Annotated in this window: 57 protein-coding genes (1 of these 57 running past the window's edge); 33 read left to right on the forward strand and 24 right to left on the reverse strand. The window is 40.9% G+C overall.

Going from position 1 to position 57,671, the window contains the following annotated elements; translation table 11 throughout:
- Positions 1–252 precede the first annotated feature (252 nt).
- From SANK73390_RS04120 to SANK73390_RS04130, 3 genes are read left to right on the forward strand one after another with little or no spacing between them, the layout of a single operon-like run.
- Positions 253–585, forward strand: a complete 333-nt coding sequence (locus tag SANK73390_RS04120; protein ID WP_462763878.1) for a hypothetical protein — start codon at positions 253–255, stop codon at positions 583–585.
- Between the two features lies 1 nt (position 586).
- Complete coding sequence (locus SANK73390_RS04125) at positions 587–994, forward strand: phage holin family protein (protein ID WP_462763881.1); 408 nt, start codon at positions 587–589, stop codon at positions 992–994.
- 7 nt (positions 995–1,001) lie between these two features.
- Complete coding sequence (locus SANK73390_RS04130; protein ID WP_462763884.1) at positions 1,002–1,256, forward strand: hypothetical protein; 255 nt, start codon at positions 1,002–1,004, stop codon at positions 1,254–1,256.
- Here the strand turns inward: SANK73390_RS04130 and SANK73390_RS04135 are convergent.
- The 6 genes from SANK73390_RS04135 to SANK73390_RS04160 all read right to left on the reverse strand — a co-directional run bounded on the left by SANK73390_RS04135 (position 1,253) and on the right by SANK73390_RS04160 (position 8,504).
- Positions 1,253–3,202 (reverse strand): ATP-binding response regulator, encoded by a 1,950-nt coding sequence (locus SANK73390_RS04135; RefSeq protein ID WP_462763887.1) that lies wholly within the window; start codon positions 3,200–3,202, stop codon positions 1,253–1,255. The two genes, SANK73390_RS04130 and SANK73390_RS04135, sit on opposite strands and share 4 nt — an antisense overlap.
- Before the next feature lie 14 nt (positions 3,203–3,216).
- A complete protein-coding gene (locus SANK73390_RS04140) occupies positions 3,217–3,663 on the reverse strand; it encodes a response regulator (protein ID WP_261594229.1) in 447 nt (148 codons plus the stop codon).
- Positions 3,635–5,143, reverse strand: a complete 1,509-nt coding sequence (locus SANK73390_RS04145; protein WP_462763892.1) for a sensor histidine kinase — start codon at positions 5,141–5,143, stop codon at positions 3,635–3,637. Before SANK73390_RS04145 ends, SANK73390_RS04140 begins: the two co-directional genes overlap by 29 nt.
- A 43-nt stretch (positions 5,144–5,186) precedes the next feature.
- Positions 5,187–5,381 (reverse strand): histidine kinase, encoded by a 195-nt coding sequence (locus tag SANK73390_RS04150; protein ID WP_261594231.1) that lies wholly within the window; start codon positions 5,379–5,381, stop codon positions 5,187–5,189.
- 26 nt (positions 5,382–5,407) lie between these two features.
- Entirely contained in the window at positions 5,408–6,817 is a 1,410-nt protein-coding gene (locus SANK73390_RS04155; protein WP_462763895.1) for a sigma-54-dependent transcriptional regulator, read from the reverse strand.
- Between the two features lie 64 nt (positions 6,818–6,881).
- On the reverse strand, positions 6,882–8,504 hold the full coding sequence (locus tag SANK73390_RS04160) for a diacylglycerol kinase family protein (protein WP_462763898.1): 1,623 nt from the start codon (positions 8,502–8,504) through the stop codon (positions 6,882–6,884).
- A 563-nt stretch (positions 8,505–9,067) separates the two neighbouring features.
- Between SANK73390_RS04160 and SANK73390_RS04165 the strand changes: the two genes are divergently transcribed.
- Positions 9,068–11,029 (forward strand): methyl-accepting chemotaxis protein, encoded by a 1,962-nt coding sequence (locus tag SANK73390_RS04165; protein WP_462763901.1) that lies wholly within the window; start codon positions 9,068–9,070, stop codon positions 11,027–11,029.
- Here SANK73390_RS04165 and SANK73390_RS04170 read toward each other — a convergent pair.
- The 7 genes from SANK73390_RS04170 to olsF form a co-directional block, all read right to left on the reverse strand.
- On the reverse strand, positions 11,019–12,221 hold the full coding sequence (locus SANK73390_RS04170; protein ID WP_462763904.1) for an iron-containing alcohol dehydrogenase: 1,203 nt from the start codon (positions 12,219–12,221) through the stop codon (positions 11,019–11,021). The two genes, SANK73390_RS04165 and SANK73390_RS04170, sit on opposite strands and share 11 nt — an antisense overlap.
- Before the next feature lie 128 nt (positions 12,222–12,349).
- Entirely contained in the window at positions 12,350–14,197 is a 1,848-nt protein-coding gene (locus SANK73390_RS04175; protein WP_462763907.1) for a DEAD/DEAH box helicase, read from the reverse strand.
- Between the two features lie 213 nt (positions 14,198–14,410).
- On the reverse strand, positions 14,411–14,674 hold the full coding sequence (locus SANK73390_RS04180) for a GrxA family glutaredoxin (RefSeq protein WP_462763910.1): 264 nt from the start codon (positions 14,672–14,674) through the stop codon (positions 14,411–14,413).
- A 100-nt stretch (positions 14,675–14,774) separates the two neighbouring features.
- The gene (locus SANK73390_RS04185; protein WP_462763913.1) at positions 14,775–15,053 is read right to left on the reverse strand and encodes a peptidylprolyl isomerase; all 279 of its coding nucleotides are present in this window, start codon (positions 15,051–15,053) and stop codon (positions 14,775–14,777) included.
- 179 nt (positions 15,054–15,232) lie between these two features.
- Entirely contained in the window at positions 15,233–17,308 is a 2,076-nt protein-coding gene (locus SANK73390_RS04190; protein ID WP_462763915.1) for a TonB-dependent receptor plug domain-containing protein, read from the reverse strand.
- 107 nt (positions 17,309–17,415) lie between these two features.
- Positions 17,416–17,898 (reverse strand): TlpA family protein disulfide reductase, encoded by a 483-nt coding sequence (locus tag SANK73390_RS04195; RefSeq protein WP_462763917.1) that lies wholly within the window; start codon positions 17,896–17,898, stop codon positions 17,416–17,418.
- 113 nt (positions 17,899–18,011) lie between these two features.
- Complete coding sequence (olsF, locus tag SANK73390_RS04200) at positions 18,012–19,718, reverse strand: bifunctional ornithine lipid synthase OlsF (protein WP_462763919.1); 1,707 nt, start codon at positions 19,716–19,718, stop codon at positions 18,012–18,014.
- A 173-nt stretch (positions 19,719–19,891) separates the two neighbouring features.
- Here olsF and SANK73390_RS04205 point away from each other — a divergent pair, with 173 nt between their 5' ends.
- Positions 19,892–20,812, forward strand: a complete 921-nt coding sequence (locus SANK73390_RS04205) for a 2-hydroxyacid dehydrogenase (RefSeq protein ID WP_462763921.1) — start codon at positions 19,892–19,894, stop codon at positions 20,810–20,812.
- A 384-nt stretch (positions 20,813–21,196) separates the two neighbouring features.
- Positions 21,197–21,337, forward strand: a complete 141-nt coding sequence (locus tag SANK73390_RS04210) for a hypothetical protein (RefSeq protein ID WP_462763924.1) — start codon at positions 21,197–21,199, stop codon at positions 21,335–21,337.
- Here the strand turns inward: SANK73390_RS04210 and smrA are convergent.
- The 3 genes from smrA to SANK73390_RS04225 form a co-directional block, all read right to left on the reverse strand.
- Positions 21,327–21,908 (reverse strand): DNA endonuclease SmrA, encoded by a 582-nt coding sequence (gene smrA / locus SANK73390_RS04215; RefSeq protein WP_462763927.1) that lies wholly within the window; start codon positions 21,906–21,908, stop codon positions 21,327–21,329. The two genes, SANK73390_RS04210 and smrA, sit on opposite strands and share 11 nt — an antisense overlap.
- Before the next feature lie 65 nt (positions 21,909–21,973).
- A complete protein-coding gene (locus SANK73390_RS04220; RefSeq protein WP_261594244.1) occupies positions 21,974–22,213 on the reverse strand; it encodes a hypothetical protein in 240 nt (79 codons plus the stop codon).
- Between the two features lie 100 nt (positions 22,214–22,313).
- Positions 22,314–22,763 (reverse strand): hypothetical protein, encoded by a 450-nt coding sequence (locus SANK73390_RS04225; protein WP_462763930.1) that lies wholly within the window; start codon positions 22,761–22,763, stop codon positions 22,314–22,316.
- A gap of 93 nt (positions 22,764–22,856) precedes the next feature.
- Between SANK73390_RS04225 and SANK73390_RS04230 the strand changes: the two genes are divergently transcribed.
- A complete protein-coding gene (locus SANK73390_RS04230; RefSeq protein WP_261594246.1) occupies positions 22,857–23,240 on the forward strand; it encodes a response regulator in 384 nt (127 codons plus the stop codon).
- Positions 23,241–23,296: 56 nt separating this feature from the next.
- Here the strand turns inward: SANK73390_RS04230 and rpsT are convergent, their stop codons facing one another.
- Positions 23,297–23,557: a 30S ribosomal protein S20 gene (rpsT, locus tag SANK73390_RS04235; RefSeq protein ID WP_261594247.1), complete on the reverse strand. Its 261-nt coding sequence runs from the start codon at positions 23,555–23,557 to the stop codon at positions 23,297–23,299.
- Positions 23,558–23,937: 380 nt separating this feature from the next.
- Here rpsT and murJ point away from each other — a divergent pair, with 380 nt between their 5' ends.
- From murJ to SANK73390_RS04275, 8 genes are all read left to right on the forward strand, one after another.
- Entirely contained in the window at positions 23,938–25,515 is a 1,578-nt protein-coding gene (gene murJ / locus SANK73390_RS04240; protein WP_462763934.1) for a murein biosynthesis integral membrane protein MurJ, read from the forward strand.
- 72 nt (positions 25,516–25,587) lie between these two features.
- Complete coding sequence (gene ribF / locus SANK73390_RS04245; RefSeq protein ID WP_462763937.1) at positions 25,588–26,514, forward strand: bifunctional riboflavin kinase/FAD synthetase; 927 nt, start codon at positions 25,588–25,590, stop codon at positions 26,512–26,514.
- A gap of 21 nt (positions 26,515–26,535) precedes the next feature.
- The gene (gene ileS / locus SANK73390_RS04250; RefSeq protein ID WP_462763941.1) at positions 26,536–29,361 is read left to right on the forward strand and encodes an isoleucine--tRNA ligase; all 2,826 of its coding nucleotides are present in this window, start codon (positions 26,536–26,538) and stop codon (positions 29,359–29,361) included.
- A 9-nt stretch (positions 29,362–29,370) separates the two neighbouring features.
- Entirely contained in the window at positions 29,371–29,871 is a 501-nt protein-coding gene (gene lspA, locus SANK73390_RS04255) for a signal peptidase II (RefSeq protein ID WP_462763944.1), read from the forward strand.
- A complete protein-coding gene (gene fkpB, locus SANK73390_RS04260; RefSeq protein ID WP_462763947.1) occupies positions 29,868–30,308 on the forward strand; it encodes an FKBP-type peptidyl-prolyl cis-trans isomerase in 441 nt (146 codons plus the stop codon). The genes lspA and fkpB overlap by 4 nt, the downstream gene beginning before the upstream one ends.
- A complete protein-coding gene (gene ispH, locus SANK73390_RS04265; RefSeq protein WP_462763950.1) occupies positions 30,308–31,237 on the forward strand; it encodes a 4-hydroxy-3-methylbut-2-enyl diphosphate reductase in 930 nt (309 codons plus the stop codon). The genes fkpB and ispH overlap by 1 nt, the downstream gene beginning before the upstream one ends.
- A 21-nt stretch (positions 31,238–31,258) precedes the next feature.
- Positions 31,259–32,284, forward strand: coding sequence for a sensor histidine kinase (locus SANK73390_RS04270; RefSeq protein WP_462763953.1), 1,026 nt, complete (start codon positions 31,259–31,261; stop codon positions 32,282–32,284).
- Positions 32,281–32,946 carry a LytR/AlgR family response regulator transcription factor gene (locus SANK73390_RS04275; RefSeq protein ID WP_462763956.1) on the forward strand — a complete coding sequence of 222 codons (666 nt, stop codon included), beginning with the start codon at positions 32,281–32,283 and terminating at the stop codon, positions 32,944–32,946. The genes SANK73390_RS04270 and SANK73390_RS04275 overlap by 4 nt, the downstream gene beginning before the upstream one ends.
- A gap of 213 nt (positions 32,947–33,159) precedes the next feature.
- On the opposite strand, the gene SANK73390_RS04280 is transcribed toward SANK73390_RS04275, so the two are convergent.
- Positions 33,160–33,363, reverse strand: a complete 204-nt coding sequence (locus SANK73390_RS04280; protein WP_462763959.1) for a hypothetical protein — start codon at positions 33,361–33,363, stop codon at positions 33,160–33,162.
- Positions 33,364–33,483: 120 nt separating this feature from the next.
- Between SANK73390_RS04280 and pilV the strand changes: the two genes are divergently transcribed.
- The 6 genes from pilV to SANK73390_RS04310 are packed head-to-tail and all read left to right on the forward strand — an operon-like array spanning position 33,484 to position 38,930.
- Positions 33,484–34,041, forward strand: coding sequence for a type IV pilus modification protein PilV (gene pilV, locus SANK73390_RS04285; protein ID WP_462763962.1), 558 nt, complete (start codon positions 33,484–33,486; stop codon positions 34,039–34,041).
- A gap of 3 nt (positions 34,042–34,044) precedes the next feature.
- Positions 34,045–35,040: a PilW family protein gene (locus SANK73390_RS04290; RefSeq protein ID WP_462763965.1), complete on the forward strand. Its 996-nt coding sequence runs from the start codon at positions 34,045–34,047 to the stop codon at positions 35,038–35,040.
- On the forward strand, positions 35,028–35,501 hold the full coding sequence (locus SANK73390_RS04295; RefSeq protein ID WP_261594258.1) for a pilus assembly protein PilX: 474 nt from the start codon (positions 35,028–35,030) through the stop codon (positions 35,499–35,501). The genes SANK73390_RS04290 and SANK73390_RS04295 overlap by 13 nt, the downstream gene beginning before the upstream one ends.
- A 1-nt stretch (position 35,502) precedes the next feature.
- Positions 35,503–37,014 (forward strand): pilus assembly protein, encoded by a 1,512-nt coding sequence (locus SANK73390_RS04300; protein WP_462763968.1) that lies wholly within the window; start codon positions 35,503–35,505, stop codon positions 37,012–37,014.
- Entirely contained in the window at positions 37,007–38,524 is a 1,518-nt protein-coding gene (locus SANK73390_RS04305) for a pilus assembly protein (RefSeq protein WP_462763971.1), read from the forward strand. Before SANK73390_RS04300 ends, SANK73390_RS04305 begins: the two co-directional genes overlap by 8 nt.
- The gene (locus tag SANK73390_RS04310) at positions 38,511–38,930 is read left to right on the forward strand and encodes a type IV pilin protein (RefSeq protein WP_462763974.1); all 420 of its coding nucleotides are present in this window, start codon (positions 38,511–38,513) and stop codon (positions 38,928–38,930) included. Before SANK73390_RS04305 ends, SANK73390_RS04310 begins: the two co-directional genes overlap by 14 nt.
- A gap of 15 nt (positions 38,931–38,945) precedes the next feature.
- Here the strand turns inward: SANK73390_RS04310 and SANK73390_RS04315 are convergent, their stop codons facing one another.
- Positions 38,946–39,464: a GspH/FimT family pseudopilin gene (locus SANK73390_RS04315; protein ID WP_462763977.1), complete on the reverse strand. Its 519-nt coding sequence runs from the start codon at positions 39,462–39,464 to the stop codon at positions 38,946–38,948.
- A gap of 291 nt (positions 39,465–39,755) precedes the next feature.
- On the reverse strand, positions 39,756–40,295 hold the full coding sequence (locus SANK73390_RS04320; protein ID WP_462763980.1) for a GspH/FimT family pseudopilin: 540 nt from the start codon (positions 40,293–40,295) through the stop codon (positions 39,756–39,758).
- A 140-nt stretch (positions 40,296–40,435) separates the two neighbouring features.
- On the opposite strand from SANK73390_RS04320, the gene glnB reads away from it, so the two are divergent.
- On the forward strand, positions 40,436–40,774 hold the full coding sequence (gene glnB / locus SANK73390_RS04325; RefSeq protein WP_261594263.1) for a nitrogen regulatory protein P-II: 339 nt from the start codon (positions 40,436–40,438) through the stop codon (positions 40,772–40,774).
- A gap of 206 nt (positions 40,775–40,980) precedes the next feature.
- On the opposite strand, the gene SANK73390_RS04330 is transcribed toward glnB, so the two are convergent.
- The gene (locus SANK73390_RS04330) at positions 40,981–41,739 is read right to left on the reverse strand and encodes an outer membrane protein assembly factor BamD (RefSeq protein WP_261594264.1); all 759 of its coding nucleotides are present in this window, start codon (positions 41,737–41,739) and stop codon (positions 40,981–40,983) included.
- Positions 41,740–41,862: 123 nt separating this feature from the next.
- Here SANK73390_RS04330 and rluD point away from each other — a divergent pair, with 123 nt between their 5' ends.
- The 5 genes from rluD to SANK73390_RS04355 all read left to right on the forward strand — a co-directional run bounded on the left by rluD (position 41,863) and on the right by SANK73390_RS04355 (position 48,701).
- Positions 41,863–42,840: a 23S rRNA pseudouridine(1911/1915/1917) synthase RluD gene (gene rluD / locus SANK73390_RS04335; RefSeq protein ID WP_462763984.1), complete on the forward strand. Its 978-nt coding sequence runs from the start codon at positions 41,863–41,865 to the stop codon at positions 42,838–42,840.
- Between the two features lie 11 nt (positions 42,841–42,851).
- Positions 42,852–43,577, forward strand: coding sequence for a peptidoglycan editing factor PgeF (pgeF, locus tag SANK73390_RS04340; protein ID WP_462763987.1), 726 nt, complete (start codon positions 42,852–42,854; stop codon positions 43,575–43,577).
- 88 nt (positions 43,578–43,665) lie between these two features.
- On the forward strand, positions 43,666–46,239 hold the full coding sequence (clpB, locus tag SANK73390_RS04345) for an ATP-dependent chaperone ClpB (RefSeq protein ID WP_261594267.1): 2,574 nt from the start codon (positions 43,666–43,668) through the stop codon (positions 46,237–46,239).
- 527 nt (positions 46,240–46,766) lie between these two features.
- Positions 46,767–47,537: a response regulator gene (locus SANK73390_RS04350; RefSeq protein WP_462763990.1), complete on the forward strand. Its 771-nt coding sequence runs from the start codon at positions 46,767–46,769 to the stop codon at positions 47,535–47,537.
- Positions 47,538–47,963: 426 nt separating this feature from the next.
- Positions 47,964–48,701 carry a pteridine reductase gene (locus tag SANK73390_RS04355; RefSeq protein ID WP_462763993.1) on the forward strand — a complete coding sequence of 246 codons (738 nt, stop codon included), beginning with the start codon at positions 47,964–47,966 and terminating at the stop codon, positions 48,699–48,701.
- 94 nt (positions 48,702–48,795) lie between these two features.
- On the opposite strand, the gene dapD is transcribed toward SANK73390_RS04355, so the two are convergent.
- The 3 genes from dapD to map are packed head-to-tail and all read right to left on the reverse strand — an operon-like array spanning position 48,796 to position 53,090.
- On the reverse strand, positions 48,796–49,623 hold the full coding sequence (dapD, locus tag SANK73390_RS04360; RefSeq protein WP_462763996.1) for a 2,3,4,5-tetrahydropyridine-2,6-dicarboxylate N-succinyltransferase: 828 nt from the start codon (positions 49,621–49,623) through the stop codon (positions 48,796–48,798).
- Between the two features lie 11 nt (positions 49,624–49,634).
- Positions 49,635–52,253 carry a [protein-PII] uridylyltransferase gene (gene glnD / locus SANK73390_RS04365; protein ID WP_462763997.1) on the reverse strand — a complete coding sequence of 873 codons (2,619 nt, stop codon included), beginning with the start codon at positions 52,251–52,253 and terminating at the stop codon, positions 49,635–49,637.
- Between the two features lie 9 nt (positions 52,254–52,262).
- Positions 52,263–53,090, reverse strand: a complete 828-nt coding sequence (gene map, locus SANK73390_RS04370; protein ID WP_462764000.1) for a type I methionyl aminopeptidase — start codon at positions 53,088–53,090, stop codon at positions 52,263–52,265.
- A 227-nt stretch (positions 53,091–53,317) separates the two neighbouring features.
- On the opposite strand from map, the gene rpsB reads away from it, so the two are divergent.
- The 6 genes from rpsB to SANK73390_RS04400 form a co-directional block, all read left to right on the forward strand.
- Positions 53,318–54,046, forward strand: coding sequence for a 30S ribosomal protein S2 (gene rpsB / locus SANK73390_RS04375; RefSeq protein ID WP_261591860.1), 729 nt, complete (start codon positions 53,318–53,320; stop codon positions 54,044–54,046).
- Positions 54,047–54,150: 104 nt separating this feature from the next.
- Entirely contained in the window at positions 54,151–55,002 is an 852-nt protein-coding gene (gene tsf, locus SANK73390_RS04380) for a translation elongation factor Ts (RefSeq protein WP_462764003.1), read from the forward strand.
- A 148-nt stretch (positions 55,003–55,150) separates the two neighbouring features.
- Positions 55,151–55,888, forward strand: coding sequence for a UMP kinase (pyrH, locus tag SANK73390_RS04385; protein ID WP_261591861.1), 738 nt, complete (start codon positions 55,151–55,153; stop codon positions 55,886–55,888).
- Positions 55,889–55,911: 23 nt separating this feature from the next.
- Positions 55,912–56,469 carry a ribosome recycling factor gene (frr, locus tag SANK73390_RS04390; RefSeq protein ID WP_462764005.1) on the forward strand — a complete coding sequence of 186 codons (558 nt, stop codon included), beginning with the start codon at positions 55,912–55,914 and terminating at the stop codon, positions 56,467–56,469.
- A gap of 133 nt (positions 56,470–56,602) precedes the next feature.
- The gene (locus SANK73390_RS04395; RefSeq protein WP_462764008.1) at positions 56,603–57,376 is read left to right on the forward strand and encodes an isoprenyl transferase; all 774 of its coding nucleotides are present in this window, start codon (positions 56,603–56,605) and stop codon (positions 57,374–57,376) included.
- A gap of 12 nt (positions 57,377–57,388) precedes the next feature.
- Positions 57,389–57,671, forward strand: the 5' end (the start) of a protein-coding gene (locus SANK73390_RS04400; protein ID WP_462764011.1) for a phosphatidate cytidylyltransferase. It continues 584 nt past the right edge of the window; only the first 283 of its 867 coding nucleotides appear in the window; the start codon lies at positions 57,389–57,391; its stop codon lies beyond the right edge, outside the window.

Here is a 57,671-nt window from a genome sequence, read left to right on the forward strand (position 1 = left end):
GTTTGTTTGGGGCGTTCTCAGTCAAGCTTGAAAAGGGGAGTGCTTGGGGAGCCTAGATTTGACAGCGGATGAATGTACGTAGCGAATAAACTAAAAGAGTAGGTTAATTTTACAGAGTAAAACTTTCTCAAGCGCGTAAATCTGATTAACCCTTAAAATAGGCTTTTTTTCAAGTTGTTGTTTTTATTGTATTTAATTTTGGTTTGGTTGTTGCATATATCATTGTGAACTTAACTATTAAGGAGAAAATTCATGAGTACGCAGAATAACGCAAGTAGCAGCAAAGCTAATTCAAAAAACCAAGCTAATGGTAAATTAGAGAACATGCACCCTGTGGCTGACCAAGTGGCGGAGTCACTACATCACACAGTCGATTCTTTACACGATAGTGCAGCACGTACCGAAGAGAACTTAAGAGAAAAGAGCGATGCGTCGGCACAGTCACTTAAAGCGCAATCTCGTTTAGTGCAACAAAAATGGAATGAGTCTGGGGTAAAAAAATATGCCACTGAAAACCCAGTTAAAACTGCTGGTATGGCCTTTACCGCGGGTATTGTATTAAGCATGTTACTAAGGAAAAAATAGCATGAAAGAGTCTATTAGCCCTCATCACAATGAGCGAGACTCAAACGACTTAGGAGCGCAGTTTACTGCGCTTTCTGAGCAGAGTGCTCAACTTGTTACCAGTTATGGTGATGTAATTACTGATTTTATACGCTTACTTAGAGCAAAAATTAAGGCAAATGCTGCGATGCTCTTAAGCATTTTCACGCTTGTTATTGCAGCGACAGTGTTGACGAGTTTGGTTTGGGTGAGCCTTCATGTCTTATTTGCCTATGCCTTAGTATCTTTAGGGTTGAGTTGGTTTTTCGCAGCAGGGTTAGTGATGACAATTAATATCGTGCTTGTGTATTACCTGCTAGTTACTGCCATTCGACTTTTTGATAAAGCGAGTAGCGATTTGCTAGACGATTTTTTAAGCATAAAAAAATAGGTGTATGATGACCAGATTAGCGAATTACATTCATAAAAAAATATACCAAGATGTGGTGCTCAAAGAGTGTAAATATCGCCAGCGTCTAGATGAAAACAAATATATTAAAATGCAAACACTCAATACAGTAAAAAGTTTGGTGAAATCTCCCATTGTACTTACCGGGCTTGCACTTTCAGGTTTATTGGTAGGACAAGGTAGCCGTTTCGCTACCTTAAGAAGGCTGGTACTGCTAAGGCGTATACTTAACCAAGTAGGTTAAGTCATAATAAGTTGTTGTAAATCTGGCAAAGATACAGGTTTGAGCAGCACCTTATCTACATCATATTTAGCTAATAGCTCGGGTTCGGGATCTGAACCGCTGACAATGGCTATATTTTGTGTTGGGACTAAGGCTCTAATTTTGCTTGCCGCATCAAAACCTGAACCATCAGGCAAAGTCAGGTCTAATATCACTAAGTCAATATTTGTTGTAGATTCAAAGCAGGCCATGCAACTTGCAATATCATGCGCACTTTGTACCTTAGCGCCAAGTGTTTGTAGTAACAAGGTCATCAGCTCTCTGGCATCTTCATCATCTTCAACCAACAAAATGTTATCTATTTGATTACGCTTTTTGGCTGTTTTTTCATTTTGAACGGTATGGGTATGACCTAAATAAAAAGATAGGCAACGGTATAAATCATCGATATCAATTGGCTTAGTCAAGCAATCGTTAAATCCAAGCGCCGTGAGTGTTTCTTTATTACCTTTTAGTGCAGCCGCGGTAAGCGCAACAACCGGAACAGTTATAGCACTTTTCCTGAGCGCGACAATCGCCTCTCGTCCATCCATTTTTGGCATATGCAAGTCCATGAGTACCATATCGAATGTATGCGAGTGACTCAATAAATCCACGGCTTCAACGCCATTATTTGCCGTGCTTACAGTCACACCACTACTACTTACAATGTTGGTGATCAGCGCTCTGATCTCTGGAATATCCTCCACTACCAAAACGTGACCCGTTAACTGAGGTTTATTTGCGGGTTTTGACGAGGATACTTGCAGGGTTTGTAAGTCAAGAGGTGCTAACTCTAATCGACGCCCGACATCATCATTGGTATTTATAAAAAACGAAAACTGACTACCTTGTGCTAATTTTGATTCAACGTGAAGACCACCGCCTAGCAACGTAACAAGCGCACCACTAATTGCAAGTCCGAGCCCTGCACCTTCTTCTTGTCGGGTTGTGGTATCTTGTACTTGCTCAAATGGCTTAAAAATACGCTTTAATTTATCGGTAGGAATGCCAACGCCGGTATCACTAATCGTGAAGTGTAACGTACCACTGTTTTGATATTCTAGCGTAACCAAGATATGCCCTGAGTGGGTAAATTTAATCGCGTTGTAAATAATATTAATAAGGACTTGGCGCAACCGTGTATTGTCACTATAAATTTGCTTGGGAATATCGCTAAGGGCACTAATCTTAAAGTCTAGGTTCTTTTTATTTGCGGCGACTTTAAATAGGCTTTGTAGGTCAGCTAAAAATGGCGTTAAGGGCATCCATTCTTTAGTAAGCGATAGTGCATTAGCTTTTATTTTAGATAAATCTAGCACATCGTTCAACAGGGTTAATAAGTGCTGACTATTGTTATTAATAATAGATAATTCAGGCTTAATATTATCAAGCTCAGCGCGGTTTAACAGCAGGTCGGTGTACCCCATAATGGAAGTCAGCGGGGTGCGTAGTTCATGGCTTAGGTGTGCCAAAAACCGATCTTTAGCGCGGCTATCGGCTTCCACTTTTAGGCGTTCAATACGTTCATTCGCTAATTCTGTTCGCGCCAATGCATAGCGAATAGCGCGAATAAAACGCACGCTATTGATTTCAGATTTTACTAAAAAATCTTCCGCGCCCAGCGCTAGCGCTTGGTTATCTAATACTTCGTCTGCTTGGCCCGTTAGCATAATAAATGGTGTAGTGCAGAGCATTTTCTTTGCGACTTCGAGTACTGACAAACCGGTGTGAGCACCCAGCTGATAATCTAATAAACATAAGTCAAATTTTGCATGCTCTAATGCTTGAATAATATCGTCAAAATTACTTAACCAAGTAATATTAAAATCATAATCAGGCATTTCTTGTAGGTAATCTAGGGCGAGCATATAGTCATCTTCATCGTCCTCAACCAACAGCAAATTGACTAAGCGGTTATCGCCCATGTTGTTTCTCCTTTTTATGGTAACTCGACAATTTCTATCCAGTACTTACCGAGGTTTTTCATAAGTTCAACCAGCCCATCAAAATTAACTGGTTTTGCTATATAAGATGCAGCGCCTAAGTCATATCCTCTAATTTTGTCTTCTTCCTCTTTAGATGTGGTTAATATGACAACGGGAATAGAACGAAGCTGGGAATCTGCTTTAATCTCTCTTAAGGCTTGCCTGCCATCCATTCGGGGCATATTCAAATCTAATAATATTAAGCTGGGCCTTGGGAAATCTTGGACATTGCTAAATTTTCCTTCATTTCTTAGGTACTCAAGCAATTCTACGCCATCATTAACAAAGTTGATGGTATTGAGCACCCGGCTTTGCTCAAGTGCATCTTGTGTGAGCATACGATCATCTTCGTCATCGTCTGCCATCAATATGCTAATGCTTTGTGGTTTTAAGTAGTTCATGCTTATTATCCTTAGTGCTGTGAATATTTGCGTCAATGGGGAGTAACATAGTGAAAACAGCACCTGTTTGGGCGGGGCTGGATGCGCTAATTTCGCCGCCATGGCGTTCAATAATGCGTCTGCATACAGCGAGCCCTATACCTGTACCGGCATAGTCTTTGCGTGAGTGTAAACGTTGAAATGGGGTAAATATTTTTTCTTGGTATTCTGAGTCAAATCCAATGCCATTATCAGTCACGGTTATTTTTATCCACGACTCATCACCTTGGTTAGTCAAGTGCTCAGGCGCAGTAGTTACTTCACATTTTATGTCAATGACAGGAGTCTCGTTTGCTCGTCGAAACTTAATTGCATTGGAAATTAAGTTCGAGAACAGCTGAGTTAACTGACTGGCATCTGCAGTAATTTGGGGTAATGGGTGTACTGTGACTTTACTGTGACTATCTTCAATAGCCACTTCTAAATCTTCAATCACTTTACTTAAAAGTAGGTTGAGGTCTACTTCAATAAATGGCTTTCCGCGCGTAGTAACACGAGATAGCTCCAACAGGTCGGTGATTAATGTCGACATTCTCATGGCTGCTGAATTCATTCGCGCAAGGTAGTCTTGGCCTTTGTCTCCAAGTTGTTCGCCATAGGTGGTTGTTAATCTGTCACCAAAGGCACGTATTTTTCGCAAAGGCTCTTGTAAATCATGAGAAGCGACAAACGCAAAGTCTTCAAGTTCTCGATTACTGCGGTTTAGTTCTTCAGCATATACTTCCAATGCATGGGTACGTGCTTGTACTTTTTGCTCTAAAGTTGCGTTGTATTGCTCTAAGTTTAGTTTTGCTGCCTTTGTATTTTTGAGGTGCTTAATGAGCAATAAGAGGATCGCACCACAAAGTAAAATACTCAGTGCAGTAAACCAGACTACGTTACGTTTGGAATTTGCGCGGGCAATATCTAAGCGCTTTAATAAATCAAGCCGAATTAATGTCTCTTCGTGGATTATGATGCTGTATCTGTTGCGCAAATCAATGTCAGAATTTTCAACGTCTTCTAAAATTCGGTGTGTTGGGGTGACATTGGATTGAGCGGCAAGCTCAATGCTGGCTTTGAGTGAATCAAGTTTTATTTGTGCGAGCCGGGTAAACTCAGCTATGCGCTGCTGCTGCAAGTGGCTATGCGATTGTACTTGTTTTGTGCGCTCTAAAGAAAGTTCAAACTGCTCAAGTGCTTTAGTAAATGGTGTTAAATGTTTATTTTTTTCAGAGATTAGAAAGCCACGATGGCTTGACTCCGCATTTAAAAGGTCGATATGTAAACTGTCAATTACCAACATTACTTCACTGGCTTTAGTCAAGTCTTTTTGAATTGTGGCAATATTTGTTATATTTTTTAACCCGATAACAGCGTTAAATATAATTGCAGCAACAATAATAACTGCACTTAGCGATACAAAACTAGAGGTGTTTAATGCTTTGATTAATTTATCCATATATTTAACTTAAAAGCTCATTAGTGAAGCTGCTCAATGAAACTTATTTGAGCAGCTGTTGCATTGTTTCGCTACATTCTTTGGCAGAGACAATTATTTGCTCTGCCACCTTTTTTATATCCTCAGGTGATATTGATTTATCCACCATTATTTTTAATAACTCGGCATTCATAGTGATATGGTTTAGTGGCTTTCTGGCATCATGAATGACAGTTTCAACTGATTGTTTATTTTCCATCATTGTCTCCTTTTTGCGAGAGAGTGTTAGTGTGTTTGCTCATAGGAATTTAATCGGTTGTAAAGTGTTTTGGTGCTAATTCCCAAAATTTTTGCTGCGTTAGTTTTATTACCATCGACGGATGCTAGAGTTTTATAGATCAGTTCTTTTTCTAATTCTTCAATCGTCGTGCCGACAGCTGTATCTGCAGAAAGTCTCGTATTTACAGGTGGTGGTGTAACCGGAGCGTGTGGCGATAGTATTTGTGGTGGTAGATTTGCGTTAGCAGGTGCTTGAGTTGCACGAGAAAATGGAGAATCAAAAGAGGCAGGAAATACCAGTTTATTTTCTTGTAAGTCTGCCATGATAAATGCGCGGTGAATAGTATGTTTTAATTCGCGAATATTACCAGGCCAGTCATGCGCCATTAGTAAAGCCATATCAAGGTCAGTTAGCGCTAAACTGCTATTATTTTGCTTGTTCATATCGTCTAAAAAATATTGGGCCAGCAGGGCTATATCCTCTTTTCGCTCCCGTAATGGGGGGATCGAAATTGGAAAAACAGCTAACCGAAAATAGATATCTTCTCTGAGTACTTTATTTTGTGCTATCTCTTCTACCGAGCGGTTAGTTGCTGAGATAACTCTACAATTGACATCAATGCTTTTAGTACCGCCAACACGGGTGACCGTTTGTGTTTCTAGCACACGCAGTAAGTTAGGTTGCATTTCAATGGGCATTTCAGTTAATTCATCTAAAAATAAAGTGCCGTCTTGAGCCAGTTCAAATACGCCTTTTTTCTGGGCATTTGCACCTGTAAATGCGCCTTTTTCATGGCCGAATAACTCACTACCAATTAAGTCTTTTGGGATAGCACCACAGTTAACAGAGACACGTTGGCCTGAAAGTTTACTGGCATTATGAATTGCTTGTGCAACCATTTCTTTACCTACACCGCTTTCGCCCAACAACATAATGTTGGCATCGGTTTGTGCCACACGCTCTATCATGCGATACATATCTTTCATAGTGCTCGACTCGCCAATTAAGCAATCAAAGTATAGAGCGTGACTTTGTGTCTTATTTTTTTCAGGTAAGTTACTTCCCCCTGCGTTACACAATACTTGCTTTAGGTCGTCTGCATCAATTGGTTTAGTTAAATGTCCAATTTCTGTGCTACATATTTGTGCAATGGCGTTTTTAACTGACGGGTGACCTGTGATCATGGTAACTTGTGTTGATATGCCATTAACGTTGATATGATCCAGCAAGTGCAAACCACTGCCATCAGGCAACATGAAATCAAGTAACACATGATCAAAATGTTGCGTATCAAGCCACTGTTTTGCTTCTTTTAGTGTTGCAGCGCTAAATACCTCACACTCTAAATATTCTATTATCCGACATGCTATATCTGTAAATTCTAAATCATCATCAACCAACAAAACGCTTTTCACAATTTTATCCTTTTCACTCCCGCTTTTCTTAGTCTACCTTATTTTAACGCTAATTTATAATGGGTTAAGACGCGATAATAGATAAACTTGCGGGTAGTACGTGAATTTTTAGCTCCGTTGCACTGTCAATTTCTCCGTCTATTGAATACTTAAGGTCTTGGTCGCTGTTAATTTGTATATGCTTTACATGGCAATGTTTTATATTCTTATTTTGCGCATCAGGTGCGCGCACACTGTTATTAAATAGTTCAGCCAAAGTAGTGAGTTGTTCTGTTGTGCTGTCTGTGTGATCAAGCTGGGTGACATCCAACAAACCATCTTGCCAATTAGGGGCACCACAGCCTTGTGCTAATACGGTACTAAATGGTGCAGCGTTAGCAACTACAATACTACTGCACTTAACTTCATGTTGGGGCTCTTGATCTAACTTAAGGTGGATGTTTAGCGCTTTATTGGTAACTAAAGCGCTAAAAAAACCTTTAATATAGGCAAGTTGGCCTAACTCGTTTTTTTGTTCGCGACTGGCATTGTCAATCATTTGTTCCTCAAGGCCCAGTGCGACTACTAGCAAGGCGGTTTTTCCATTGCATTGCATAGTGTCCATTTTGACAGTCTTATGCTGGATTATGGCATCGCAAGCTTCGCTTATTGGGTCAATTTTGCTAGAAAACCCCCATAAAACATGTGCGAGTGCATTGGCTGTGCCCATAGGAATAATACCTAGGTGGTGTTGGGTGTTTTTTACTGCACAGGCTACTTGCCCAACGGTTCCGTCACCACCACAGGCAACTAAAGTATGTGGTTCTTCATGGCTCTCAATTAATGACTCGCTGAGTTTTTTAACATCGGTATCTGCTTTGGTGAAATGAAATAAGAGTGTGTACTTTTTGGTTAATTCACCAATAATGGCGTTATCATGCTGAAACCATTTTCCAGAGCCTGATGCTGGGTTAATGATCAAACTTAGGTTATGCGCTTGATGCGCTTTAAGTTGGTTACTTAGCTTCACCAAACGTTTTAGCTGCTTTTTATTCAAGCGGGCTGTCCCTCTGATCTCTTGAACTTGCTCTATAACCTCTCTAACCGATATGTCAGGCTTTGAAGCAAGCAAATAGGCACAAAGCATGAAAAATGAGCGGCCTCGCCCTAAGGCACAATGTACAACTACTTTGTTATTGAGTTGGTGTTGCGCTTTAATCCAGTTAATAGCGTGTTCAAGTTGCTCTTGAGTTGGCGAAAAATGATCAAGAATCGGAATGTTAAGATAATAGAGGTTTTCCTGTTGAGCAGACCAATTTAATCCATCAAACTCAGCAGTTACATCTAAAATAGCGTTGACGCCCTTAGACTCTAACATATCTACATCACTGGGAAATAAACGACAGGCAAGGAATAAGTCATCGGTAATTTTTTGTATTGCAGGTACTTTGTCATGATGCCTCATAAACGCATTATAAAGCTGTGTGGCGAGTAAGTAGGGTAGTAAAATACATTTTATCCAAACAGGAATAGACCCTGTTGCTGATTTTCTAAATACACTCGGATAATTTGTACTGTAAGCGAATAAGACACATGCAAGAGAAATGCATAGCCATAACGCGGGCAAGAAAAACCAATTGTGGTAGCTCAGGACAACAAAAGCCACTGATAATAAAAATAGCAGCAAGTAGTATTTGATCATCTTCATTACTATCTCTTCCTTTTTATATTTAGCTGAGATTAATTCAAGAAACGTGCCTATATCAATTTATATATTATTCATACAGTTATGCATTTTAATATGAGTTTCTGCAATTAAGACATGCACGGTTGTAGAATTTACACATACAGTAAAGGTACTTTGTAACTCTTACATAGGCACAGTTTAGTGTGTAACTTTTTGATTGTGCAGGTATAGAAAGCCGTTAATGATAAAAAGTAACTTGTTTAACGCAGAGCAGGTTATAAAGATCAATATTGAAAAAGATATTTTATGATTCGATAGAGTCGAGATATGAATAAAATCACAAGTTGAAAGTTGTTTAGTTTGCTCAGTTGTGCCATGTTTAAAAGGTTTTATGGCCTTTTATGCAATGTAGAGGTTTGATATAAAATAAACTTTTAAGTTTTTATTCTAATTTCTAGATAAGTGTGAAATATTAACCCTTTGATTTGTATTAGGAGTGTGCGTACCGCACTGTTAACCAAATGTTTAAAAAACTTTCTATCAAGCAGAAAATCATATTAGGCTTTTCTAGTCTTGGTGCGCTATTGTTAATATCTAGCGCATTAGCCTACACGGCGCTCAAGCAAATAAATCATGCCAACAGCAAAGTCAAAAATGTCGCGTTACCAATCTTGAAAACAGCTAATGCATTACAGTTACAGCAAAGTGCATTAAGCAAGTTAGTTTCAAAGGCATTTAGTGAAAACAACCCAACAAAAGTCAAAGAAATAGAAAATCGTTTTGTTCAATTACAGCAGGGTTATCAGAGAAAATTATCTGACTTACATGATGTTACAGCAAATAACCCACAATTTTCTACGTTACTAAAAGATATTGTGTCAGTGAGCACAAATATAGATCAGCATGCAAAATCATTATTATCAGCCAAACAAACGGTATTAGCTCAGCGATTAGCAATAAAAAATAGTGTGGGGCAGTTTGAACAAAGTCGCTCCATAGCAAGCGATGCAATGTTGAATTTGGAATTAGTAGAAACAGATAACGCGCGACAGCTAGCCGAAGTTGCAGGTACAGGTATTCGTATTGATGACATGATGTATACTTTGAGTGACAACATCAAGGTCGCAAACCAGTTGGAACTAGATAACTGGCAAGAGCAGCAACAAAGCGTGCAATTTTTACTAGGTAATATTCAAAACAACTTTGAGTTTTTAAAGCGCCAAGCTCAGGGGTTGGAGGTTGAACCATTACTGAGCGAATTTAGTGAACAATTAGCGATTATGAGTGAACTTTTAGATAAGCCCGGTCACCTTTATCGGCGTGTGAACAGTAAGCTCTCTGCCATTACCCAAACTCAAACAGCCTATCAACAGGCTGAGTCTGCAACTGAGCGAGTACAAAATACACTCAGAGAATTGCAACAGGTATCAGATAACCAGTTGAGTTATTACGAAAACAGTGCGGAACAAAAAATAGAGCAAGCTCAAAATGCGGCATTGTTGATGGCACTTATCTTCATTTTGCTAGCTGTTTTCATTGCTATATCAACCAGCCGAGCTATGTTAGGCCCTTTGGCGGCAGTCAATAAAATGCTGGGCTATTTAGCTGAAGGTGACTTTTCTCGGGCAATGAAAAAGCGCAGTGACGATGAGTTTGGCATGCTGATCGACAATATTAATAGAGTAAAAGACAGCTTAAGAGTGTTATTAGAAGACATTAATACTAAAGTACATGAGCTAGAGCAAATGTCTGATTCTTCACAGCAACGAAGTCAGGTTTTGGCGAACAACTCTCAGCAGCAACTAAAACGTATTGATAGTGCTGCCGGATTGGCATCTGACATAGCACAAAGCGCTCAGCAGGTTAGTGAGGAGTCTGCCACTACGTTAAATAGTATTAAAGAAGCAGAGCAACAAAGCCTGAGTGTGAATAAAATTGCCAACGATAACAGGCAACATATGTTGTCTCTTAACGGTAAAATGGCAAATGCAGTAGAGGTAATGGATAAATTAACTCAGCATAGTCAGAGCATAGGCTCAATTTTAGATACCATAGTATCTATTGCAGAGCAGACAAACCTGTTGGCACTAAACGCGGCGATAGAAGCTGCTAGGGCAGGAGAGCAAGGGCGTGGTTTTGCTGTGGTTGCTGATGAGGTGAGAACTTTAGCAGCACGTACGCAATCTTCGACTAATGAAATTAATACTATGATTGAGTCGCTCCAGCAGGATACAAAACTTGCGAACAGTGCGATTGTTGATGGCCAAGGGGGAACTCAGGCCTGTGCACAACGCAGTGAGTCGCTATCTGAGGCTATTGAGCAGATTGAACAGATTTTGATACAAGTTAATGGGTTAAGCAGTCGAGCCAGTGACGCCGCGAATGATCAAGTGTCACATTGCCAGCAAATTGAAAGTGTGATGGCAAACGCTCAACATACCGCCAAAGAAAATGCCAGTGAAATGCAGCATATGGCTCAAGCTAGTGAGTCTTTGAGCCGCTTTGCCAACTCGTTAACTGCATTGGTAGAGCGGTTTAAGCTTTAGCACTCACAGAGAGTAAAATATTTTGGCATTCTTTTAAGTTCATAAAGCAAGGGACAGGGTAATCTGGGTGTGCCTCTTTGAGCGCGCTGCTCGCCAGTGTGTCAATATCTTCTTGACGTAGCTCTTCAAAATGCACTTGAATGTGCATACTGTCCAGTAGTTGCTCAATATGGCAGAGTAAATCCTGTGCTTGTTGAGCAATCGGGTAATCTAAAGACGTTAAGCGGCAGTGCCGCGCGATTAATGCCAACGTGCTGTCTACTCTGTTGCCATACCAGCGTAATACTGGCAGTAATAATACTGCGTTGGATAAGCCGTGTGCTGTGCCATAGTTTGCACTTAGTTGGTGAGAAATAGCGTGTACATATCCTACTGAGGTACGTGTGAAAGCTTGCCCTGCATAAAATGATGCTAATAACAGCTGCTCTCTGGCATATAAATCTGAACCTTTACAATACGCGCTTGGCAAATAGCTAAAAATGAGGTCGCACGCTTGTAAGGCGTGTTGTCGGCTAAATGACAGACAGTTAATACTCAATAGTGCTTCTATTGCATGAGTTAGAGCATCTAGCGCTGTTGTTGCGGTTAAGTGTGCAGGTAAACTGGTGCTCAACTGCGGCATCAATACCGCATGTTGCGGCACCAGCGTAAAGTCTGTAGCGGCATATTTAAGTTGTTTTTGCGGGTCATTAACGACTGCTGCAACGGTGGTTTCAGCACCAGTACCTGCGGTAGTAGGGATTGCAATATTAGGTGGTAGACGCTTGCGTACTTTAAATAGCCCCTTAAAATCAGAGACCGCTTGATTGGGTTTTACCACTTTGGCACCAATTAATTTAGCACAATCAATAACCGACCCTCCACCGATGGCGATAATTGCATGGCAGTGATTTTGTTGGTAGTGGAGATAACCCTGTTCAACGTTTTTGATGGTTGGGTTAGGGTTAACGTCATCAAAAATGATAGGTGTGAGATCTTGCTTTGCGATACAGGCTAGTTGCTCAATGATGATTGGCAGCTCAATGAGTGTTTTATCTGTAACAATGAGCACATGACTGCCATTTTTAAGTTGCAGTGCTTTTATGGCGTTTTCGAGCGCATCCTCACCTCGGTGTAACTTTGGATTAGGCACACCAATTAAGACAACAATACATTTTAAAATAAAGTGATAACAGCGATAAAGTAGTGCCATGTGAGTGCTCGATTTTTAGTCTGGACCAAAAATGTAGCATAAAGCAGATGATTCATCTAATGCGGATGTGAAGAGTGCGTGTTGGATATAACAAAGCCGCTTTTAAGCGGCTTTGTTGGGACTGGCTATTAAGCTGTAAAGCTTACTGGGCGACGTTCTTTTCGCTCGCCATCACGACGAGGAGCACGTTTACCTTCACCGCGAGAGTCTTTGCTGAAGCTGCGCTTCTTATCACCACTACGTGGTTCAGAGTTACCCGCGTCAGCTGAATGTGCACTCTTAGTCAACTTCATAGGACGCTTGCAGATGAACACATTCTGAAAATGTGATACGACATCAGCAGGCATGTTCTGTGGTAATTGAACCGTACTGTGTTCATTGAACAAACGGATATCACCAATGAACTTGCTTGAAATATCAGCTTCGTTCGCAATTGCACCTACAATGTTCTTAACTTGAACACCATGGTCACGACCTACTTCGATACGGTAAGTATCCATAGGGCCTTGAGAGCTATTACGTGGGGCACGTTCTGGACGTTCACCACGATTGTCACGGCTTTCACGACCTTTACGTTCACCACGAGCGCCTTCGCGACGGTCATCACGTCCACGGCCTTCACGGCGGTCATCACGTTCACGACGTTCACGCTGTTGGAACTTAATTTCTTCAACTTTAAGCGGAGACTGTTGCTGAGCTAAACAAAGCAATGCACCGGCTAAATCTTCTGAACTTAAGTCAAGCTTTTGTGCTAAGTCTTTAGCAACATCGTTAAAGAAAGTGATGTCTTTGTGCTCAAGCGCGGTTGCAAGTTTAGTTTGTAAACCTGCAATTCGTTTCGCTTCTACCGCAGCAGCTGATGGTAATTCAACTTCAGCAATTTCTGACTTAGTGTGACGCATGATATTACGTAGTAAGTAACGTTCATTGTGCTTCACAAACAAGACCGCTTTACCTGAACGTCCTGCACGGCCGGTACGACCAATACGGTGAACATATGCTTCACTGTCTTGTGGAATATCATAGTTGATAACCAAGCTTAAACGGTCAACGTCTAGACCACGTGCTGCAACATCTGTGGCAATAACGATGTCTAGTAGGCCATTTTTCAAACGTTCAACCGTACGTTCACGAGCTTGCTGATTCATATCACCATTAAGCGGAGCGGCTGAAAAGCCTTGCTGCTCAAGTAATTCAGCTAACTGTACAGTATCATTACGAGTACGAACGAATACAATTGCACCATCGTAATCTTCAGCTTCTAAGAAACGAACAATACCCTTGTTTTTGTGTACACTTGCACGCCAAAACACTTGCTCAACGGTCGATACCGTAGAGTTACGTGCAGAAATATGCACTTGCTCTGGGTTGTCTAAGTATTTAGCACAAATAGACTGAATTTGTTTTGGCATGGTTGCTGAGAATAAACAAGTTTGTTTATTCTTTGGCGTTTTTTCCATGATGCTTTCAACATCATCGATGAAACCCATACGTAACATTTCATCAGCTTCATCCAGCACAAGCGCGCGTAAATTAGACAGATCAATGGTTTTACGATTGATGTGGTCAATCAAGCGACCTGGTGTTGCAACAATAATTTGTGCACCACGGCGTAGAGCACTTAATTGAATGCCATAGCTTTGGCCACCGTAAAGTGCGAGTACTTCAACACCTTTAGTGTATTTAGCGTATTGTTCAAACGCTTCTGCTACCTGGATAGCAAGTTCGCGAGTTGGTGCAAGCACCAAAATTTGTGGCTGCTTAGTAGCCGGGTCAATATTGTTCAATAATGGTAATGCAAATGCTGCTGTTTTACCTGTACCCGTCTGCGCTAGTCCCAGTACGTCCTTTCTTTCTAGCAATAACGGTATACATTGAGCTTGGATCTCAGATGGTGTCTTGTATCCTTGCTCTTCGACTGCTTTTAAAATTGCAGGAGAAAGATCTAAAGATTCAAACGTGACTGGTTCTGACATTAATGCGCCTCAACGAATTTAAAGAGGCGCGCATTGTATAGGAAAAGCGAATCAAATGCTTGTACTAATTAGAACTAATTTATATGTAGTTGAAGTTGTACGTTTTTTAATCGCTCGCTTTTGGGGTAATTAACAATGTATTTACTAAACGATTATTGCTGAAGATATTTTAACCTAGCCAATAGCTCGGTTTTAATTGCATTAATATTCACATTAACGATATAAATCTAAGTGTTCTTTGGCATAAGCCTCAAATTCAGTAAATCCACCAATGTGATCTTGGTCGATGAAAATTTGTGGGACGGTTGGGCAGGGCTTGCCTGCAGACTTTTCTAAGTCTTCTTTACTCACACCTTCTTTGATTATGTCTATATAACGAAAGTTAAAGTCATCTCTTTGTGCTCTTAAGCGCTCAGCAACTTCTTTTGCACGTACGCAGTATGGGCAACCTTCACGACCAAAAATAACAGTAAACATATAAAACCCTCATTGTTGATTAACTTTAATGTCTTCAGTTTAGAGGTTTTTTAGCGCAATGAAAGTGACTAAAAGCAATCACTGTCATCGAAAAAAGAGATTAGCTTCTGTAGAGCGTTTTGATCAGGTGGTAACCAAATTTGGTTTTAACAGGGCCATGCACTTCAAAAAGGGGTTTTTTGAATACAACGTCGTCAAATGCTTTGACCATATCGCCTTTGCTAAACTCGCCTAAGTCGCCACCGCGTTTTTTTGATGGGCACAAAGAGTGTTGTTTGGCGAGTTTATTAAAATCGCCTCCTTTGGTGAGCTTCGCTTTGATTGCTAGGCATTCTTTTTCAGTTTTTACCAAAATATGATAGGCACAGGCTTTTGGCATGATGACTCCTAAAATCGAATATAAGGCCAATGAACAAACGTATTAAACTAAATTGGAAGCATTAATGGCTCACTCCCTAGCTTTTTACTCATGCTCAATTTGGTGTAACAGCGAGATCATGCAGGGCTTGGCGGTAAAACACAAGCCCTAGAAGGGGAAATTATGACGCAAGATACAAGTTAAAAAGTAACGCTAAAGCCAATGGAAGGGCGCATTTCAAAATCGTCTTGCTCTTCTTTAATATATAAATCATCAACGGAATTTACTTTCTTGTAGTCAAGATCAATGTAGCTAATGTTGTCTTGTCCGTAAGCATTCATAAGCTCAAGAATGAGCTTGCCATCAAGGCCAAATAGCTGTGTTTTTCTTTCAAAGCGAATATCAAGCCGATGATATAAGTCATGCCGTTTAGAAAAGGCGTCACCATAAACAGGTAAAAATCGGTTGGCATGCTCAGGGTTTTCTCGAACACCAACAATAGGTGTATAAGCTTGCCCACTGCGAGCGGTAAAGTTAAAACCGCCTTCCCACAGTTCGTTAATCTCGTAGTGGAGGACAGCATTGAATACTAGAGGTGTATCGGCAAAGTAATCTCGAGTAATATTTTGTCTAGTATCTGTGCGCTCACTTTTAGCATAACTGAGCGAAACCCAGCCATACCAATTGTCGGTTTTATTTTTGCTCACTAGCAAGTCAACACCATAAGCGCGTCCTTCTACCTGATTAGTATAGAGTAGATGAGCATCTGGGGCGCTAGCATCAATTGCCAGTGGCAAGTCATCCATGGTTTTGTAATACCCTTCCACTGACCATGACCATTCGTTTTCAAGTTGCTGTTCAAAGCCGAGAGTGAAGTGTTCTGATGTTTGTGACTTTAATTTTGGATTACCAACTTGTGGGATTATGTAGTCAACATCTTGCATTCGGTTATATTGGCCAAATTTAGCTATTATCGTACTGCTACCTGATAGGTAATAATTTAGCGCTAAACGAGGAGAGATAAAGTCCTCATCAGTATAATCATTGTGTTGAAGTTGTACACCAAGCTCAGATTGCAGTTTGTTAGTTACTTGCCAAACATGTGTAAGACCGATAAACCCTGAATCGATGCCAATGTGTTGCTTACCACTGATACGCTCGCCTTTTTTAATATCGCAGTCTGGGTCAAGCTCAGTACATAAATATTGAAATGTATCGTATGTATACGTTGTTTCATTATCAAAATAGGCAAAATCAGTGATTAATCTATGCTGTGAACTAATACGGTAATTTAATTGCGCTTTGTAGCTATACTGTTGTTCTTTTTCTTGCTCGAAATACCCTGCACTGAGCGATGCTTGCTTACCATACTCAAGGCGTCCAGAGTGATCGAGCACACCAACCCCAACCTTAAGGTGGTAATCTTTATTGTAATGATCCCATAACAGGCTTTGGCTATTAAATTCTCGAATGTATGTAGCATCGCCTTGAAACTCTGGTGTTTTTTGGGCTAATTCAGCACGTTCGTTGAACCCTGCTGCTGCTGAATCTTCAGCACCAGTAAAGTTAAAAGTGAGTGTGTTATTGTTATTAATGTCCCATAACCACTTTCCTTGGTAATCATGGTCATCAGGAGCATCGTTGATGATAACGCCATTTTTCTCACCATCGTCATCTTCTAGCTCTTCACCCTCTGAGAAAAACAGTGGTAGGGTACTTTTGCGTGCAGAGAAATAGAATGCAGTATTGTCTGTGGCTTGGCCTTCAATGAACATACCAGCATTGAACATAGTGAAATCAAGTGTTGTGGTAATTGGTTGGTATTTGGGGTTACGCAGCGTGACGTCAAATACTGCGCCAGTGGCATTGGAGTAGGCTGCCCCATATCCGGCAGAATAAAGTTGAAAATCTTGAATGATGTGCCGGTTGAAAATTGAACTGCCAAAGTCATGAAAAATATACCCCGCTGGCATAAAGTCAACTTCAAAAATATTGTCATTTGGAGATGAGCCTCGAACAGCAGGTTCACTCATCGACCCGCCTGCGGCAACAACGCCTGGTAATGCAAAAACTGCGCGTAATGGATCGCCCATCGCACCGGGCATTTCTATCAGCTTTTCGGTATCTTCAGTAATGGTGCTGGTAATACTGCTGCGTTTATAATGCACCTCTATATGTTCCATTTTATTTGATTTGTCTTGGGCCTGAGCACCAAGTGCAAAACATAGCATGATGGGTGAAAGAGGAAACGTTAGTTTATGAGCAAAAGAGAGCATTTTGATTCCTGAAATCAATAAGAAAATAACAGGGTTTAGTGTATCTTTAGTTAATGTTTAAGTGTTTTAGATTTGGGTAACAAAGTGTCATTTTATACTACATAAACTTACAGTCTTAAACGTAATCCTAGTTCACTTGAGTAGCCAACTGAGCGTGCAATAATATGACTGTTTTCGTCTAAAACGTAGTAGCTCGGATAAGCACTAATTTGATAATTGGCTGAGATATTATGATTTCCCAGTAAGATAGGTAATGTCAGATCAAGGTCAGAGGCAAAGTTTTGTACTTGTTCAACATTGTCATAATCTAATGCGATAGCAATTGCATTAATGTCTTTTTGCTCATATAGCTTATCCAGGTTGGGCATACTCAGTTTGCAAACTTGACACCATGGGGCAAAAAAGTAAACAACGGTTTTTTTGCCTTGTAGTGATGCTAAGCTTACTCGCACTTGTGAAGACAGTGTGGGCAGTGAAAAATATGGCGCTGGTTGTGTGCCTGAGTCTGCCAGCATATCCTTTTCTTGATAGCTACTAACAAGCAAAAAAACAACTAACGCAATACATAATTGAGCAAATAGCTTTACCACAATGACACCTTTGATGACTAACGGTCATTTCAGTGTACACTGCTTTATTGGCTTACCAAAGTGCGTAAGGTATACATATTGGTAGATATATTGATATGCATACCTCAGTGAGGTTAGCCTAAATATCTTTTGGCTTTTTGTGGCTTTATTTGTGTTAAATCAGCAAGGACTAAGCCATCAATACAATTATTGAAGTCTGGATCGATACTAAAACTCAAGAAATTAACGCCCTCAGGCTCACAAAATTCAGTATATTGCTTAAATAGTGTGGGAACTTGAGCCCCCAAGTTTGCAAGCACATGTTTAAGCTCTGCAAAATCTTCTTTAATATCCTGTCCATCAAATAGTGTTTGGTATTGACTTAGTTGTTGATTCGTAAACTTAAACTCATTTTTAGGTTCTGCATGGTCTGCAAGTCGGGCAAAATAGTGCTTGTAGTGGTAAACCAACATTGCTTTTGCTTCATCAGGTAAACTGTTTGATAAGCTAACTGCGCCGAATAAGTACCTATGTTCAGGGTAGCGTTTAACAAACGCACCAATACCATACCAAAGATAGTCTAAGCTCTTTCTGCCCCAATATTTTGGCTGAACAAAGCTGCGACCAAGTTCTAGCCCTTGCTCAAAGTATGGTTGCATTTTTTCAGAGTAGTTAAATAAACTATCGGTATAAAGACCTTGTTGACCATATTCACTAAGCACCTGTTTGGCACTTGCAAGGCGATAGGCACCAACTAATTCTAACTGCTTGGGATCCCACAATACTAAATGCTGGTAGTGCATATCATATTTATCTATATCGCGACGTTTGCCACTGCCTTCACCTACAGCTCTAAATGCAATTTCTCTGAGCCTGCCAAGCTCTCTGAAAATTACGGAACTACCTTGATATTGGTATAAATAAATTTGCATGCCGTCTTGAGTTTGGCCGAGCACCTCACATGCTTCTAGTGCTTTTTTTAGCTCCTTTTTGCACTCTGGGACTGCAATGGGAGTTTGTGTTTTAAGTGGCAAAGTTTTTTTGCTGTTTAGACGATATAACTGCTTACGTATGAGGCCAACGACTTCTTTATCTTTTAAATTCTCAATGATGTATGACTCGGGTGGAATACTTGCACCAATTTCAAACTCTAGTGACTTTTGCCGTTGTTTGAACATCTCTTTAACTAGGAGTAAACTTGCAAGTGGTTTATAAATCATTGATGTGCCATAAAACAGAGGGCTATTCTTAGCTTTAATAAACACTGGTAATATCGGGCAGTTGGCTTTTTTAGCCATACGTAAAAAGCCAGAGTTCCACTTACAATCTTTGATACCTGTAGGGCCAAGTCGTGATACCTCCCCGGCTGGGAATATTAACAATGCACCTTCTTGTTTTAAATGGGCTTGAATATTGGCAAGTTCTTTTTTTCTACTTGTGCCAGAGAGGTTATCAACAGGTAGGAGCAGTGAATGCATGGGTGTGAGTGACATTAACATGCGATTGGCTATTACTTTTAAATCTGGACGCACTTTAGCGATAACTCGGATCAAAGCGAGAGCATCTAATGAGCCGATAGGGTGATTTGCGACAATAACAACACTTCCTTCGCTGGGGATATGTTCAATTTGCTTAGGTTTATAGCGAGCGTCAAAATCTAGTTCGTCTAGCACTTGCTCGACAAATTCAATGCCTTGAAGGTGTGGGTAAGTGTCAGCAAATGCAACAAACTCTTGTTCATGTAACAAGTAGCCAAGCCCTTTTTTAACTAGCCCTTTCACTTTTGGAGAGTGTTCTAACTGCGGTAAATTGGCTTCGATCACTTTATCGACACTGATCATAAAACGGTCCTATTGAATATCATTCATATTAGATTAAAAATATCTAGTGACATCCATGTTGCAAAATTCTGTCATTTATATGACATTGAATGACTGAGTTGTTTGATAACTCACTGGGCTTTTAACTGTGATTTAGTTAGCATAGCTTTATTGAATATAAATTAGAGTTATCTATGTCATTACTTGTTTGTGTAATGCAACGAAACAATGAGAAGTTGCTCAGCAGGTTAAAATCTCTTTTACCGAATGTTGAGATTTACGAATGGCCGAATTGCCCTGACTTAGCCCAAGTTGAATTTGTCTTAGCGTGGAACGCGCCGGATGAACTTTGGGTACAGTTACCTAATTTAAAAGTGGTGCAATCTTTTGGTGCAGGAGTTGATGGTATCGCAATAAACTTACTTGCAAAGCAGGTCGTTGTAACACGTATTGTGGATAACCAATTAGCTGATGACATGGCACAGTTCGTACTCGCACATATTTTAGCCCATAAACTAAGAGTAAAGCAGTATTTGGCACAGCAGCAGCAAAACATATGGAAACCTAAGCGAGCACATATTGGAAATCATGTTGGCATTATGGGCTTGGGTGAATTAGGTAAAACGGTGGCTAATAAGTTGGTTTTAAATGACTTTTTGGTCAGTGGTTGGTCAGCAAGCCCTAAACAACTAAAAAACATAACGACCTATACAGGCCAAGATGGGCTCAATCTGTTTTTGGCCGATTTAGATTATTTAGTGTGTTTGCTTCCTTTAACAAAGCACACGGAAGGTATTTTAAATAAAAGCTTATTTGCGCAACTGCCTAGCCATTGTGTTCTAATCAATGTAGCCAGGGGCCAACATGTTAATGATGAAGATTTACTATGGGCATTGGATAATGATGAGTTGGCTGGAGCAAGCTTAGATGTATTTACACAAGAGCCGCTTGATAATTCACATCCATTTTGGCACCACCCTCAAGTCTCAATAACTCCCCACTGTGCAGCGCTGACCAGTGTATCTGTTGTGTGTGAGCAGATAGCAATAAATTACTCAGCTTTATTAAATAATGAAAGCCTTAAGAATGTCGTTGATACGTCAAAAGGATATTAATATAAGCCCCTAGAGCTGTATGGAATAATAAAGGTATACTTTAGATTTGTAGCACAGTCTTGTGAAGATTGACTTTTATGCCAATTTTATTAAAACATTGATCATTCTAGCGAGCTAGATGGCTTATTAACTGCGTTAAAAGTGACTCATGTAGAATAACGACATACCGGAACTTTGCCTTGTGATTAAGTTATTTATCTATCGCAATATCTGGTCATTTATTTAATGCAATTGGTATTACATTTGCTTTTTAATCTTTCCTTTGTACCTTTTGGGTCATAAAAAGTTCACTTTACATTCATTTTGCTGTATATAAAAACACCTTGTTAGTTCAGGGGATATTCAGTAGATTAGTAAAAAAATAATAAAAACAGAAGGCTATAAATGAAAAGTAAACAAAGTGGCGTAAAGTTCTCAATTGTCCTTTTTTCAGTCATTCTTTTAGGTGTTTCAGCTTGGTTTACTAAGGCTCAAGCAAATGAATTACGTGAGCCTAAGGTTACAGAGAGTGTAACTATCGCTTAGCGTGACGTTCTTTATTTTCCATTTTCTTTTCTTCGCTTTTTTTGAGCAAAACATAGGTTGCCGCGCTACCGCCGTGACAGCTTAGTGCGCTGTGATAAGCCAGTACTTGAGGCATTTCTTGTAGCCACTTATTGGTATAGCTTTTAAGTATCGCTGGAAAGGGCTTACTTTTTAGGCCAAGTCCATGTCTTACTAGCAGTACTCTGATATTTCGGCTGTAGCAATCCAACATAAAGTCAAACAAAGCACTACGAGCCTTATAAAAAGTTTTTCCATGTAAGTCTAATGTTGCGTCAATCTGATATTTCCCCAAACGCAAGTTTTTGTATACCCCTTCTTGAACACCCGATTTTTTAAACGCCAGCAATTCAAACGGATCAAGTAAGTCAACATACTCTGTCGACAGAAAGTTATTGTCGAAGTCGAGTTCCTGTTGTGCTGCGCGACGCTTTTCTAATTGAGATATTGTGGGGGAGTGCTTTATGCGGGTTAGCTCAACATGATTCGTTTGTGCCAGTGGGGTTACATCGCCCATGGATGCCAAAAATAGTTCTTCATCTGTCATAGCCATACTACACCTGTAAAACAAACTGAGAGTATGGCTAGGATTTTAGCTTAGTCGAACTAGGATGACTACTAACTAAGTTCTATTTGGGCAAAAGTGTATACTTTAAATAAATAAAAAGTATTAATTAGAATGAGACTTAAGTTAGATACCACACTTGTATTGACTAGATCCAAACTGAATGATAAAAACAGCAAGCCACATGCAGCAATCGCAGCTGCGCGTAGAAGCGTAATTTGATTGATGAAAAAGGCACCTAAGCCTAGTACTAGCAATACGATATTAATGAGCCAGTTGAACTCGTTGAGCATGGTCTGTATGGTCTTCCATTGTAGATTAAAGGAGCGCCATTATGGTGATCATTTAACCATGCTTCAAGCGAGTATTTTTATAATTTTCAGATTAGTTTTTTTAATCAATAATTAGCTTCTTCAGCGCAAAAAAGACACCAGATTGTTCTAATATTTCGTACCTTTGACAGGTATTCGGGTCGTTTAGGTTAGCGCATAAATACAGTGTGTTACGTTCTAGAGCTGGGCGAGGGTGCAAGTGAGAATCAAACAAAACAGGGTTAATACCCGGTAAACCATCCCAATATACACTTTGTGACACTAGGCCTAGCTTTTCATAGGTGATTAGCTTTGGTTTTGGGAAAATAAGTATTAACAGCGCAAAAATGGCAAGCGCTAGCCACTTTCCAGTGGATTTTTTATCTGCAGTGGGTTGGTTATCTGCAGTCAGTGCTGCTTTTTCTACCGTAGGGTTACCTTTATCCGGTGTCTTTTTTATTCGTGCCTTATGCTTTCCTTGTACTTTGCCAAGTAATGCTTGTTTTTTCTGTTTTTTTAAATTGTTTGACATGCTTAGGTGTAGCCTTTTAGTTGCAGCACTCTATAATAGTTCTATTATTTAAATAATAGCGTATTTTTATGTCGCAGCCTATGGGAAAGGATTATGGATCAACAAATCTCAATACTAATCGTCGATGATGTTGGCACGGTGCGCAGTTTTTTACACCAAACCTTAATGCACCTAGGAATTGAACATGTAAAGGAAGCATCAACGATCCGTCAGTGTATCAGTGCATGTGAAGAACAGCATTTTGATATTGTCTTTTTAGATATTGAGCTGCCAGATGGGGATGGTAAAGAGATAATCGCTCAGTTAAATGAAATTAACCCTGATCTAAACGTTGTTATGGTTTCAGCACATTCCACGGTAGAAAACGTAAAAGATGCCATTGAGTTAGGAGCAAAAGGTTTTGTTGTTAAGCCCTTTTCTCCGAAAAAAATAGCGGCTATGTTGAAAAAATTCTATCCCGATTTAGAAATTAGCTAGTTAAAATTCAGATATAAAAAAACCGACTTTCGTCGGTTTTTTCAATCAAAAACAAATTATAGAGCTTTGATTTTAGCAGCTATACGGCTCTTATGGCGAGCAGCTTTGTTTTTGTGAATAAGACCTTTAGTTGCGTAACGGTCTAAAATTGGTGTTGCAACAGCAAATGCTTGAGTTGCAGCTTCTTTGTCACCAGCTTCAATTGCAGCGATTACTTTTTTGAAGTAAGTACGCATCATTGAACGACGGCTTGCGTTGTGCTGGCGGCGTTTTTCGCTAGTAATAGCGCGTTTTTTTGCAGACTTGATGTTAGCCAAGGTTTGCTCCTAACAATCTTAAAATAAGCTTAATTTAAAGGCCGAGGAATATGCCCGTTTTAATCGCAAAAGTCAATATAATTTGACAAATGCGGCCTTTGTTTCTTCGTCATCGGTTGTCTGTTCACACTAAAACATCAACAATTTGTTTGTTGTATTTAGCGATCTCAGACATTTGAATCACATCAAAACCAAAGAAATTCCCCGGCTGTTGCGATTAATGGCGCGTATTGTAACAAACCTTGCATCGTTCACATAGCATTAGGGAAAGAATTTTTATTTTCTTTACTTAAATTACGCAAAATGAACTGCCGATTCGGGTTTATCCTATGGCATAATCGGCGAGTTTACAGCACGTTTAATTATTTTAGGGGAAAAGGGTGACTAAAGGGTTGTTTAAGTCGGGCATGATTGTGAGTGCGATGACCATGATATCACGTGTAATGGGGCTTGTACGTGATGCGGTGGTTGCAAATTTGCTCGGTGCGGGTCTTGCAGCAGATGTGTTTTTATTCGCAAATCGTATTCCAAACTTTTTACGCCGTTTATTTGCCGAAGGTGCATTTGCACAAGCGTTTGTGCCTGTGTTATCCGAAATAAAAGAAAAGCATGGAGATGATGCGGTTCGTATATTTGTTGCTCAGGCCGCGGGTACGTTGGGAACAATTTTACTTTGTATTACGTTATTAGGTGTTGTTGGGTCACCTGTTATTGCTGCTTTATTTGGGGCTGGTTGGTTCATTGATTGGTGGCAAGGCGGTGAAAATGCCGAAAAGTTTATCTTGGCAAGCGGGCTACTAAAATTTACATTTCCTTATTTATTTTTTATTAGTTTAGTGGCGCTCAGTGGCGCAGTATTAAATGTTTACAACCGTTTTGCGGTTGCTGCTTTTACGCCTGTTCTTTTAAATATATCTATTATTTGCTGTGCTTTATTGCTTCAAGATGTTTTTACTGTGAGTGCGTATGCACTGGCTATTGGCGTTTTTGTAGGGGGAGTTGCGCAGCTTGCATTTCAAGTTCCTTTTTTGTACCGGTTAGGCATGCTTAAAAAGCCTAAATTTGCTTGGCATGCTAAAGAAGTTACTAAGGTACGCCGATTAATGCTGCCAGCCATGTTTGGTGTATCTATAAGTCAGATTAATCTGTTGTTAGATACTTTAATTGCTACATCTTTAGGTACTAGTGCAATAGCGTGGTTGTATTATTCAGACAGACTTATTGAGTTTCCGCTAGGTTTATTTGGAATTGGTATTGCTACGGTTATTTTACCCGCTTTATCAAAATTACATGCAGGAGATAAACTTGAAGATTTTCAAAATACACTAGATTGGGGAGTGCGTTTTGTACTTTTCCTCGGCTTTCCTGCCATGTTGGGGCTTGTAGTAATCAGCCCATTAATTATCTCAGTGTTATTTAATCACGGTGCATTTGCTGCATCTGAAGTGAATCATGTTGAAGCTGTAAGTTATGGTGTTGCTGCATATGCAGTGGGGTTAGTAAGCTTTATGCTGATCAAAGTGTTGGCTCCAGGCTTTTATGCGCGTCAAGATACTAAAACGCCAGTTCGAATTGGTATTGTAACGCTGGTGCTAAATATGGTGTTCAACCTAATGTTAGCCCCTTTTATAGGTTATTTGGGGCTGGCGCTTGCCACTTCTTTGTCAGCGAGTTGCAACGCATATCTATTATATCGCCAACTAAACAAGGAGCGAGTATATCGCGTATCTAGTTTTACCTGGTTATTTGCGCTGAAGAGTATTTTTGCTGCCATTGTTATGTCTATCAGTGTTTACTTTGTGGTTTTACAATATGATTGGCAGTCTTGGGCGTTCATTCAGCAGGTTGGGTTACTCAGTGGTTTATTAGTTCAAGCTGCGATGGTGTATTTTGGCGCGATGCTGTTAATGGGAGTAAGATTGTCAACCATTAAAGAGCTAAAGGGCTACACATCTTGATGTTCGCATTTTTGAGGAACTTGGGTATAATCGCTCACTTTCCAACTATTGCACAAATAAGGCATTAACACTATGCAACTGATCAGGGGTATACATAATATTCGGGCGCATCATTTTGGCTGCGTGTTGACTATTGGTAACTTTGATGGAGTGCATTTAGGGCATGTTGAGGTGCTAAAAGGGCTCAAGCAAGACGCACAAAAATATGGTTTGCCAAGTACCGTGATGTTGTTTGAGCCTCAACCACAAGAATTTTTTGCCAAAGCTCACGCGCCAGCTAGGCTAACGCGCCTTAGAGATAAATTGTCACTGCTCGCTAAGTTAGGTATAGAGCGTGTGATTTGTGTGAGCTTTAATGCTAAATTTGCAAGTCAAGAAGCCGAATCGTTTATTGAGCAAGTGCTGATAGCTAAACTCGGTGTGAAAGCGCTGACTGTGGGTGATGATTTTCGTTTTGGTCAAGCAAGAGCTGGCGACTTTGCAATGCTAGAGCGCTTGGGTGAAATACACGATATGAATGTGAAAAGCACGGCCAGCTTTCGACGTAACGACCATAGAGTTAGTAGTACTTTGATTAGAGAAGCACTTGCTGAAGGTAGGTTGGACAAAGCACATCATATGTTGGGTCATACGTATGCTATTTCTGGGCGAGTGATACATGGCTGGAAAAAAGGCCGAGAGTTAGGCTTTCGCACAGCCAATATAGCCTTAAAAAGGCAGGTTAACCCAGTGCGTGGCGTATTTGCAGTTATAGCAACGGTCGCTGAAAAACGATATGAAGGAGTTGCCAATATAGGCAACAAGCCGACTTTAAATGGCACCAAGGCACTGTTAGAAGTGCATTTGTTTAATTTTAATCAAGATGTCTACGGGCATTTTATGCAAGTGGAGCTAATTGAAAAGCTTCGCAATGAGCAGAAATTCGATACATTGAAACAATTAACAGCGCAAATCACACTTGATGTTGCAGCTGCCAAACAATGTTTTAATTTTAAGTAGCCGATACGGAAACTAGGATAAATGAGCGACTACAAACATACTTTAAATCTACCGGAAACTGAGTTTCCAATGCGCGGAAACTTGGCGCAACGCGAGCCAAAAATGCTTAAAGCTTGGTACGAGCAAGATCTATATGGTCAAATTCGTAACGCGAAAAAAGGTAAGAAGCCATTTATTTTGCACGATGGCCCTCCGTACGCAAATGGTGATATTCACCTTGGTCACTCTGTAAATAAAATCCTAAAAGACATTATTATTAAGTCAAAGACTTTGTCTGATTTTGATGCACCTTATGTGCCGGGTTGGGACTGTCATGGTCTGCCTATTGAGTTACAAGTAGAGAAAAAAGTTGGCAAACCTGGACAGAAAGTGTCAGCAGCGGAGTTTCGTGAAAAGTGTCGAGCGTATGCAGCAAAGCAGGTTGAAGGGCAAAAAGCAGACTTTAAACGCCTGGGCGTGTTTGGTGATTGGGATAAACCTTACTTAACAATGAACTTTGATTTTGAAGCCAATGCTATTCGTGTATTGGGCCGCATTATTGATAAAGGTCATTTACATAAAGGTGCCAAGCCTGTGCACTGGTGTACTGATTGTGGTTCAGCCTTGGCTGAAGCAGAAGTTGAATATCAAGATAAACAATCACCAGCGATTGATGTGCGTTTTGATTTTGTTGACCAAAGCGCAGTTGTTAATGCATTTGAGCTTGCACAAGGTCATGAAGGTACGGGTACAATAAGCACTGTCATATGGACTACAACCCCTTGGACGCTTCCTGCAAACCGAGCTGTAGCCGTAAATGAGCGACTTGAGTACGCGCTAGTTCAAGTAGAAGACGAAGGCAAAGAGCAGCGTATCATCCTGGGTTCTGAGTTAGTTAAAGATGCTATTGACCGCTTTGGTTTTAAGCACTTTCACGTACTTGGCTATGTAAAAGGTCATGCACTTGAAAATTTACGTGTCGCGCACCCATTTTTAGAAATTGATGTGCCTGTGATTTTAGGTGAGCACGTAACTACAGATTCGGGTACGGGGATTGTTCACACAGCCCCTGGTCATGGTCCAGAGGATTTCTCTGCAGGTCTTGCATATGGTTTAGAAGTTGCTAATCCAGTTGGGGCTAACGGTGTCTTTTTACCAGATACGCCCATCTTTGCTGGGCAACATGTGTTTAAAGCGAATGCGAGTATTGTTGACCACTTAGTCGAAAATGGCACTTTGATGCATCATCATGCGCTTTTACATAGTTACCCACATTGTTGGCGACATAAAACGCCTATCATTTTCCGGGCTACACCGCAGTGGTTTGTGAGCATGGACCAAGCTAATTTGCGCCAAGATTCATTAAGCGAAATTGCGAATACGCAATGGCTTCCTGAGTGGGGTGAAAATCGTATTGCAAACATGGTAGAAGGGCGCCCTGATTGGTGTATATCTCGTCAGCGTACTTGGGGTGTACCTATTGCATTATTTGTTGATAAAGATACTGGTGCCTTGCACCCTAACACCCAAGAATTGATTGAACAAGCCGCTAAATTGGTTGAAGAAAAAGGCATTCAAGCTTGGTATGACTTAGACCCTGAAACGTTGCTTGGTGATGATGCTCAGCAGTTTGTTAAAGTACAAGACACATTAGACGTGTGGTTTGACTCCGGCGTAACTCATTCGTGCGTTGTTGATGCTCGTGAAGAGTTAACGGGGCCAGCTGATTTATACCTTGAAGGATCAGATCAACACCGTGGCTGGTTTATGTCATCAATGATGACGTCAGTGGCAATAAATGGCCATGCCCCTTATCGTCAAGTTTTAACACATGGTTTCACTGTTGACGAAAACGGCCGCAAGATGTCTAAATCATTAGGCAATGTGATCTCGCCGCAGAATATAATGAATAAGCTCGGCGCGGATATCTTACGTTTATGGGTTGCATCAACAGATTACACTGCTGAAATGACGGTATCGGATGAAATATTTAAACGCTCAGCCGATCGTTACCGCCGTATTCGTAACACCAGTCGTTATTTATTAGCCAATTTAAGTGGTTTTAATCCAGCAACAGACTTAGTTGCAGTACAAGACATGGTTGAGTTAGATCGTTGGATTGTGGCACGCGCGGCAGAACTGCAAAAAGAAATCATCAGCGCTTATGACAACTATCAAATGTTAGTTGTAACACAGAAGCTTATGAACTTCTGTACAGGCGAGCTTGGGTCATTCTACCTTGATGTGATTAAAGACCGCCAATATACGGCAAAAAGTGACAGTCATGCGAGACGTTCATGCCAGTCAGCGCTGTATCATATTGCTGAAGCGATGACGCGTTGGATGGCTCCTATCATGAGTTTTACGGCTCAAGAAATTTGGGAAGCACTTCCAGGTGAGCGAGGCCAATTCGTATTTACCGATGTTTGGTATGCAGGTCTTGAAAATGTAACAGAAGGCCAATTGAGCAATGATTATTGGCAAAATCTACTTGCAGTGCGTGATGAAGTAAACCGAGTGCTTGAAAGTGCACGTAAAGAAGAGCTTATAGGTGCAACTTTACAAGCGGAAGTAACACTTTATACGGGTGATGATCTAGCTGATTCGTTAAAGCGTATTGTCGATGAGCTACGTTTTGTATTATTAACCTCAAAAGCTAAAGTTGAAGTGGTGAATACCAAACCTGAAGGTGCCATTGCAACTGAAATTGATGGTTTGTACATTGCACTAAGCGCGACTCAATCCGCTAAATGTGAGCGTTGTTGGCACTACTGTGACGATGTAGGCTCACATGATGGACATGAAGAGCTGTGTGGTCGTTGTGTGAGCAACGTAGAAGGTGAAGGCGAACAGCGTCAATTTGCATAGGAGCAATACGTGACTAACACAACTCAAAAAAGTGGTTTAGTCTGGTTATGGCTGAGTCTAGTGCTTTTTGCAGTAGACTACGTAACCAAAGCTGTAGTAGTTGCAAATATGGAACTCTATGAATCAATAGAGTTATTACCATTTTTTAATTTTACTTACATGCATAACTACGGCGCTGCTTTTAGTTTTTTAAGTGAAGCGGGCGGATGGCAGCGTTGGTTTTTAAGTGTTATCGCAATTGCTATCAGTGCACTTTTACTGTATTGGTTGAAAAAATTATCGGCGAGCAGCTGGGTACTATGTAGCGCATACTCGATGGTACTTGCTGGCGCTATCGGTAATCTTGTAGATAGATTAATACATGGTTATGTGATCGACTTTTTACATTTTTACTATCAAAATTGGCATTATCCTGCGTTTAACGTGGCTGATATGGCGATTGTTTGCGGCGCTGGGTTATTGATTTTTGATGCCTTTAAAGGTGATAAAGCGCAGGAGGAAAAAGCATGAGTGAGCAAGTGATTGGCCCAAAATCTGAAGTGGTATTTCACTTTTCAATTAAGCTTGAAGATGGGTCTGCGGCAGACTCAACCAAAGTGCATAACAAACCGGCAAAATTGTTTATGGGCGATGGTAGCCTTACTGATAACTTCGAAAAGTGCTTGCTCGGCTTAAAAACCGGGCAAAGTAAGTCGTTTGACTTACAACCGGAAGATGCATTCGGTCAACCAAACCCAGATAACGTTTATTATTTAGACCGCAGCAAGTTTGGCGCTGATACTCCTGCTAAAGTGGGCAGTATTATTGCATTTACTCAGCCTGACGGTACCGAATTGCCTGGATTAGTTCGGGAAGTCGCTGGTGACTCTGTGACTGTTGATTTTAATCACCCTTTAGCTGGGCAACCAGTCACCTTTGAAGTTGATATTCTTGAGGTAAAAAACTAATGGATATTTTGCTGGCAAACCCTCGTGGCTTTTGCGCCGGAGTTGACCGTGCTATTAGCATTGTTGAGCGTGCGTTAGATATTTTTGAAAAGCCAATTTATGTGCGCCATGAAGTTGTTCACAATAAATATGTTGTGGATGGTCTGCGCAAACGAGGGGCTGTGTTTGTTGAGGAGTTAAATCAGGTACCAGATGAAAGCATCGTTATTTTTAGTGCACATGGGGTATCTCAACAAGTACGCCAAGAAGCAAAGCGCCGTGAGCTAAAGGTATTTGATGCAACTTGCCCTTTGGTGACTAAAGTGCATATGGAAGTAACTCGTGCTAGTCGCAAAGGCACCGAATGTGTGCTCATTGGTCACCATGGTCACCCAGAAGTTGAGGGTACGATGGGGCAATACAATAATCCAAATGGTGGTATTTACTTAGTTGAAACACCAGAGGATGTTGACAATTTACAAGTCAAAGATGCAGCTAATTTATTTTACTGCAGCCAAACTACTTTGTCAGTTGATGATACAGCGGATGTTATTGATGCATTGCGCAGTAAGTTTCCACAAATTCACGGGCCTCGTAAAGATGACATTTGTTATGCAACGCAAAATCGTCAAGATGCAGTGCGAGACTTATCAGATAAAGTTGATATTTTATTGGTCGTTGGGGCAAAAAATAGTTCTAACTCCAATCGACTAAGGGAACTTGCTGATAAGATGGGAACCCAAGCTTACCTTATTGATGATGCTGATAGTGTGGATGTTAATTGGTTCGCAAACGTTAAGCGTGTTGGCGTCACTGCCGGCGCATCTGCGCCAGAAGTGTTAGTGCAGCAAGTAGTCACAAGATTGAAAGAGCTAGGTGGCCACACGGTTGCTGAAAACCCAGGTGAAGAAGAAAACGTGGTCTTCGCTGTTCCTATTGAACTTAGATAGTCTTTTAGCAAACAGCTTATTATGGTTAAGTCAAACGATTTAACATCGCAGCTGTTACCTACCATTATTACCTCAAGAGGTGTGCTGGCTATGCTGGTCACCTCGCAGATACTTGCTTGTGTCTTGGCATTTTCACCAATGAGTTATGAAGATGTTTGGGTTCGCTTAGGTATATTTAGTTTATTTATTCACTGTGTTAGTGCTGTCGGGTTTAGCATACTGTATTTTTTACAAGCTCAATTGAGTCGCTGTAATATGTTCAGCCAAGTAACCATAATTATTATTATTTTTGAATGTATAACGGCAACACTTAGTATCGCAGTGCCATTTTTAGCTCCCATTGAGGGCCTTGAGGTTGATGGGGCATTTGTGTTGAAGAATATGACGATTTGTCTATTTGTATCGTTATTGTTTATTCACTCCATGAGTATTTTTTTAGATAAACTACAAACAGTTGAAGCTTTGTCACAAGTAGAGCTAGAAGCATTGAGCGCACGTATTAGGCCCCATTTTTTGTATAACAGCTTAAACACAATAGCTGAACTAACACACATAGATAAAAAGCATGCAGAACAAGCTGTTATTACGCTAGCACAATTATGCAAAGCAACGATGTGTACTCAGCAATTAAGCTCTTTAAATGACGAGCTGCACTTAGCACGTCAATATGTTGAGTTAGAACGATGGCGATTTAGTGAACGCCTGTCAGTTAATTGGAGTATGCCGAGCAGTATTCCAAATGTGCAAATTCCTGTCTTAAGCGTACAGCCTTTGCTGGAAAATGCCGTAATCTATGGGGTAGAAACTAACCCCGAATTGACACAAATAGACATTGAACTTACGCTTTATAAGCGACAGATAGAACTTAAGATCTGTAATAGTTACCACCACACTGATGTTCACTCACATCAAGGTCAGGGAATGGCGCAAAATAATATTCGTGCACGGTTAGCGTTGCACTTTGGTAATAAAGCTACTTTGCAAACGCAGCAAATTCAGGATAAATATACAGCGCTACTTATTATTCCTATAGGTGAAAAGTCATGAAATACATGGTTGTTGATGATGAGCCGTTAGCGCGCCAACGCATTAAAAGGTTGATTGCCCCTTTGCTTGATTATGAGTGTATTGCAGAGACCGGAAAACCTCAGGAAGTTTTGGCGTTGGCTGAGCAGTTCCAACCGCAGTTGATTTTACTCGATATTAGTATGCCGGGTATGGATGGGCTAGAGCTGGCAAAGTACCTAGCAGAACTCACGTTTGCACCCAAGGTTATCTTTATTAGCGCGCACCCAGAATATGCGTTAGATGCCTTTAGGGTCTTTGCCAATGGGTACTTGGTGAAGCCAGTGGAGCAAAATGAACTCCATATACTACTTCAGCGTTTGTTTCCCGCAAAAATTAAATACACCATTGGTAATCAAACTCGGTGGGTTGAAGTCGCTGATATACTGGTTGCAAGAGCACAAGATAAATATACCCAGCTATTTTTAAAATCTGGACAGGCTGTTATAGATGTAAGCCTTAAGCAACTGCTCAGTCTCTATTCACTGCATTTCGTACAAGTGCATCGCAAAACGTTAGTAAAAAGTAGTGCAATGCAAGCCTTGATTCACAATCGCGAAGGTTACTTTGTGACGATTGACGGTTACCCCGATGAAATAGCGGTAAGTCGTCGTGCGGCTCAAGCGCTTAAGTTAAAAAACTAGGGGCTTATGTGGACTCCCTGCCAATGCCAAAAAGAAAGAGTTAAAATAAATTAGATGCTAGCTTATATACGGGCTCAAATTGAGGGACTACCTCTGGCCTGTGATGTATTCGCATCTTAATGACTTCTCTGTTGAACAGTTTATGCAACTTCAGTCCCTAGCAGTCTTTTGAAGGTCCCTCTTACCTATTTTAAGCGCTCTTATTGACAAACTTTAAGCCACAAGTAATCGTGGTTCATATTCTTTATTATGCTTTTGCATTGCAAAAGCGGTTCTTATCGTTTTATTCGCTAAAGCAATTGCCGCGAATTTCTTGCCTCGGCGAGCGGTTAATACTTTTAACCAAATCTCTTTTTCACTGCGGCTTTCTCTTTTTCTAGTTGGGAAAATATCTGAATGACTGCTGTAAAAATACACAGCAAAGATCAACAGACCCTAACCATTTATCCGTTATTTCTACCACTTGTAAGAAAACAGCTTGTATATTTTACATGGTTTCATAAGCTAGTTTTATGATGCTTTTACTGCGATTTAAATATGTTCGCTGTTTCTTTTAAAAACTCAGGGTTTACGTTGCTTGAGGTACTGATTGCATTTATGGTACTCAGTTTTGGTTTGCTTGGCGCTGTGGCGCTGCAAGCTAAAGCTAAACAAGCAAGTTTTGATGCGATGCAGCGTGCTGCGGCAATTGCATTGGCAAATGACATTGTGCAGCGCTTAAGAGTGAATGATACGTTAGCGCTCAGCGCTAACTATAAAGTGGTGTTTAACAGCACGACAACCTTGAGCCCTGTCACTCGTTGCTTTAGTACACAATGTAATTCTGCAACGATTGCAGCGATGGATATAGAGCATTGGCGCCAAGCAATACGAGCCAGAGAAAACACAGGGTCACTTGATAATACCACTGTATGTATTACGCCATCAGTTGTGGGTGGTACTCGCAATCGTGGATATAACGTTGAGGTTGTGGTGGCATGGCAAGGTAAACAAGCAATGAAAGCAAGTGAAAAAAATCAGTCTATTAGCTGTGGAATTAAAAATGATAATCGGCGATTAGTGGTACTCAATAGTTACATTTTATTGAGGGCTTAGTACATGAAAAATGAAGGCTTTTCTATAGTTGAATTATTGATTGCTTTGTTTATTGGCGTATTGATATTAGGGGGCGTTAGTGCAACTTATATTAGTATGAAAGTGACTACACGCGATACGATGGCGATTGGTGAAATGCAAGAAACTGGTCGGCTAACACTAGATATATTAAAACGAGATGTTGAGCAGGTTGGTTTTTGGGGCACTTTTTATGAAGAAGGTTTTAGCGACGAGAATGTCACCTTAGTTGATGGTATTAAGACACCCGATGGCGATTGCTTTGGTGGTATTAACAATGGCAGTTTTCCAAGTACTGATCCGACAAATTTTCGGTCAATCTTTTCAGCTCAAGCTTCGAGCAGTAACGCACTAAACTGTATTTTAAATGCAAAGCAAAATACTGATGTGGTGCAGTTAAAATTTTTAGAAGGAAGCCCTCTTACTAGCAGTAGTGCTATGAATGAAAATCGTTATTACTTTATTGCCGATCAAGAGCTAGCCATATTTACTTCAGGCGTTCAAAGAACAGCGTTACCCACCGTTAACTCTACACTTTGGCCATATAGCCACCATGTATATTATATCAGTGAGCAATCCGTAACGCTCAGAGGCCAACAGCTTACTATTCCAGTTTTATCCCGAAAACGCTTAACGGTAAAAGGAGGCATGTTTAGTGAAACGGTAATGGAAGGAGTTGAGGATATTCGCTTTGTTTTTGGTTTAGATACAAATGCCGACAACAGAGTTGATAGTTACCGTAGTAGTATAGATATGACAGCTTCAGACTGGGAGCGACTAAACGGTATTTTAACCGTACAGATTTTTGTCTTGGTGAGGGCATTGGAACCCGATGCTGATTTGAAACTTAAAAACCAAACTTATACGTTGGGCTCCGACCCTGACAAGCGTGTACATACTTTTAGTGATAACTTTCGTCGTACTGTATTTTCTACCACAGTAAGGCTTAATAACATGGGAACAATCATATGGCGTTTATAAAAAAACAACAAGGTATCGTATTGATCAGTGCCATGATTATGATTGTTGCGGTCAGTGCCATCGCTGTCGCTTTGATGAGTACCAGTAGTTTAGATTTGAAAATAACCAATGCGGCACAAGAGAGACAAGAAGCTGAGAGTATTCTTATGGGGGAAGTGCAACGGGCGATTGCGATGCAAACTGCATTAGAAGGAAATAGCCTATTTACGCGTAGCCGTCAGCAATTAGCACAAGGAAATAACACGTTTAACGGACTCAATGGGGTGACAAATGCGGTAATTAGCTTAAACAAAGGCCCTATGGAAATTCAATGTCCTCGATCTTATAGCTATACCTCAGGTGTAATTTGCAATATGACACAATTAGAAACTTCGATTACCTATGGTACTAAAACTCAGCATACGGTTACAGTAGTAACGGGTATAGGCCAAGAAATGTTGAGCATTAAGGAGGGGCGTTGAAATGTTTAAAGTGTTAGTTATTTTATTATTTATAACGTGTCAGGCTGCCGCTGAAGACATCGAATTATATATCAAACGAAATGCTGATATTACGCAAAATCCCAGAGTGTTAGTTGTATTTGATACATCAGGGAGTATGGCTTTTTCAAGCACAACAGGTAATAGCTGTGGCTATAATTACTCCACAGGGCGCTATACTTTGTGCAATGATAACCGTTTAGGCGTGGCTAAAGAGGCGATAACTACGTTGGTAGATAGTAACACCGATATTGATTTTGGCTTGATGCGTTTTAATGGTAGCAATGGTGGCTATATATTAGCTGGATTAGGGGCCAGCTCTAGCACTATGAAAAATCAGCTTAACTCTTTAGAAGCAAATGGGGCAACGCCGCTCAGTGAGACTTTATGGGAAGCTTATTTATATCTAACCGGTGGCAGTCGTTACTATTCAAGATATTGGACTACCTCAGGGCGAGACACTAATGTCGAGCGTGGTTATCAATATATCTCACCGTTCGAAGCAATCGCCAGCGACCCAAGAATATGTAATAGCTCTGCGAATGTGATTGTTATGACTGATGGTGACCCCTCTAATGATAGTCAAAGCGACTTTAACATCACAAGTGAGTACTTTAGTACTTTTTCAAAGACCGCAAGCAGAGTGCGTAATAATTATATGCCTGCTTTAGCTGAGTTAATTCATGAGAAAAGTGACTTGTATACGCAGCAAGGTAATGTTGTTGATAGAGGTCGTGTTTACACTATTGGCTTTGGCCGTGGAATGAGTGAAGAAGGCACAGAAATACTACAAAAAACGGCTGATTTAGGGGGAGGGATTTATACGCAGGCTAATACGCCAAATGAATTGTCAGAGGCACTAAAAAACCAGATAGACAACATTCGCCAACTTAACGATAGCTTTTCCTCGCCATCGGTATCAACCAGCAGTTCAGATCAAACTAGAAGCGGTAACTCGCTGTACTACACAATGTTTTACCCTGAAAGTCACACACGCTGGCAGGGTAACTTGAAAAAGCTAGAGTTTTCAAATAATAAAGTAGTTGATATGCAAGGCGCCAACGCGCTTGATGGACAAGGATTAATTAAATCAGGGGCAACCACTTTTTGGTCAGAAGCCAACTCTCAAGATGGGAATAGCGTCAAACGTGGTGGTGTTAATTATCAGCTATCTCAACAAGTAAATAGAGTGATTTACTCTGACTTTGGTCGGGGTGAGCTGCGACGATTTACAATGCGTGAAGGAAGAACTCGCTATGGAAACAGAAGAAAATTCGCGCAAAAGTTAGGTGTGAATGGGAATCAAGCACGAACAACTGTGAATTGGGTCTATGGTATTGATGTGGACGATGAGGATGGTGATGGCAATACAACTGAGCGTCGTGATACCATTTTTGGCGATCCATTGCATTCTAAGCCTGTTTCAATGGATTATGGTAATGGTGACGTACGCGTGATTGTTGGCACGAATGCAGGTTTTTTTGCATATGTTTAAAGATAATGGAGATACGGTAAGGGAGAGCTGGGCTTTTATTCCTGAAGATTTATTTGATGTAATACAACCAACACGTATTAGCAGGCCTGATACCAAATTGTATGGTATGGATGGCCCGTTGACTATATATTTTCATGATACTCAGAAAAACGGTGTTGTAGATGGTGAAGATAAAGTGTGGCTATTTGCTGGAATGCGTCGAGGCGGGCACCGTTACTATGCGTTTGATATTACCTCGCCAGATAGACCCAAACTAATGTGGAATGGAGCGCTTGTTGGGGGGAGTGATGATTTTGCCGAGCTAGGGCAAACTTGGTCTAAACCAGAGGTTACCTTTATTGAAAGCCAAGGAGAAACACCGGTATTAATTTTTGGCGCAGGTTATGACACAAATAAAGACAATCACTCTAAGTCTGATGACAACAAGGGTCGCGGTGTTTTTATTATTAATGCACAATCTGGAGATTTAGTGTGGTCGTTAACGCCTGCTAATGGGTTTACAGGCCAGCATAGTGTCGCGAGCGATTTAACAATGTTAGACTCCAACTATGATGGTTATACAGATAGGCTATATTTTGCGGATACAGGCGGCGGGGTATGGCGTGTTGATATGCCAGGAGACAGCCCTACAGCATGGACGCATTTTCAATTGGCGGAGTTAGCGCAAAATGGTACAAGTGGTGATAGGCGTTTTTTTTATAAACCTGCTTTAGCACGAACATTTTTTAGTAAAGTAACAGTCACATCGACACCTGATGGGGATATTACCACGCGTAAAGACACCCCTTATGAGGCAATTATTCTAGGTTCGGGTAATCGTTCAAGGCCAACTTCTACTGGGGTGAATGATTACTTATTCATGATTAGAGATGAAAATACCGTAACACAATCTTTTAAAAATAATGTACCCGAGACGATTAAAGTGGGTGACCTAATGGATATAACGAGCGATCCATTTGCATCTACTTTAGATGATCTTAACGGCTTTACAAATGTAGAGGCGACATTAGGTGGCTTTAATGGTTGGAAATATGCTTTAAACGGTAATGAAAAGTCGCTGGCTGGTGCAACAGTAGCAGGCGGAATTGCTTACTTTTCGTCGTTTACACCACCTGCAAATGTGAGTCGTTGTGATGTATCTACAGGTACCGGTAATTTATATGCGTTGCATTTACATTATGGTACTCAGGTTTATGAGCAGCTAAAATATGAAACGACACACAGTGTACCAGACACCCCCAAAGTCTATTTTAGTTGTGAAAATGGCTCTAACGCTGGCGGGTGTGAAACTGTTGTAAGAATGGTGGGCCCGGCTATTAAATCGGATGTAGCAAATAGTACAGGAGATGGGCCATCAACAGGCACTCCTTGGAAAGCTGCAAAAATAGTTGATAGCCCTCAGCCTGTCATGGTTGATGGGGTGCCAACCTTAGTTGAACCACAAATTGATTTTGGCCTAACGACTCGACAAATGTTTATCTACAAAAAAGAGAAAAATGATGAAAAATAACCGCAGTTTTAGCAACGGGTTTACTTTGTTAGAGGCACTGATTGTATTAGTGATTATAGGTATTGTTGCATCTTTTGCTTACCCTAGTTATCAGCAGTTTTTAATCAAGGCGGCGCGCTCAGATGCGATGGTTGTGTTACTCGATGCTGCAAATAGGCAAGAGCAATACTTTGTGGATAATCGAAGTTATACGAATAAACTGTCAGATATAGGTGTGCTTAATACAACTGAAAATGGCTATTATTCAATCACAGTGACCGTAGACGATAATAAGTTTGAATTTAAGGCAACACCAATTTCCGGTCCAGTCTTAGGTGACACGCAATGCTCAGCTTTGATGATAAACGAGCTAGGGCAAAAGCTCAGTGATGGCAGTGCGCCAACTAAGCAATGCTGGCAACAGTAGGGTGGTAATGTTGGCCTACAAGGGGCACTTTTTAGTGTCTCTTATACGCGCTCTACCGGAATTGCTAACACTCATTTCTAAACCATCAGAAACACCTTCATGTATTGGTAAACAATACACAAATGTACCATTGGTAAACCCTTTTATAGAGGCATCACTATTAAATATAATCGCCCGCCTAGGGTATTCGATAGTATCCTGAGGCGCAATGGCAGATAGTTCATGAAGCCGGATATCATCACCATCCAGCACCCTAAGCTCTCCTCTATCGACAAACACGGTAAGTTTTTTATGCCAAGCATTGTCAATACATTGTTGATTTTCAAGATGACAAAGTGTTGTTTTATTGCCTGATGAAGCCGCTTGAGTTTTAGCTAAATGCAGTGCGCGCTTGAGTTGTTTCAAGGCAAACTCAGGGCGATGCGCAGAAATTACTTCGCTATAACTTGTCAGTGCAAGACTTAGTAAAACGATTATTATGGTAAGGGTAACGAGTATTTCAAGTAGAGTTAGCCCCACATGTTTGTGAAACATATGACCATCCATCCTTGGAGTTCAAACTATATAGTGAGTTAAAAGTTAGCTTATTGCTCACTAAAAGCAAATAATCAGTACCATAGTGGTATGTTAATTAACCTCTGGTTCGGATAAGGGTTTTGGAATAGAAAATACTTTGTAAACAAACATTACGTACAATCTAATGATGATGTTTTATTCAATATTAAGGCGCTTTCATTTGTAATAGCGGGCTATTACAAATGAAAGCAACGCCGAGAGTGAGGAAAATTAGCTTTATTGGGCAAACTCGCTTATTCAGAGCTGAGGTTAATTACAGCTAGAGTTAGTTTCACCATTGAACAAAGCATTACCAGATAAAGTCACTGTGAGCATTTGATTCGCAGTATTCTCGGAACTACTTGGGCAATAAATGAACTTCCCAATATTGCTCGTAATTTGACCGCTGCTATCAAAACGTATAAAAGAACTGGTAAAGCCTAGAGAGTCTGAGTCAGGAATAGGGTCTATCACTCTTAAAATTGATTCAGTGCTACTGTCAAAGCTACCGTTATTATTTTTATCAACGAAAACAACTTTGGCAGAACTGGACCAGTTACTAAGGCAAGATAGATCGTCGCCGCTAGATAGTTGGCTTTCATCGACAGGGCAAAATATGACTATTTCATCACTGGCGGTTGCTTTCGCCCTCGCAAAGGTAATATTGCGTTTCAAATCAAGCAAATATGATTCGGCGCGATTATTGCCAAGTAGGTTATTATTACCATAAAAAGCAACTGAGGCAAGTATTGCTAAAATAGCGATAGTAATGAGCAGTTCAATAAGTGTGAAACCTTTGGCTTTATACACAGTAGAATCCATATATCTCAACGAGTTCAACATTAATTTTATTCATTATGGTGCTTTTTGACTCTAAAGCAATGACTTTGTTTGCTAACATTTTTAGGATTGATTAAAATCGACGCACCAGTATAGGAAAATACACAGCCATGAAAAAAATAGAAGCGATAATTAAGCCATTCAAGTTAGACGACGTGAGAGAAGCACTATCAGACGTAGGCATAACCGGTATGACGGTATGTGAAGTAAAAGGCTTTGGTCGCCAAAAAGGCCATACTGAATTGTATCGCGGTGCCGAGTACATGGTAGATTTCTTACCTAAAGTGAAACTGGATATAGTGCTTGGCGATGAAGACGTTGATAGAGCAATTGATGTAATCTTAAAAACAGCACAAACAGGAAAAATCGGCGACGGTAAGATTTTTGTTACAGAAGTAGAGCGTGTGGTACGTATTCGTACAGGCGAAGAAGATGAAGACGCAATTTAATGAGCACACACCAAATTAATGTATTTTTAATTTGAAATGTTAAACATACTGTGAACTGTGTTATCAACCTTGACTAATTAGGGCGATTCACGCACTCTACTATATGATCAGTATTTATCTACTGTTTATGATTACTGCAAAAGAATTAAAGAAGACAGGTAAGTTCTGCGCGTACACATTAGTACGCACAGGATTTATTGAAGTTTCTAGCGCTTATTAACTTTTCTAGTTTGACGCGCGTTATCACTAAGCTCTGTCAGGCCAAGCTTCTTATAGCTCTTTTCCATCATCTCTAAAGCATCATTCAAATAACTGCTTTGTGAATAATGTTCAACAACGTATTTGCCACGATTTGCAGCTGCAAGGTAGGCTTCGCGTTCAAAATAATATTGCGCCACTTTAAGCTCATAGCGCGCCATTTTATTTAATAACCACACAAGGCGTTTTTTGGCTTCAGGCACATACTGACTGTCAGGATAGCTTTGAACCAGTGTTGATAAGTCTTGGAATGCTACACGAGTACGGTTCGCATCACGGTCGGCTCTGTCAATTCCAAAATAATCTTGGAAAGCGTTTTCATCAGCCTTGATATTTACTAAACCACGCATGTAGTACATATAGTCTAAGTTTTTATGGTTTGGGTTTAAGCGAATAAAACGGTCAATGTGTGCGAGCGCTTGTTCTGTATTACCCGTTTGATAGTGAGCAAATACTAAGTCCATTTGCACCTGTCGAGAAAACGGACCAAAAGGGTAACGTGAGTTGATTGCACTGAGCAATTCAATAGCTCTTGCATACAGACCTGAATCTAATGTTTCTTTAGCATCTTCATAAAGAGCTTGAGCAGATTTATTGGGTACGCGTTCTATTTCATCTTGTTCTGGCGCAGAAGAGCAGGCTGCTAAGCCTAAAAATGAGGCGCTAAGTATGATGGCAAAGGCGCGCTTCCCTAAGTTATTTATCATTTTATTTTACTACCTTTGTTGTCTTCGGCTAGGCCAAGTGGGTAAAACCGAGTAAACTATGCATTTATGCGATTCTAACCCAGTCGAGCACAGCTTGCACTGGTAAATTAGGTAAAGTTACGAATGTCAGAGCAAATTTCTCTTCAAGCTGAAGTCCCCACTGAGTTAGGTGGTAAACGTCTAGACCAAATTTTGGCGCAATTGTTCCCCGATTTTTCTCGTTCGAGAATAAAAACTTGGATTTTAGATGATAAAGTCATGGTTGATGGAGCCGTGTTAAACACCCCTCGTGAGAAGTTACTCGGTGGTGAAGTGGTTGCTATTGAAACCCAAATAGAGGCACCGCGTGAATATGAGGCGCAAGATATTGCCTTAGATATCATATATGAAGATGATGATATTTTGGTGATCAATAAGCCAATGGGGCTGGTTGTTCATCCAGGTGCAGGTAACCCCGATGGTACGGTCCTTAATGCCTTACTTCATCACCACCCTGAGATTATTAATGTTCCACGAGCCGGTATTGTTCATCGTTTGGATAAAGATACAACAGGGCTTATGGTGGTTGCTAAAACCATTCAAGCACAAACGCATTTGGTGAAAAACCTACAAGCGCGAGAAAACTTTACTCGAGAGTATGAGGCGATTTGTAATGGCACAATGACGGCTGGCGGCATGGTTGAAAAGCCAATTGGCCGACACGCTACAAAGCGCACCCATATGGCGATTCATGAAATGGGTAAACCGGCAATTACACATTACCGTGTTGCAGAAAAATTTCGTGCGCATACACGTTTGCGTCTACGTTTAGAAACAGGCCGAACTCACCAAATTCGTGTACATATGGCGTATTTAAATCATCCATTGATAGGTGACCAGTTATATGGTGGTCGTCCTCGTCCCCCACGCAATGCAACACCAGAGTTGTTTGCTCAGTTACGAGATTTTAAGCGCCAAGCGTTACACGCTATTAAGTTGAGTATTGCACACCCAATTAGTGGCGAGATGATGACATGGGAAGCACCAGTGCCAGAAGATATGCAAGTACTTACGCAAGCTTTGCGTGAAGATACGAAAGAAAACCCTAATTTAGCTTTGTAAGAAATTAGTCAATGTTACTGCCAAATTGGCCTATGCAGCATGTTGTGGGTGGGTTATCGACAACCCGAGCTCATGGTTGCTCTAATGGGCCTTTTACAGGGTTGAACTTGGCTTATCATGTCGGGGATAGCGCTGTTGATGTGGATGCGAATCATCACCAGTTGCTCAACTATCTGCCACGCCCAGCACATTGGTTAACTCAGGTTCATGGTGCAGAAGTGGTTGAGGTTAGTTGTGAGCAACCCATGTATCCTTGGCCAAAGGCTGATGCTTTGTACTCACGCTTGCGCCAACAGCCTTTGGCGATTATGACGGCTGATTGTTTGCCGATATTAGTGTGTGATCAACAAGGTCTTGAAGTAGCTGCAATCCATGCTGGTTGGAAACCATTAGTTAAAGGGGTTATTGGCAATACACTAGGCGTATTCCAGTCATCGCCTAAGCAACTTGTTGCTTGGCTTGGCCCTGCTATTGGTGCGCAACAGTTTGAAGTTGGTGGTGAAGTTAAATCGCAATTTTGTGATTTTCATAAAGCGCATACTAATGATTTTATTGAGCAAGGTAATGGTAAGTATCTTGGTGATATTTATGCCATAGCGCGGCGTCAATTAAACTTGTTAGGCGTTGTGCAAGTTTTTGGTGGAGAATATTGCACCGTAAGTCAAAGGGAGTTGTTTTTTTCTTATCGCCGAGATGGTCAAACAGGGCGAATGGCCAGCTTGATCTGGCGCAATTAATCTTATTTTCCTTTCACTTATTACTTGAACAATCTGGCAACAATACCCATTAATTAACTAGTTATCGTTTTTATATAGGTAGATACCCATGCGTTTAGATAGATTTACCAGCAAATTTCAGGCTGCGCTTTCTGATGCGCAATCATTGTCTCTAGGGCGGGACCATCAATTTATCGAACCAGTTCATTTAATGTATGCACTATTACAGCAAAATGGTTCGAGTGTGCGTGCCTTGCTTGCTCAAGCAGGTGTGAGCGCAGATGAATTAAACAGTAAGTTATCTCAAGCAATTGAGAAAATATTCAAAGTTGAGGGTACAGGCGGGGATGTTCAGCTTTCAAACAATCTCGTCTCTTTGATCAACTTGTGTGACAAATACGCTCAAAAAAGAAAAGATCAGTACATTTCCAGTGAGCTTTTTGTATTCGCGGCTTGTGAAGACAAAGGGCCTTTGGGAGATATTTTTACCTCACTTAATATTACTCAACCCAAGATAGAGACTGCAATTAAAGCAATTCGTGGTGGCCAAAAAGTAGATAGCCCTAATGCAGAAGAAACAAGGCAGTCGCTGGAAAAGTTCACTATTGACCTAACAGAGCGTGCTGAGCAAGGTAAACTTGACCCTGTTATTGGTCGTGATGATGAAATTCGTCGCACCATTCAGGTTTTGCAGCGTCGAACAAAAAACAACCCTGTGCTGATTGGTGAGCCCGGGGTGGGTAAAACGGCCATCGTTGAAGGATTAGCACAGCGCATTATCAATGGTGAAGTACCAGAAGGCTTAAAAGGTAAACGTGTTTTATCTTTAGATTTAGGCGCACTCGTTGCTGGTGCCAAATACCGTGGTGAATTTGAAGAGCGGCTAAAGTCGGTACTTAATGAGCTGGCTAAAGAAGAAGGCCAAGTTATTCTATTTATAGATGAAATTCATACTATGGTAGGGGCCGGTAAAACGGATGGCGCAATGGATGCGGGTAATATGTTAAAGCCAGCCTTAGCGCGTGGTGAATTACATTGCGTTGGCGCAACTACGCTGGACGAATATCGTCAGTACATAGAAAAAGACGCTGCACTTGAACGGCGTTTTCAAAAAGTATTTGTGAGTGAGCCCAGTGTTGAAGATACCATTGCTATCTTACGTGGTTTAAAAGAGCGCTATGAGTTACACCACTCTGTAGATATTACCGACCCAGCTATTGTTGCTGCTGCAAATTTATCTCACCGTTATATCAGTGACCGTCAATTACCAGATAAAGCCATTGACTTAATTGATGAAGCTGGTAGCTCAATCCGCTTGCAAATAGACTCCAAGCCCGAACAACTCGATAAACTTGAGCGACGTATCATTCAGCTTAAACTTGAAGATAACGCGTTAGTTAAAGAAAAGGATGAAGCAAGTCAAAAGCGTCGCAGTGAAATGCAATCGTTAATAGGAGATCTTGAGGGCGAATATAAAGAGCTAGATGAAGTGTGGAATGCAGAAAAGGCATCATTGCAGGGCACTCAAGTTATTAAAGCCGAACTTGAACAGGCTCGCTTAGACTTGGAAGTAGCTAGGCGTGCAAGTGACTTACAACGCATGTCAGAGTTACAATATGGCCGCATTCCCGAGTTAGAGAGAAAGCTTGATCTTGCTTCGCAAGCAGAGATGCAAGAAATGAGCTTGTTGAAAAACCAAGTAGGAGAAGATGAAATAGCCGAGATTCTTTCTCGTTGGACAGGGATACCAGTGGCTAAAATGCTGCAAGGGGAGCGTGAAAAGCTATTACAAATGGAAGATGAGCTGCACAAAAAGGTGATTGGCCAAGATGAGGCCGTTACTGCAATTGCCAATGCTATTCGCCGTTCACGCGCTGGCCTTGCCGATCCAAACCGCCCAATTGGCTCATTTTTGTTCTTAGGCCCAACGGGTGTGGGTAAAACAGAACTTACTAAAGCTCTTGCGCATTTTATGTTTGATACCGAAGATGCCATGGTTCGTATTGATATGTCGGAGTTTATGGAAAAACATTCAGTCGCAAGATTGGTGGGCGCACCTCCGGGTTATGTTGGCTATGAAGAAGGTGGCTATTTAACTGAAGCTGTACGTCGCAGGCCTTATTCTGTCATATTACTCGATGAAATTGAGAAGGCACACCCTGATGTATTTAACATATTGCTTCAGGTACTAGATGATGGGCGTTTAACTGATGGCCAAGGGCGTACTGTAGATTTTAAAAATGCCGTGATTATCATGACTTCAAATTTAGGCTCTGACATTATTCAAGAGCAGGCGGGAAGTAATGACTATGCTGCTTTGAAAGAGTTAGTCATGGGGGTGTTAGCGAGTCAATTTAGACCAGAGTTTATTAATCGAATTGATGAGACGGTGGTATTCCATCCGCTTGTAGGTGAGCATATAAAGCAAATCGCCAGTATTCAATTAGAGAAGCTAGAGTCGCGTTTACGTGATAAAGGGTATGAATTTATTCTAACGCCTGCAGCACTTGAAAAAATTGCAGCGAGTGGTTTTGACCCCGTGTTTGGTGCAAGGCCTTTAAAGCGTGCAGTTCAGCAATACATCGAAAACCCCTTAGCACAGCGTTTGCTCTCAGGTGACTTCATCAGTGGTGATAAAGTAACAGTTGATGTACAAGGCGATGACATTGTTTTTGTGAAATAATGCCCAGAAGTAAGCTTGGCAAGTCCTTGTTGAGCTTACGACCTTGGCTGACTAGCAGATGTGCAGCTACTAGGCCATTTTCCAATGGTAAAATCGGAGTATTTATTTAATGCAATTTAGGGCGTTTTAATTTTTACTGTATCTTTTCAGCAGTTATTCAGGTGTTTCCCCCAAGGCAGAGCATAGTTATTTTATGTAAGTCTGGTGATAACGTAGAAAATACCTAAATGGTTACTGCTCAAAGGCTTACGCTGCGTTGTCATGGGCTACTAACATAGATCACTATGCAACAGAGTCCATTCCTTGCATTGAAAGCCTTTGATTAGAACAAAATTCATACCTCAAAAATAACAACCCCTAGTATAAAACACGCTTAGAAATATCATCATGACGAATCATTAACAAAAATGCGATTATTGTTATTGGAGCAAGGTGTGCTAAAACTAAACAATGAGTTCGCTTGCATTGCTGTTTATGTTTACGAGTGAGTATATTTCTTTTTGATAAATTTTATAACGAGGCATTAAATGCAAGATGTAAGCTTTTTAGTTGTTGACGACTGCCAGCTAGTTCGTAACTTAGTAAGAAATACCATAGAAAACCGATTAGGATCTGAGCGTGTGTATACCGCAGTCAATGGTAAAGAAGCGCTTGAGTTATTAAATGCACGAAAAATAGATGTGATTATTGCAGATTGGCAAATGCCAGAAATGGATGGAGATGAGTTACTGCGTAAGGTACGAAAGTCAGATAAGTTAAAAGCTATCCCTTTTATTATGATGAGTTCTTTAGGTGATAAAGAGCATGTCCTATCTGCTATTCAAAATGGGGTGTCGCAATATGTAATGAAGCCCTTCACCGCTGAGAAATTGGAAGATGCGATTCAAAAGTCTTGGAACTCGGCTAATCGCCGAGGCGCAACTAGATTGTCAAGTCTGCCTGAACACAAAGTAAGAGTTCAAACGAGCAATCGTAAGCTTGCAGGTACAGTTAAAAATATTAGTCATACAGGCATGCTTATTGAGTTGACTTATAGCCGAGAGCTTCACCTATTTAATAACTACTCCTTTGAGCTTGATGTATTTGATTTAAATGATGAAGGTAACGTATTAATTGAGCCTATTTACGGTATACCGGTACGACTGATGGCACTTGAGTCAAATACTGGAAATACGAAAGTTTGCCAAATGGGTATTCGCTTTAGCAGCGGTATGATTCATGAGACGGTAAAAAGTAAACTGAACTATTTGCTACAGTCTATAGGTGAAAGTGGCAGTGAACTAATTCAAGATAACTAGGGGCTTATATGGGTTCCCTGCCAATGTCAAAAAGAAAGAGTTAAAATAAGTTAGAGCTCGAACATAAGTATGTGTTTAATTTTTCAAAGAAGTTTTTATTATTGACAAGAGGGAGTCCACATAAGTTATTCTATGTAGCCGATAACGCTGAATAAATCGTCAACACGTGCTGCTCGCGGAGTTCAACTAAAGGCTTACACTACTTTGTCATTCGTAACTGACATAAACCATTATGCTACATTGCTCATTTCGCGTATTGAAAGCCTTTGATTTGAACAAAATTCATACCTCAAAGATAAACAGACCCTAGGGGTTGCTGCAAAAAACTCAGCAAAGATCAACATGCTTTAATATCGACGGGTTTGCCAGAGCGGATAACAACAGCGGCAACAATTAGAAATGGACTATTTAGGACAGTAAGCGCTGATGAGCAAATATCAAAAAGTAGTTGTTATTACTGGTGCAGCAAAGCGGGTAGGTGCTTATATGGCGCGTTACTTTCATAGCAAAGGGTGTAATGTGATTATTCACTACCAACGCTCAGAACATGAAGCTTATGTATTGCAAGATGAGTTAAACGAGTCACGCAGTAATAGTGCCAAAGCACTTTTAGGTCACTTTAATAGCTTGGAGGATTATACATCTTTTGCAGCAAAAGTGATGGCATGCTGGGGTAAGGTTGATGTGTTGATCAATAATGCATCTAGCTTTTTTCCGACACCGATAGGGTCTGCTACCCCAGATGATGCTGCAGGTTTACTGCACAGTAATTTAACGATGCCTGTTTTTCTTATTCAGGCAATGGCCCAGACTTTAAAGAGTAACCAAGGTTGCGTTATTAATATTTTGGATATTTATGCTCACTCGCCACTAAAAGATCATGCGTTGTATTGTGCTGCTAAGGCTGGGCTTACGAGCGTGACTAAATCGATAGCTAAAGATATGGCACCTCAAATTAGGTCCAATGGAATTGCGCCAGGCAATATTATGTGGCCCACTGACTGTCAGTTAAATGCGCAGCAAAAACAGCAACGTTTGTTGGCTATTCCACTACAAAGGCAAGGACACCCTAAGGATATAGCCAAAGCTGCATATTTTCTTGCTTTTGAGGCGGATTATATAACAGGGCAAATATTGAATGTAGATGGTGGTAAAGCGCTATAGTGAGACAAGGCTATATCTATTGGTAGGTTATTTTATAAAGCACAAGCAGGGGTAATATAAAGGGAGAGCGATTCTCCCTCTATAACATTAAAAGTTACTCGTCAATTGAGCGAAGTAGCGCATTGATGCCGACTTTTTCACGTGTTTGTTGATCAACTTTTTTAACAATAATAGCCGCGTATAAACTGTGTGAGCCATCTTTACTAGGCAATGAGCCCGGTACGACTACGGCACCTGCAGGTACACGTCCATAGTGGGTTTCGCCTGTTTCACGGTCATAAATACGGGTACTTTGTGAGATATACACACCCATTGAAATAACCGCACCTGTTTCAACAATCACGCCCTCAACGATTTCAGAGCGTGCTCCGATAAAACAATTGTCTTCGATAATGGTGGGGTTCGCTTGTAGTGGCTCCAAAACGCCGCCTATGCCAACACCACCGGATAAGTGTACATTCTTACCAATTTGCGCACACGACCCCACAGTGGCCCATGTATCAACCATGGTGCCTTCATCAACATAAGCACCAATATTAACGTAAGACGGCATTAACACCACATTTTTACCGACAAAGCTGCCTTGGCGAGCGACGGCATTGGGCACCACACGCATGCCACCTTGTTGGAACTGCTCTGGCGTATAATCACTGAACTTTAACGGTACTTTGTCAAAGTATTGGTTAACACCGTCGTGCATGGGTTGGTTATCGCGAATGCGAAACGACAATAAAACGGCTTTTTTTAACCATTGATGTACAACCCATTCGCCACTGATTTTTTCTGCGACGCGAGCTGCACCCGAATCTAGCAGAGCAAGGGCTTGTGTAATGGCACTTTTAACGGGTTCAGACACCTGAGATGGTGAAATACTATCGCGTTGTTCCCACGCTTGTTCAATAGTTAGCTTTAGATCTGACATAACGTCCTCTTTTATTCTGATTCTGCGTTTAACTTTTTCATTAAATCACGATGCAATTCTGCTTTGTGCTCTTCGCTTAAAGCTTGATAATTTTCATCTGATACCACAAAGAAATCTTCTGCACGTTCGCCCACCGTTGTAATTCGAGCTGCATGAATATGTAGTGAATTGGCTTGAAATACTTCGGCAATTTTGGTTAGTAATCCTTGTATATCAATCGCTTGAATTTCAATTAGATTCCTATCACTGCGCGCATGTGGGCGGACAATGATTTTTGGTTTGATATTAAAGTCTTTAAATCGTTGCGAACGATTCTTCTTAAGTCGTATTTTTTTCTTAGGGCCTTGGAGCACCGCGTCAATACCTCTGCGAATTGAGTTTGCGCGTGTACTTGCAACAGGGTTACCACTTACTTCTAAAATCACAAAACTAAAAACCACATAACCATCTTTTGTTGTCATCACTTGTGCGTGTTGGATTTGCGCTTTTTTTGAACCGATGACACTGACGAGTTTGGTGAACAAAGTTGCTTCATATGGGCTATATACAAAAACCTGTGTACCACCATGCATTGGCTTTTCACTCACCACTACACTAGCTTGGCTTAAGTCTTTTGCTTTAAGTAAGTGTTCACTATGCCAAGAAATTTGCTGCTCGCTAAAAGCCGTAAAGTAATTTGCTTTAAAACGTGACCAACTTAAATCTATAAATTCTTCTTCATAACCTTTGTTGATGAGCCTTTGTTTTGCTTGATGCTTTTTATCGCGAATTTGGTCGCGCATATCCATCGGGTTTTCAAGGCCTAAACGCAGCGCCCGTTGCGCGTGTAAATATAATTCTCGTAAGAGTGTGTTTTTCCAATCATTCCAAAGGTTATCATTGGTGGCGCGAATATCTGCAACGGTTAAGCAGTACAGGTAATCAAGTTGACGCTCATTTTTTATTTGAGTCGCAAATTCATTGATAACATCTGGGTCGTTAATGTCTTTGCGCTGTGCGGTTACTGACATGAGCAGGTGGTTTTTAACCAGCCAAGCAACCAGTCGAGCATCCGAATTGGTAAAACCATGCATTTTACAAAAAGCGAGTGCATCTACAGCTCCTAGCTCTGAGTGATCGCCGCCTCGACCTTTAGCTATATCATGAAATATTGCCGCTAAGTATAGTAATTCCGGCTTATCCATGCGGGTAACGATTTCACTGCAGATCGGGAATTTACTGGGTTGTGTTTTATCAAAGTACTGATAAATATTGTTAATTAACTTGTGAGTATGTTCATCTACTGTATAGGCATGAAATAAATCAAACTGCATTTGCCCAAAGATGTTACGCCACTGGGGTAAGTAAGCCGCGATTAATCCATGCTTGTGCATCAATGTAAACGCACGGCCCATACCATTTGGGTGTTTTAAAAGGCGTAAAAAAGCATCTCTGCACCCTGCGTAATCTTGTAAGTCACCTAATAACCGTCGACGCACTTGGCGCATGGTACGAATGGTACTGGGGTCAATATTAACAATTTCAGGTTTTTCGGCAATGTGCTCAAACAGCACAAATAATTGGTCACGCCTAAAAAAGACCGATGGGTCTTTCACTCGAATCTTATTACCTACCCGCTCAAAGTTTCTATCAAGTGGGATGGGCATTTGTTCTTTGTATTCAGGAAGAATGCTTTGCTCGAAGTAAGACAGCAGCATTTGGTTCATTTCACGAACTCGGCTCATGATCCTAAATAGTCGTTTCATCATACGCTCTACTGACGCTTTACCCTCTGCTCCAAAACCGAGTAACTCGGCTGCGTTGGGTTGATGGTCGAATAGCAATCTGTTTTCATTGCGCCCGGCAGCTAAATGCAACGCAAAACGAATATTCCACAAGTTTTCTATGCACTCTAACAGTTCTTGATATTCTTCATGAGTGAGGTAACCGTGACTGATTATTTCTTCAAGCGTTTCGGCATGGAAATGCTTTTTTGCGACCCAGAAAATCGTTTGCAAGTCGCGCAAGCCACCAGGGTTTTCTTTGATATTTGGTTCTAAGTTATAGGCCGTACCATGACATTTTTTATGGCGTACTTTTTGCTCATTAACTTTCGCAATAAAAAAGTCATCGGAGCGCCAAATTGGTGTTTCAACGATATGGCTTTTCAAGCGTTCAAATTCAACATGATTACCGCAGATCAAGCGGCTTTCTAGTAGGCTGGTGGTAAAGTGAACGTCTTGTTGCTTTTGTTCTAACACCTGCTCGTGGGTGCGAACACTGTGACCAATCTCAAGGTTAAGATCCCACAGCAAAGTGACAAAAGTCTCTAAATTTACTTGTAGTTGTTCATCAGGAGGGGACTGCACAAGTAATAAAAAGTCAATATCAGAATAGGGGTGTAGCTCACCACGGCCATATCCACCAATGGCTATTAAAGCTATTTCTGGATTATGTGCAAGGCCAGTTTCGTTAAATAGTTTGATCAATAAGCGGTCAATGAATTCTGCACGTGCATTGATTAGATTTCGTACTGGCTGTTTAGAGAATTCATTGTTTAGCCATTTATAAAAATAGACAGAACAATCTTTTAATTCGCAGAGCTGCTCGGCATCATCGAGCAGCTTTTTTACTTTATTAGGCAGTGCCACCAAAGGCTCCTAGTGTTCAATCACGCGTTCAATGGTTTCATCACTGCGCAAAGTGAGGATTTCTACGCCATTGTCAGTGACCAATAATGTATGCTCCCATTGGGCAGATAGACTACGGTCTTTAGTCACAACAGTCCAGTCGTCTTTTAACAGCTTACACTGGCGTTTGCCTGCATTAACCATAGGTTCGATGGTTAAGCACATCCCTGCCTGTAACGCTTCACCAGTACCTGACTTGCCGTAGTGCATCACTTGTGGCTCTTCATGAAATTCTTTACCGATACCATGACCACAGTATTCGCGTACAATTGAGTACTTAAAGCCTTCAGCATATTTTTGAATGGCAGCACCAATATCACCCAAGCGCACTCCAGGTTTAACCATTTTAATGGCAAGGTAAAGACTTTCTTGTGTGATTTCACTCAGACGCTTACCTTGAATAGATGGCTCACCCACATAAAACATTTTTGATGTGTCGCCGTGATAACCATCTTTAATGACAGTTACATCGATATTGATTATGTCACCCGCTTTTAACGGTTTATCGTTTGGAATACCATGGCAAATTACGTGGTTAACTGAGGTACAAATAGACTTTGGAAAGCCATGATAATTGAGCGGGGCAGGCACCGCTTTTTGTTCATTTACAATATAATCATGACAAATAGTATTTAGCTCATCTGTGGTGACCCCAGGCTTTACATAAGGCCCAATCATTTCTAATACTTCTGCGGCTAAACGCCCGGCAATACGCATCTTTTCGGTTTCTTCAGGGGTTTTTATCACTGCACTCATTGAGACTCCAAGTCGGTTTTTTAAGTTAGCAACAGCGCACAAATTTTGTGCTTTTCGTTGAGTTATGCTCTTTTATATGGTATAAAGCGCGCCGTCTTTTTACAAATATATCTTACGAGGTTGTTTGTAGTTAAGGCAAACACATTATTCATACTAACACACACACATATCGACACATACACTTGGGTGCATGTCTTGGTAATTTACTAAGCATGTTGGTGCTATGGGATATGTGGAGGCTTAACCCTAAACAATTAGAGGAAATTAAAATGGCAAACGTTTCAATGCGCGATATGCTTCAGGCAGGTGTTCACTTCGGTCACCAAGCTCGTTACTGGAATCCTAAGATGAAGCCTTTCATCTTCGGTGCTCGTAATCGTGTACATATCATCAACCTAGAAAAAACAGTTCCAATGTTTAACGATGCACTTCGTTTTTTACAAAACACAGCATCTAACAAAGGTAAAATTCTTTTTGTAGGTACTAAGCGCGCTGCAAGCGAAGCAGTTAAAGAAGCAGCTCTTCAAAGTGATCAGTACTTCGTAAATCACCGTTGGTTAGGTGGTATGTTGACTAACTGGAAAACAGTTCGTCAATCAATCAAGCGTCTTAAAGACCTTGAATCTCAAAGCCAAGACGGTACTTTCGAGAAACTGACTAAAAAAGAAGCGTTAATGCTAACTCGTGAAATGGAAAAGCTTGAAAAGAGCCTTGGCGGTATCAAAGATATGGGCGGTCTTCCTGACGCTATCTTCGTTATCGATGCTGACCACGAGCACATCGCAATTCGCGAAGCTAACAACCTAGGTATTCCAGTAGTATCTGTAGTTGATACTAACTCGAACCCAGATGGTGTTGATTTCATCATCCCTGGTAACGACGACGCTATCCGCGCTATCCAGCTTTATACTGGCGCTGTAGCAACTGCTATCACTGAAGGTCGTGAAAGCAACATCGTTGTTCAAGCTGAAAGCGATGATTTCGTAGAAGCTGAGTAATTAGCTGTCATCAAGTCTTCATCTAAATAAGGTGAAGACTTGATATTCTTGAAGAGCGGTTATTCCGCTTCCCTAAAACAGATTTCATATTTGAGGATATTCTAATGGCTGTAACTGCTGCCCTAGTAAAAGAATTACGCGAGCGTACTGGCGCTGGCATGATGGATTGTAAAAAAGCGCTAACTGAAACTGATGGTGACATTGAGCTGGCGATTGAAAACATGCGTAAGAGCGGTGCTGCAAAGGCTGCTAAAAAAGCAGGTAACATTGCTGCTGAAGGTACAATCCTTATCAAAGAAGGCGAAGGTTTCGCTGCATTATTAGAAGTTAACTGTCAGACTGACTTTGTTGCTAAAGACGAAAACTTCCTAGCGTTCGCTAACTCTGTACTAGAAGTTGCTGCTGCATCTAAAACAACAATTGCTGAATTACAAGCACAGTTTGAAGAAGCGCGTGTTGCACTAGTTGCTAAAATTGGTGAAAACATCAACGTTCGTCGCGTTGAGTACATCGACGGTGCAAACTTAGCTAATTACCGTCACGGTGAGCGTATTGGTGTTGTTGTTGCCGGTGAAGCTGACGAAGAAACACTTAAGCACGTTGCGATGCACGTAGCTGCGTCTAAGCCTGAGTTCGTAAACCCTGAAGATGTGCCAGCTGACGTAGTTGAAAAAGAAAAAGCGGTACAAATCGACATCGCTATGAATGAAGGTAAACCTGCTGAAATCGCTGAAAAAATGGTTATCGGCCGTATGAAGAAGTTTACTGGTGAGATCTCTCTTACTGGTCAAGCTTTCATCATGGAACCTAAAAAATCTGTTGGCGAAATTCTTAAAGACAAAGGCGCAACAGTATCTAACTTCATTCGTTTAGAAGTTGGTGAAGGTATCGAGAAGAAAGAAGAAGACTTCGCTGCAGAAGTTGCTGCACAAATCGCTGCTGCAAAAGGCGAATAAGTTTGTTCAGTCGCAAAAGTAAATACCGAAGGTTAATCGTCAATTTGCTTTTGCTTCGATGCTGAAAATTCTTTAAAATAGCCGCGCATTTATGAATATCATAAGCGCGGTTATTTTTTATCTCACTTTCACAAATGGCCCGGAAAATATGACTATCAATCGAAAACCTGTTTTTAGACGCGTTCTTCTTAAATTAAGCGGTGAAGCTTTAATGGGAGATGAAGGCTTTGGTATCGATCCAAAAGTGTTGGATCGTATGGCGCAAGAAATCAAAGAACTTGTAGAGCTCGACGTAGAAGTGGGTTTAGTTATCGGTGGTGGTAACTTTTTACGTGGTGGTTCGCTTGCCGAAGCGGGTATGAACCGCGTTGTTGGTGACCATATGGGTATGCTAGCAACCGTTATGAACGGACTTGCAATGCGTGATGCATTACATCGTGCTTTTGTTAATTGTCGTTTAATGTCGGCAATTCCGTTAAATGGTGTCTGTGATGCGTACAACTGGGCAGAAGCAATTAGCTTGTTAAAATCAGGCCGTGTAGTGATATTCTCTGCAGGTACTGGTAACCCATTTTTTACAACCGACTCTGCAGCATGTTTACGTGGTATTGAAATTGAGGCCGATACAGTGATTAAAGCAACCAAGGTTGATGGTGTATTTAATGACGACCCGGTTAAAAACCCAGAAGCCACGCTTTATCGTCATTTGACGTATAATGAAGTGATTGATCAAGAATTAAAGGTGATGGATTTAGCGGCATTTACGCTTGCCCGTGACCATGATATGCCGGTGAGCGTATTTAATATGAACAAACCAGGCGCGTTGAAACGCGTTATTATGGGCGAAGAAGAGGGCACGTTAATCTCTTCTGCAGCCTCGGAATAATTAGTTAAGACTAGGATTGAATTGTGATTAACGATATTAAAAAAGATGCGCAGGAGCGCATGCAAAAAAGTGTAGCAGCACTTGGTAGCCAATTATCTAAAATCCGTACTGGCCGTGCTCACCCAGCTCTTTTAGATGGGATCACTGTTTCTTATTATGGCGCAGATACTCCCCTTAATCAGGTCGCGAATGTATCAACAGAAGACTCACGTACCTTGACGATTAGTGTATTTGATAAGGCTTTGGCCCAAGCCGTAGAAAAGGCGATTATGTCATCAGATTTGGGTTTAAACCCAATGTCTGCAGGCACAATTATTCGTGTCCCATTGCCGCCACTTACTGAAGAGCGCCGTAAAGACCTTATCAAAATAGTACGCGGTGAAGTTGAAGGTGGTCGTGTTGCTATTCGTAATATTCGCCGCGATGCAAATGGTGATATCAAATCTTTACTAAAAGAAAAAGACATTTCTGAAGATGAAGCACGTCAAGCAGAAGACGAAATTCAAAAGCTAACAGATAAGTTTATTAAAGAAATGGATACGCAACTGAGTGCAAAAGAAGCAGAGTTGATGGAAATCTAACAAAGGGTTTGTTTATCTTTGTAGATTGAAGTTTGTTCAACCCACAAAGGGCAACAGAACCTGGTAAATTTATTAGTTTTGCAACGCCGTCTAGGGTATACTAGGCGGCGTTTTTTTTATCTAAATCGGGATTATGGTTTTAAACGCTGAAACGATTTCACAGCAGTCTTTGCCAAGGCATATTGCCATCATAATGGATGGAAATGGCCGCTGGGCTCAGTCGCGCAATAGGCCTCGTACTTATGGGCATAAAAAGGGTGTAGACTCAGTTCGTAATGCTGTTCAGTTCTGCTCAAAGCTCGGGGTTGAGTCTTTGACGCTTTTTGCATTTAGTAGTGAAAACTGGCGACGTCCTGAAGATGAAGTCAGCACACTGATGGAACTATTTTTATTGGTTCTTACAAAAGAAGTGAAAAAGCTACATAAAAACAACGTAAAGTTAGCGGTTATAGGGGACTTAGAGCGCTTTCCCAGTTCGCTACAAGAGCGTGTGGACGCCGCACATCAGTTGACGAGTGAAAATACTGGACTAAAACTTAATGTGGCTGCGAACTATGGGGGTCGCTGGGATATAACTCAAGCGGCACAAAAGTTGGCAAAACAAGTAACTGATGGAACTTTAGTACCCGAGCAAATCACGGAAGAGGAACTGTCAAAAAATCTTACTATGGCAAACCAAAGCGAACTTGATTTACTTATACGTACCGGTGGCGATTACCGAATAAGTAACTTTTTGCTTTGGCAAGCAGCTTATGCTGAGCTTTATTTTACAGATACTTTATGGCCTGACTTCAATGACGAAGCGTTTGCAGAGGCAATTGCATGTTATGTATCTAGAGAAAGGCGCTTTGGCTGCACTGGCGATCAAATAAAACAACTACTCGCCGCGCCAAAAATAACAAGTTAAAGGTAAATTAATTTGCTAAAACAAAGAATTTTAACCTCAGCGGTGCTTGCACCACTGGCAATGCTGTTGGTGTTCTATACACCTTTAGCACTATTTAGTTTTATTGCAGCTGCTATTGTATTGCTTGGCGCATGGGAGTGGTCAGCGTTTATGGGCCTATCTTGCGCCAAAAAACGCGGTGGTTTTGTCGCCTTAATGTCCGCAGTTTTGCTATTGTTGCATTGGCACTGGCCCATAACGTCACTTTGGCAAGCTGGTAAGTTGCAAGCAGATGCCAATTATGTATTCACGCTTG

It is taken from the genome of Pseudoalteromonas sp. SANK 73390 (assembly GCF_054966645.1).

Excerpts from the sequence above, each read along its gene's own strand:
- SANK73390_RS04175 (WP_462763907.1), bottom strand. The coding sequence starts at position 14,197 with ATGTCAGAACCAGTCACGTTTGAATCTTTAGATCTTTCTCCTGCAATT.
- clpB (WP_261594267.1), top strand. The coding sequence starts at position 43,666 with ATGCGTTTAGATAGATTTACCAGCAAATTTCAGGCTGCGCTTTCTGAT.
- tsf (WP_462764003.1), top strand. The coding sequence starts at position 54,151 with ATGGCTGTAACTGCTGCCCTAGTAAAAGAATTACGCGAGCGTACTGGC.
- SANK73390_RS04170 (WP_462763904.1), bottom strand. The coding sequence starts at position 12,221 with ATGGCACTACTTTATCGCTGTTATCACTTTATTTTAAAATGTATTGTT.
- SANK73390_RS04355 (WP_462763993.1), top strand. The coding sequence starts at position 47,964 with ATGAGCAAATATCAAAAAGTAGTTGTTATTACTGGTGCAGCAAAGCGG.
- SANK73390_RS04300 (WP_462763968.1), top strand. The coding sequence starts at position 35,503 with ATGTTTAAAGTGTTAGTTATTTTATTATTTATAACGTGTCAGGCTGCC.
- pilV (WP_462763962.1), top strand. The coding sequence starts at position 33,484 with ATGTTCGCTGTTTCTTTTAAAAACTCAGGGTTTACGTTGCTTGAGGTA.
- SANK73390_RS04125 (WP_462763881.1), top strand. The coding sequence starts at position 587 with ATGAAAGAGTCTATTAGCCCTCATCACAATGAGCGAGACTCAAACGAC.
- SANK73390_RS04230 (WP_261594246.1), top strand. The coding sequence starts at position 22,857 with ATGGATCAACAAATCTCAATACTAATCGTCGATGATGTTGGCACGGTG.
- SANK73390_RS04120 (WP_462763878.1), top strand. The coding sequence starts at position 253 with ATGAGTACGCAGAATAACGCAAGTAGCAGCAAAGCTAATTCAAAAAAC.
- SANK73390_RS04315 (WP_462763977.1), bottom strand. The coding sequence starts at position 39,464 with ATGTTTCACAAACATGTGGGGCTAACTCTACTTGAAATACTCGTTACC.
- fkpB (WP_462763947.1), top strand. The coding sequence starts at position 29,868 with ATGAGTGAGCAAGTGATTGGCCCAAAATCTGAAGTGGTATTTCACTTT.
- SANK73390_RS04295 (WP_261594258.1), top strand. The coding sequence starts at position 35,028 with ATGGCGTTTATAAAAAAACAACAAGGTATCGTATTGATCAGTGCCATG.
- SANK73390_RS04150 (WP_261594231.1), bottom strand. The coding sequence starts at position 5,381 with ATGGAAAATAAACAATCAGTTGAAACTGTCATTCATGATGCCAGAAAG.
- glnB (WP_261594263.1), top strand. The coding sequence starts at position 40,436 with ATGAAAAAAATAGAAGCGATAATTAAGCCATTCAAGTTAGACGACGTG.
- SANK73390_RS04275 (WP_462763956.1), top strand. The coding sequence starts at position 32,281 with ATGAAATACATGGTTGTTGATGATGAGCCGTTAGCGCGCCAACGCATT.
- SANK73390_RS04310 (WP_462763974.1), top strand. The coding sequence starts at position 38,511 with ATGATGAAAAATAACCGCAGTTTTAGCAACGGGTTTACTTTGTTAGAG.
- SANK73390_RS04225 (WP_462763930.1), bottom strand. The coding sequence starts at position 22,763 with ATGTCAAACAATTTAAAAAAACAGAAAAAACAAGCATTACTTGGCAAA.
- SANK73390_RS04185 (WP_462763913.1), bottom strand. The coding sequence starts at position 15,053 with ATGCCAAAAGCCTGTGCCTATCATATTTTGGTAAAAACTGAAAAAGAA.
- SANK73390_RS04140 (WP_261594229.1), bottom strand. The coding sequence starts at position 3,663 with ATGAACTACTTAAAACCACAAAGCATTAGCATATTGATGGCAGACGAT.
- SANK73390_RS04395 (WP_462764008.1), top strand. The coding sequence starts at position 56,603 with ATGGTTTTAAACGCTGAAACGATTTCACAGCAGTCTTTGCCAAGGCAT.
- SANK73390_RS04210 (WP_462763924.1), top strand. The coding sequence starts at position 21,197 with ATGAAAAGTAAACAAAGTGGCGTAAAGTTCTCAATTGTCCTTTTTTCA.
- SANK73390_RS04305 (WP_462763971.1), top strand. The coding sequence starts at position 37,007 with ATGTTTAAAGATAATGGAGATACGGTAAGGGAGAGCTGGGCTTTTATT.
- SANK73390_RS04330 (WP_261594264.1), bottom strand. The coding sequence starts at position 41,739 with ATGATAAATAACTTAGGGAAGCGCGCCTTTGCCATCATACTTAGCGCC.
- ribF (WP_462763937.1), top strand. The coding sequence starts at position 25,588 with ATGCAACTGATCAGGGGTATACATAATATTCGGGCGCATCATTTTGGC.
- SANK73390_RS04145 (WP_462763892.1), bottom strand. The coding sequence starts at position 5,143 with ATGGATAAATTAATCAAAGCATTAAACACCTCTAGTTTTGTATCGCTA.
- SANK73390_RS04350 (WP_462763990.1), top strand. The coding sequence starts at position 46,767 with ATGCAAGATGTAAGCTTTTTAGTTGTTGACGACTGCCAGCTAGTTCGT.
- SANK73390_RS04290 (WP_462763965.1), top strand. The coding sequence starts at position 34,045 with ATGAAAAATGAAGGCTTTTCTATAGTTGAATTATTGATTGCTTTGTTT.
- pgeF (WP_462763987.1), top strand. The coding sequence starts at position 42,852 with ATGTTACTGCCAAATTGGCCTATGCAGCATGTTGTGGGTGGGTTATCG.
- rpsB (WP_261591860.1), top strand. The coding sequence starts at position 53,318 with ATGGCAAACGTTTCAATGCGCGATATGCTTCAGGCAGGTGTTCACTTC.
- pyrH (WP_261591861.1), top strand. The coding sequence starts at position 55,151 with ATGACTATCAATCGAAAACCTGTTTTTAGACGCGTTCTTCTTAAATTA.
- SANK73390_RS04180 (WP_462763910.1), bottom strand. The coding sequence starts at position 14,674 with ATGTTTACTGTTATTTTTGGTCGTGAAGGTTGCCCATACTGCGTACGT.
- ispH (WP_462763950.1), top strand. The coding sequence starts at position 30,308 with ATGGATATTTTGCTGGCAAACCCTCGTGGCTTTTGCGCCGGAGTTGAC.
- SANK73390_RS04205 (WP_462763921.1), top strand. The coding sequence starts at position 19,892 with ATGTCATTACTTGTTTGTGTAATGCAACGAAACAATGAGAAGTTGCTC.
- smrA (WP_462763927.1), bottom strand. The coding sequence starts at position 21,908 with ATGGCTATGACAGATGAAGAACTATTTTTGGCATCCATGGGCGATGTA.
- SANK73390_RS04130 (WP_462763884.1), top strand. The coding sequence starts at position 1,002 with ATGACCAGATTAGCGAATTACATTCATAAAAAAATATACCAAGATGTG.
- SANK73390_RS04135 (WP_462763887.1), bottom strand. The coding sequence starts at position 3,202 with ATGGGCGATAACCGCTTAGTCAATTTGCTGTTGGTTGAGGACGATGAA.
- dapD (WP_462763996.1), bottom strand. The coding sequence starts at position 49,623 with ATGTCAGATCTAAAGCTAACTATTGAACAAGCGTGGGAACAACGCGAT.
- ileS (WP_462763941.1), top strand. The coding sequence starts at position 26,536 with ATGAGCGACTACAAACATACTTTAAATCTACCGGAAACTGAGTTTCCA.
- olsF (WP_462763919.1), bottom strand. The coding sequence starts at position 19,718 with ATGATCAGTGTCGATAAAGTGATCGAAGCCAATTTACCGCAGTTAGAA.
- SANK73390_RS04190 (WP_462763915.1), bottom strand. The coding sequence starts at position 17,308 with ATGCTCTCTTTTGCTCATAAACTAACGTTTCCTCTTTCACCCATCATG.
- SANK73390_RS04220 (WP_261594244.1), bottom strand. The coding sequence starts at position 22,213 with ATGCTCAACGAGTTCAACTGGCTCATTAATATCGTATTGCTAGTACTA.
- rluD (WP_462763984.1), top strand. The coding sequence starts at position 41,863 with ATGTCAGAGCAAATTTCTCTTCAAGCTGAAGTCCCCACTGAGTTAGGT.
- SANK73390_RS04270 (WP_462763953.1), top strand. The coding sequence starts at position 31,259 with ATGGTTAAGTCAAACGATTTAACATCGCAGCTGTTACCTACCATTATT.
- SANK73390_RS04160 (WP_462763898.1), bottom strand. The coding sequence starts at position 8,504 with ATGAAGATGATCAAATACTACTTGCTGCTATTTTTATTATCAGTGGCT.